Raw genomic sequence first — 57,331 nt, 5'->3', positions numbered from 1 at the left:
CGCTGCGCCGGCTCGCGGGCGGGATCCAGGTGTGGAACGTCAGCGCGTTCCCCGCGGACATCGTGCCCGTGCCCGCGGTCGCCACGCTGATCGTGGTGGCCGTACCGGCCCTGGCGGTCGCCGTGACGCTCCTCGCGCTGCGCGCGGTCACCATCGAGCCGCTGGGCGTCGTACGGGACACCGGGCCCCGCAGGCGCCGGCTGTGGTGGCGGCTGCTCCTCCCGGCCGTGGGCCTCGCCGTCCTGATCCGGACGCGGACGGTGGCGGACACCGCGCACCGCCCGGGGGACGACATCGCGTACGTCGCCCCCTACTCGATCGCGGTCGGCGCCGCCCTGCTGCTCGTCGGACTGACCGCCCTGGTGCCCTGGCTGGTCGACGCCGCGGTGGCCCGGCTCCGCGGCGGGCCCGTGTCCTGGCAGCTCGCCGTGCGCGGGCTCCAGCTCAGCAGCGGTGCGGCGACGCGTGCGGTGGGCGGGATCACCGTGGCGGTCGCGGGCGCCACCGCCCTCCAGATGCTGTTCGCCGGCGTCCACCAGGACTTCCTCGGCACCACCCGGTCCGACGCGGCCCGCGCGCAGCTCGCCGTCGACGCCCCGTACGGCGATCCGGCGCTGGCCGCCCGGCTGACCGACGACTTGGGGGCCCTGCCGGATGTCCGGACGGTCCTCGCCGTCACCCAGAAGTACGTGGTCAGGCCGGGCGCCGTACCGGAGGGGGAGATCCAGCCCACCACCACCCTGACGGTCGCCTCCTGCGCCACCCTGCGCAGGCTCGCGGCGCTGCCGTCCTGCCGCGACGGGGACACCTTCGTCGCCCATGTCCCCGGGAACGGGGAACAGAACGACTGGGCCGACGAGACGGCCCGTCCGGGCAAGCCGGTCGACCTCAACACCAGCTCCGGGAGGGACGGTTCGAAGCCGCGCCTGTGGACCCTGCCCGCGTCGGCCCGTACGGTACGGGCGCTGCCGAGCCTCCACGGCGAACCGGATACGGGCATCCTCGCCACCCCCGCCGCGGTCGACGCGCGTCTGCTGACCGAAGCGCGGACCCGCGCCGTACTGCGGATGGCCGACCGGAGCCCCGCCGCCGAGGAGCGGGTACGCGCCGCCGCCGCCCGGGTGGACCTGTCCCTGCTGGTGTCGAGCTCCGAGGTGATCGAACGGGACAAGGCGTACGACAGCGCGCGGACGGCCCTGCTGGTCGCCGGTACGGCCACGATGGCGGTGATCGCCCTGTCCCTGCTGGTCGCGCAGATCGAGCAACTGCGCGAGCGCCGGCGCCTCCTGTCGGTCCTGGCCGCCTTCGGCACCCGGCGCTCCACCCTCGCCTGGTCGGTGCTCTGGCAGACCGCCATACCGGTGGTGATCGGCACGGCCGTGGCGACGGTGGGCGGGCTGGCCCTGGGCGTCGTCATGCTGGACATGGTGGGCAAGCCGCACACGGGCTGGTGGGCCTGTCTGCCCCTGGCCGGCGCGGGCGCGGGGGCCATCCTTCTGGTGACGGCGGCCACGCTGCCCGCGCTGTGGCGGCTGACCCGGCCGGAGGGCCTGCGCGCCGAATGACGGCCCGGCGGGCGCCTCAGCCGGCCGCCCGCCGCTGCCCGGGCACGGGGTCCCGCGGGGCGTCCCGTGCGGGGTCCTGGACGGGGTCCCGCGGGGCGTCCCGTACGGGACGGGGCGCGGCCACCCGTACGGGAAGGTCCCGCAGCGCCGCCCGGAGCGCTTCCGCGAACGTCGTGAACTCCTCGCCGCGGGCCGCGCCCGTGCGCATGGCCAGGGCGATCCGGCGCGAGGGGGCCGGTGCTTCGAAGCAGGCCGTGGCCAGTCGGCCGCTCCGGCCCGTCTCGACCTGTACGGCCGTACGGGGCAGCAGCGTCACGCCCAGGCCGCCCGCGACGAGTTGGACCAGGGTGGAGAGGCCCGCCGCGGTGGTCGTCGCCGGGATGCCGTCCGTGCGGCCCGCCTCACGGCAGATGTCCAGGGCCTGGTCGCGCAGGCAGTGGCCCTCGTCCAGGAGCAGCAGCGGCAGCTCGCGCAGCGCCTGGCGGGGCAGGTCGTGGCGGCCGGCCAGGGGGTGGCCGTCCGGTGTCACCAGGACGAAGTCCTCGTCGAACAGAGGCAGTTCGGTGACGGCGGGCTGGCCGAGCGGTACGGCGAGCAGCAGCAGGTCCAGCCGGCCCGCGGTCAGTCCTTCCAGCAGGGACGCGGTCTGCTCCTCGTGCACCTGGAGATCCAGTTCCGGATAGCTCCCGTGCGCCAGCCGCAGCACCGTCGGCAGCAGGTAAGGCGCCACGGTGGGGATGACCCCGAGCCGCAGTATCCCGGTGAAGGGGGCGCGTACGGCCTCGGCCTCGTCGAGCAGCGCGCCCACCTCGCGCAGTACGGCGGCGGCGCGGTCCGCGAGTCGTTCGCCCGCCGGGGAGAGCAGTACCTTACGGGTCGTACGTTCCACGAGTTGGACGCCGAGGATGTCCTCCAGCGCCGAGAGCGCGCCGGAGAGCGCGGGCTGGCTCATCCCGATGGCCGCGGCGGCGTCACGGAAGTGGAGATGCTCGGCGACGGCCGCGAAGGCGCGCAACTGGGACAGGCTGGGCTGTTTCCCCCGCTGGGGAACTGACATGACGGCCACTGATAGGTACCTCCGATCACGGCGACCGAGTCTAGCTATTTCTGTGATCAATGCCGAATGTGCCACCATCAGTGATACGCCCAACCCCCTGGAAAGCCTCAAAAGGTACTTTCCTCCCTTGCAAGGAGAGCGCGTGCTCACTGTTGGTGACAAGTTCCCCTCGTTCGAACTGACCGCCTGCGTCTCGCTGGAGAGCGGCAAGGAGTTCGCGACGATCGACAACAAGACGTACGAAGGCAAGTGGCGCGTCGTCTTCGCGTGGCCCAAGGACTTCACCTTCGTGTGCCCGACGGAGATCGCGGCCTTCGGCCGGCTGAACGACGAGTTCGCCGACCGCGACGCCCAGATCCTCGGCTTCTCCGGCGACTCCGAGTTCGTGCACCACGCCTGGCGCAAGGACCACCCGGACCTGACCGACCTGCCCTTCCCGATGCTCGCCGACTCCAAGCACGAGCTGATGCGCGACCTGGGCATCGAGGGCGAGGACGGTTTCGCGCAGCGCGCGGTCTTCATCGTCGACCCGAACAACGAGATCCAGTTCACGATGGTGACCGCCGGTTCCGTGGGCCGTAACCCCAAGGAGGTCCTGCGGGTTCTGGACGCGCTCCAGACCGACGAGCTGTGCCCGTGCAACTGGACCAAGGGCGAGACGACGCTCGACCCCGTCAAGCTCCTGTCGGGCGAGTGATCCGCGATGTCACTCGATGAGCTGAAGTCGGCGCTGCCGGAGTACGCCAAGGACCTGCGGCTGAACCTCGGTTCGGTCATCGGCAACAGCGAGCTGCCGCAGCAGCGGCTCTGGGGCACGGTGCTGGCCTGCGCGATCGCCTCGCGCTCCCCGCGCGTGCTGCGCGAGCTGGAGCCGGAGGCCAGGGAGAACCTGAGCGCCGAGGCGTACACCGCCGCCAAGTCCGCCGCCGCGATCATGGCGATGAACAACGTCTTCTACCGGACCCGGCACCTGCTGTCGGACCCGGAGTACGGGACGCTCCGGGCCGGTCTGCGGATGAACGTCATCGGCAAGCCGGGCGTGGAGAAGGACGACTTCGAGCTGTGGTCGCTCGCCGTCTCCGCCATCAACGGCTGCGGCCAGTGCCTCGACTCGCACGAGCAGGTGCTGCGTGCGGCGGGCGTGGACCGCGAGACGGTCCAGGAGGCCTTCAAGATCGCCGCGGTGATCCAGGCGGTCGGTACGACGCTGGACGCCGAGGCGGTCCTCGCGGAGACCGTTTCCGCGTAACCGCACACGCCTGAGACGCGCTTCGCCCCGCCGGACCCTCACAGGTCGGGCGGGGCGAAGCCATGTCCCGGGTCCGGCCCGGCTTCCCGTCACTCCTTGAGCGCGGCCATCAGGGCTCTCATGTCCTCGCTCAGGAGTTCATCCGGGGCCGTCTCCCGCGTCCGCGACGGCGGGGGAGGCCGAGGGCCGCGGGGAGGCCGGGGCCGGCTCGTCGGAGGGGTCCGAAGCCGATGCCGGGGCCGGGGCCGGGGCCGATGCAGGAGCCGGAGCCGGAGTCGGCGCGATGGTGTGGGCCGTCGCGCCGTGTGGCGGAGGTGCGTTCCTCAGCTCCTTCTCCTGGCTGTACGCGCGGAGGTAGCCGACGACCGTGTTGGTGACCGCCACCAGCGGCACCGCCACCACCGCCCCGCCGATGCCCGCTACCAGACCGCCGACGGCGACCGCGAGGACGACGGCCAGGGCGTGCACCCGTACGGCCCGGCCCAGGATGAAGGGCTGGAGCACATGGCCCTCGATCTGCTGCACGCCGAGGACGACGAGGAGCACCATCAGCGCGGTGAACACGTCCTGCGTGACCAGCGCCACGACCACGGCGAGCGCGCCCGAGATGACCGCGCCGACCAGCGGGATGAACGCGCCGAGGAAGATGATGACCGCGAGCGGCACGGCGAGCGGGACATCGAGGAAGTAGATCCCCAGGCCGATGAAGATCGCGTCGATCAGCGCCACCAGGACCGTGCCGCGCACATACGCGGTGAGTGTGTTCCAGGCGCGCGGTCCGGCGCCCGCGACGCCCTCACGGGCCTGGGCGGGGACGAGCTTGAGCGACCAGTTCCAGATCGTGCGGCCGTCGTACAGCAGGAAGAGAGTCGAGAAGATGGCGAGGAACACGCCGGTCAGCAGCTCGACGATGACGGTCACGCCCTGGAGTCCGGCGGACGTGATCGCCTCGGTGTTGGTCCCGACGGCATCGCTCAGCGTCTTCGCGATGCCGTTGATCTGGTCCTCGGTCACATGGAACGGGCTGTCGAGCAGCCACCGCTTCAGCTCGTCGATGCCGTCCGTGACCCGGTTGGAGAGATCGTCGATGTTCTCCATGACCTGCCACACCACGAACCAGCCGACCAGCCCCATCAGCACGAATCCGGAGATCGCGGTGAGGGCGGTGGCCAGCCCGCGGGGCACTCCGTACCCCCTGAGCCAGGCGACGGTCGGCTGGAGCAGCGCGGTGATCAGCAGGCCGACGACAAAGGCCATCACGACGAGTTGCAGGGAGCTGATGACCCGCATCAGCACCCAGAGCAGCCCCCCGAGGACCAGCAGCCGCCAGGCCGCCTCGCCCGCGACGCGCATCCCCCAGGGGATGGCGGTGGCGGGGTCGGGTTCGGGGGCGGCCGTCGCGGTGGGGGCGGCCTCGGGAGGAGCGGGAACGGGAGTGGCGGAGGGGGCGTGCGCGGGGGGCGGCGGGACGCTGTCCCGTACGCCCCCGGCCGTGGTCCCCTCGTCGGCCTCGGTCTGGCGCTGATCGAGGCGCTCACCCATGCGGGTCAGCTCCGCACCCACCTGACCGAGCCACGCTGGCAGTCTTGACATGAAGCTTCCACTTCCCCCCGTCTTGCTCTCCACGCCCACTCCCCGGAGCCTGCTCGATAAGAACCGTACAGGGGAGAAGCCCCCCACCGTAGGACGGCGGGGGGCTTCCCGGGGTTGAGCGCCGAGCGGGCGGGCGTTCGGCGGCCAGGCCTAGTAGTAGTTGTTGGCCTGCCAGAACGACCAGGCGCCGCAAGGGCTCTTGTACCGGTCGTTCATGTAACCGAGGCCCCACTTGATCTGGGTGGCCGGGTTGGTCTGCCAGTCGGAACCCGCCGACGACATCTTGCCCGCCGGGAGCGCCTGGACCAGGCCGTACGCGCCCGAGGACGGGTTCTGCGCCTTGTAGTTCCAGGTCGACTCGTGGTTCACGATGTTGCTGAAGCACTGGAACTGGTCCGCGGGGACGATGGACCGGGCGATGGCCTGGACCTCGGCGACCGTGTACGAGCTCTGCTGCGGGAAGGAGCCGGTCGTGGAGGTGGAACGCGTCTCGCTGCGGCTCGCGCGCTCCTCGGCGTCCTTCTTCTTCTTCTCCTCGGCGGCCTTCTTCTCCGCCTCGGCCTTGTCGTCGGCCGCCTGCTTCTTCGCCTGGGCGTCCTTCGCGGCCTGGATACGGGCCGACTCCTCGGCGGACTTCCGCGCCGTGGTGTCGGCGGCGGCGGCCTGGGCGTCCGCCTGCTGCGTCAGCGAAGCGGTCTGCACCTGGGCCTGCTGGCCCGCGGGGATTTCTGCGAGGAGCGTCATGTCCGCCGCGGTCGCCTCGAAATTGTCGCCCGAGGTCTGGGGGTCGCCCGAGGCAACACCCACGACAGCGCCGACGGTGGTGACCGCGGTGGCAGAAGCCACGGCAAATCCCCGGACCGAGATCCGGCTCACACGGTGTCCTTCCAGCATCGCCCGCCTACGTGACCTCGCGGGCGCGATCGTGCCCCTGGCACTGGTCTCCGTACAACGTGGGTCACGGGAGACACGGGCCCGGTGGGCAACCCCCTTGCGGGGAGTGCCGCGTGGTACGCGGGCGGCATGCGGCGGCAGTTGTGGAGTTGTGTGGTGCCGCACCCTGATGGTGCGTGTGTGCCGCATGCGGGGGCCTGACGGAAGCAAGACTCTGCCGGAAGGTAACGCCGGGAGGCAATTCTTCGTTGCGTGGGAAAGCTCACACGCCGTTTGCCTCAGCAGTTTCAAGGAAATAGGAGCGCGGCACAGCGCCGCCCGGCTAAGCTCTTCGGCTTCGCCGGGCGGCGCCAAGTGTGGTGATACGAGGTCAGATCTGGCCGTCCTCCAGCATTTCGGTCACGAGCGCGGCGATCTGCGAGCGCTCGGAGCGGGTGAGCGTGACATGCGCGAAGAGCGGATGGCCCTTCAGCTTCTCGACGACGGCGACAATTCCGTCGTACCGGCCCACCCGGAGATTGTCGCGCTGGGCGACGTCATGGGTGAGCACCACGCGGGAATTGGCCCCGATCCGGGACAGAACGGTCAGCAGAACGTTCCGTTCGAGGGACTGGGCCTCGTCGACGATGACGAACGCGTCATGCAGGGAACGGCCGCGGATATGCGTGAGCGGCAGCACCTCCAGCATGCCGCGCCCCAGCACCTCCTCGATCACGTCCCGGCCCGCGACCGCGGAGAGCGTGTCGAAGACCGCCTGCGCCCAGGGGCTCATCTTCTCGGCCTCGGAGCCGGGCAGATAGCCCAGCTCCTGGCCGCCGACCGCGTACAGCGGCCGGAAGACCATCACCTTCTGGTGCTGTCTGCGCTCCAGGACCGCCTCCAGGCCCGCGCAGAGGGCCAGCGCCGACTTTCCGGTGCCCGCCCGGCCGCCCATCGAGACGATGCCGACCTCCGGGTCGAGGAGGAGGTCGAGGGCGATGCGCTGCTCGGCGCTGCGGCCGTGCAGCCCGAAGGCCTCACGGTCGCCGCGTACGAGCCGGACATTGCCGTCGGAGGTGATGCGGCCGAGCGCCTTGCCGCGCTCGGACTGGAGCACCAGGCCGGTGTGGACCGGCAGATCGCTCACCTCGGGCACATAGAGCTTCTCCTCCGTGAAGAGCAGGTCCACCTGGTCGGCGGCGAGCGTCACCTCGCTCATCCCCGTCCAGCCGGAGGCGTCGGTGATGGCGAGCTCGGCGCGGTACTCCTCGGCGAGGAGACCGACCGACGACGCCTTGATGCGCAGCGGCAGGTCCTTGGAGACGACCGTGACGTCGTACCCCTCGGCCTGGAGGTTGCGCGCCACCGCGAGGATCCGTGAGTCGTTGTCCCCCAGACGGAAGCCGGCGGGCAGGATGCCGGGATCTGAGTGGTTGAGCTCGACGCGCAGCGTGCCGCCCAGGTCGCCCAGCGGAATCGGGGCGTCGAGACGGCCGAAACGGATGCGGAAGTCGTCCAGCAGGCGCAGCGCCTGCCGGGCGAAGTAGCCGAGTTCCGGATGGTGCCTCTTGGCCTCCAATTCCGTGATCACCACGATCGGGAGCACTACTTCGTGCTCCTCGAAGCGGGACATGGCATTCGGGTCGGCCAGCAGGACGCTGGTGTCGAGAACGTAGGTGCGCCTGTCGGGCATGCGGCGCTTTGTGCTGGTCACCACGGAAGGACGTACCCCCTCGGATGAGGTCGGGGTTGCGACGGCGTCGCGGGCGGGTGGGCCGGGCTCGGGCCCCATGCGCGGGCCGAGCGCCGGCCCTCCATGTCGCCCGTACGACGTGGCGCACGGTCGTCCTGGTGCAAAGGGCCTCCCGGGCGGACGGCCCCATGCCGTCCGCTGAGATGCGATGTCCACGGACCTGTCTTTTCGGACATCGACCTGGGGGAGGTATTCCCTCGAACACGCGCCGCCATGCCACGGCATACGGCGGACGGTGGGTGAACCGTGGGTGAAGTGCCCTGGGCCCGCGGCCGGCAGGGCCGGATCAGGGGCCGGACGGGGCGCGCGGGGGCGGGGCGGGCACCTGGCCGAAACGGGTGCCACGACGGTACGGAGGCCTTGCGGGGTACGGGGAAGGTCAGCTTCCGTAGCGGCGGTGGCGAGCCGCGTAGTCACGCAGGGCGCGCAGGAAGTCGACCTTACGGAAGGCGGGCCAGAAGACTTCGCAGAAGTAGTACTCCGAATGGGCGCTCTGCCACAGCATGAAGCCGGAGAGACGCTGTTCCCCACTGGTACGGATGACCAGGTCGGGATCGGGCTGGCCGCGCGTGTAGAGATGGGACGAGATCAGGTCGACATCGACGATCCCGGCCAGTTCCTCGAAGGAGGTGCCCTTGCTCGCGTGGTCCATCAGCAGGGAGCTGACCGCGTCGGCGATCTCCTGCCGGCCGCCGTAGCCCACGGCGACATTGACGAGTATTCCCTTGTTGCCCATGGTGGCCTGTTCGGCCTCCTTGAGCACGGTCTGCGTCTGGGCGGGCAGCAGGTCGAGCGTGCCGACGTGGTGCACCCGCCAGCGGCCGTCGGCCGCGAGGTCACGGACCGCGTTCTCGATGATGGCGACGAGCGGGGCCAACTGGTCCTGGGGTCGGTCGAGGTTGTCGGTGGAGAGCATCCACAGGGTGACGACCTCGACCTTGGTCTCGGAGCACCAGCCGAGCAGTTCCTGGATCTTGCTGGCACCGGCCTTGTGGCCCTGCTCGGCCGTGCCGCCGGAGGCCTTCGCCCAGCGACGGTTGCCGTCCAGGATGACGCCGATGTGCTTCGGCACCTGGTCGTGGTCGAGGCGGCCTTCCACCCGGCGCGCGTAGAGCCGATACACCAGGTCGCGCACGTTCACTGAGTCCACCCTCTCGATTCCGTGGGGACCGGCGCGTCCGCTGGCGGGATCCTGGGGCCGGCCCGGGGACCCCGAAGCCGTCACAGTACTGCGGACCCCGGGCGGTCTCCCAACCCGGTCTGTCACAAGTCCGTGATAAGGAGGGAAGCATGACCAATTCTCCCTCTTATCTCGCGGCCGACGACCGGTACGGCTCCATGGAGTACCGCCGCAGCGGGCACAGCGGCCTGAAACTTCCCGCGATCTCGCTCGGCCTCTGGCACAACTTCGGCGACGACCGGACGCTCGGTTCGCAGCGCGCGATCCTGCGCCGCGCCTTCGATCTCGGCGTCACCCACTTCGACCTGGCGAACAACTACGGGCCCCCGCCGGGGTCGGCCGAGCTGAATTTCGGCAAGATCTTCGCGCAGGATTTCTCGGCCTACCGGGATGAACTCATCATTTCGACCAAGGCCGGATATCTGATGCATCCCGGCCCCTACGGCGAATGGGGTTCCCGTAAGTACCTGCTGTCGTCGCTGGACGCCTCCCTGAAGCGGATGGGTCTGGACCACGTCGACATCTTCTACTCCCACCGCTTCGACGCGAACACTCCCCTTGAGGAGACGATGGGGGCGCTGGCCTCGGCCGTCCGGCAGGGGAAGGCGCTGTACGCCGGGGTCTCGTCGTACACCGCGGAGCAGACCGCCGAGGCGGCGCGGCTGCTGAAGGAGATGGGCGTGCCCGCCCTCATCCACCAGCCCTCGTACTCGATGATCAACCGCTGGACGGAGAGCGACGGGCTGCTGGACACGCTGGAGACGGCGGGGATGGGGTGCATCTCGTTCGCGCCACTCGCCCAGGGGCTGCTGACGGGCAAGTATCTGAAGGGCGTTCCGGAGGGGTCCCGGGCCAGCCAGGGCAAGTCCCTCGACCCGGGTCTGCTCTCGGACGAGGTGGTACGGCGGCTGCGCGGGCTGGACGAGATCGCCCGGCGCCGGGGCCAGTCGCTGGCACAGCTCGCGCTGGTGTGGGTGCTGCGTGATCCGCGGATGACCTCGGCGTTGATCGGCGCGTCCAGCGTGCGGCAGCTGGAGGAGAACATCGCGGCGCTGTCCGCGCCGAAGCTGTCTGCGGAGGAGCTGGAGGAGATCGACGGCTTCGCCGTGGACACGGCGGGCACCAACATCTGGGCCGGTCGAAGCTGACATTCCGTGACGCCCGGGGCTGACACGCTGTGAGCGCCCGGAATGCGCGCGGTCCGCGCGCCGGGGTGAGCGCCGGGGTGGCGAACCGGGCGGCGGAGAGCCCGTACGGGAGCCGGGAGCGGCCGGGACGGGGCCGGGGCGGGCGTCCCGGGCCTGATCGGGATCCGGCCCGAACCTGGGCCGGATCTGTCCCGGATCTGTCCCGGACCTGGACTGGACCTGGAGCGAACGCGGACCGACCCGAGGACGGGACGAGGACCGGCCGAAGCCGGAAACGGAACGAGGGCCTGTCGGCGTCTCCCGCCCCGGTCCGGTGACCGAACCGGTGACCGGACCGGGACAGAAAACGGGCCGGTCCGTGGGGGGGGATACGGACCGGCCCGAGGGGGGGTTCCACCATAACCCTTCGTGAGGGATCGTGGGGCCCCTCGTGCAGCAAGATGACGCTCCGAAAGCGGCGGTCCGTGCCCCGAGAAGCCCGCCACCAGGCTTTTCCAGTGACGGGCGAGGAAAATGGCGAGTAGTCGCCACGTCGTGTCGTCCCTCTCCAGGGCGATCTCAGCGAGCCTCACCTTGACGCGGGGAGCGCTCCGGGCAGGGCTCCACGGGGCCCGGGGACGCGGGAGAACTCTCCGGGCGGACCGCCTCGATCAGGAAGCGGGTCGTCGTCGCCACGAAGGGCCCCTCCGCCTCGATCAGGCGGTGCAGCTCCGCCAGCCGGTCGGCGTACGCCTCGACGGTGAAACCGGGCACCATCCAGACGACCTTGCGCAGGAAGTAGACGACGGCGCCGATGTCGCCGAACTCGGTGCGCAGGGACGCCGTCCGCAGATCCACGACATCGAGACCGGCCGCCTCCGCGGCGGCCACGGCCCGTCCGGGGTCACGCGCGGACCGCACCTCGGGCGGCTGCGGCCCGAGGAAGTACTCCACGAGCTCGAAGACGCTGGCAGGACCGACCTCCTGCGAGAAGTACCGGCCGCCGGGCCGCAGGACCCGCGCGATCTCGTCCCACCACACGCGGACCGGGTGGCGGCTCACCACCAGGTCGAAGGAGCCGTCGGCGAAGGGCAGCGGGGGCTGGTCCGGGTCCGCCACGACGGTGACACCGCGCGGGCCCAGGAGCGCGCGGGCGCGGGCGAGGTTCGGCGGCCAGGACTCGGTGACGACGGTGAGCGGCGGCAGCTCCGTTACGGAGGCGAGGACCTCGCCGCCACCGGTCTGGATGTCCAGCGCGGCGCCGGCCCGCGCCATCCGGGCCGCCATGGAGCGGGCGTACCGCCAGGCGGGGCGTTCCTCGGTGGCCCGGCCGTCGAGCCAGGAGAAGTCCCAGCCGTCGACGGACACGGCGGCGGCTTCGGTGATCTGCTCGTCGAAGGTGGGCATGCGGCGATGGTGGCAGGGCTCGGAGCGGCGGCGCGAACCCTTTTCGTACGGTCCCGGGCGCGCCGGGCCAGGCCAGTCTTGGCCCGGCCCGGGAGGCCCGCGGATGGTCAGGCGGAGACGGAGAGGGCTCCGAGGAGAAGGCCGAGCAACGCGCCGACGATCATGAACGGGCCGAACGGGATCACCGATTTGCGGCCCGCCCGGCGCAGCAGCATCAGCCCGACCCCGTACAGCGCCCCGAGCAGGAACCCGGCGCAGGCGCCCACGAAGAGCACCGTCCAGCCGTACCAGCCGAGGACGATGCCGAGGGAGAGTGCGAGCTTGACGTCACCGAAGCCCATGCCGTTCGGGTTGATCAGGAACAGCACGAAGTAGCAGGCCCCGAGGAGCACCCCGCCGAGCAGCGCCGTCGTCCAGGAGCGGCTGCCGTCGCCGCCCCCGCCGCCGGGAACCAGTGCCGCCGGCCCGAGGAGTACGGCGGCGGCGAGGGCCAGCGGCAGCGTGAGCTGGTCGGGGAGGCGGTGGACGTTGCGGTCGACGAGGGCGAGGAGCAGCGCGAAGGGCGCGAGCAGCAGCCAGACGGCCAGCTCGGGGCGGGGCCCGGTGGCGGCGGCGAGGGCGGCGCAGCCGAGGGCGCCGAGGACGGGGACGAGGAGGGAGGGCGCGTACCGGACGAGGGAGGCGTCGGGCGCGCCGGAACGGCCGGGGGCGGGGCCGGTTTCGGAGGGGGTGCCGGGGCCGGCGTCGTGGGGGGCCTCGGGGGTGGTTTCGGGGGTGCGCGTCGCGTCGGCGGCTCCGGGTACCGCGGAGGCCGCGACCGCCCCGATGGCGTCGGCGGCGGGGGCACCGTTGCCGGCGCCCGTTCGCGTGCCGCTGGAACCGGGGACGCCGGCCTCGCAGCCCGGGCACCTCGCCGTGCCGAGCCAGCCACCGGCGGGCCCGGTGATCAGGTGACCGGCCGGGCAGCGGTCGCGCCACGCGTCGCCCGGCTCGACGGAGAACCGGTACGCGGCACGCGGCAGCAGCACTCCGGTGGCGGCGCCCCAGAGAGCGGCGAGGACGATCAGCGTGGCGTACACCCCACCGACCCTAGGTCCACCGCCGGGCCCGGTCATGGGTCCTGGGGCCCACTTCGCGCACCCCGGGACCCAGATACGCCCGCGGGAGCGGCCACCGCCGCGCCGGGGCGCTACGGTCTACGGCCATGGGTACATGGCGAAACGGCAGGGGACGGCTGACGGTCGCGGGGCAGGACGCCCCGGTGGAGGTGGAGCTGGAGATCGCCGCCTCGTACGGGACACGGCGGCGCGGGCTGCTCGGCAGGACCGGGATCGACGGGGCGCTGCTGATCACGCCGTGCAACAGCGTGCACACCTTCCGGATGGGCTTCACGATCGATGTGGCGTATCTGGACCGGTCGTTGAAGGTCGTCCAGGTCCACACGTTGAAGCCGGGCCGGCTCCATCTGCCGCGGCTGCGGGCCCGCCACGTACTGGAGGCGGAGGCCGGGGCGATGGAACGGTGGGGACTGCGGCCGGGGACCCGGGTGAGCGTGGACGTACCGCAGCCCGGCTGACCCGTACGCACAGCCGCGCGCGCCCTCACCCCTTGCCCCTCAACTCCTCATCCCCTTACAGCAGCCCTTCCTTCGCCGCGACGGCCAGCAGCGGGACCAGGGCGAACAGGGCGGTGCCCAGGCAGATCAGCGCGGGGACGTAGACCGGGCCCCAGGCGCCGGGGCCCGCGATCGTGGCGCGCTTGTGCGGGGACCTCGGGTCGTAACTGACCCTGACCCGCGCCCCCACCTCGTGGCCGAACATGCCGGGCCGGTCCTTGAACTCGACGGCGGTGCCGTCCTCCGTGCGGAACGCGAAGACGAACTCGGGGTGGGAGCGGGGCGATCCGCCCGCCACACCCGAGTGGGTGGAGACCTGGCGGTCCACGCACCGCCCCTCGGCCCGCCGTCCGCCGCGGAGCAGGGCGAGCACCATGAGGAGCCGCCGGGCGAAGTACACGGAGACGGCGAGCACCGCGACCCCCACGAGCAGGAAGAGCGCTTCGATCCCCACGCCGTACTCCGATCCGCTGTCGCTGTTTCTTCACTTCACTTGAGGGAGACGCCGGCGATGATGTCCTTGATGTCCTTGTCGGACAGCAGCCCCTTCTCGGCGTTGACCGTGATGAGGTACGGACGGTCCTCGGTGTCCAACCCTGCGATCATCACCCCCGCGAGCTTCGTGCCCTTGGGGGGCTGTCCCTGCGCGCCGGTGGAGGTGGAGGTCCAGTCGACGCGGCGCGCCTCGGCCGCTCCGTCGGGCCCCGCGACCTCGATCCCGGTGGTCTCCAAGGGGGTCGCGCCGAGTTGGACGCGTGCCTCGGCGGCCGTACCGGCCATGTCGGCGTCGTTGATGCCCTGCCCGTAGTCGAACTCGACGTAGATCGAGCCGACCGGGGAGCCGTCCTTCGTACGGACGGCTCCCGCCGCGTTCCCCTCGGCGAGGTCGGCCGCGGCGACCTGCTGGAACTCGGCCGGATGCGCGACGGTGAGCCGGTCGGTCGTCAGGGTGGACCAGCCCTGCGGGGTCGTCGCCGCTTCCTTGCCGCCGGTTCCGCAGGCGGTCAGGAGCACGGCGGCGAGGCCGGCGGTCACGGCCGTACGCACCCCGTGCCGCCGCGGCTTCGAAGCGGGCGGCTTCGGCATGGACTTGAAGGTCATCTCTGCTTTCCTCACTGGTACCGGACCGGCGGGGGTCGTCACCTGGCGCAGTAGCTGTACGGCACGTACTCCCGCTTCCCGTCCCTCGGCGCGCCGAGGAATTCGGCGTCCTTGAGGGTCTCGGACTTGTTCTCCATCGAGATGGAGGCACCGATCGAGATCCCCACGTTCAGCTCGAAGCCGTACTCCTGCGCGTCGGACATGCCATCGTACGATGTCCTGCTCGACTTGCCCTTGTCGAACAGGAGCCGCCCGAAGGGGTCGTCCGCGCCGGGCCGGCTGGTGGGGGCGTTGGTGTCCAGCAGGTAGGCGAAGGCCGCGGTGTGGTCGCCGCCGCCGTCCAGCCAGGCCTGGCCGACGGCCCGGTCGGCGTCGCCCTGCGGGCCCTTCTCGAAGGCGACGGTGTTGGTGACGACGTCGATGTCGCTGCCGCCGGAGTTGTCGGTGTTCTTGCCGCTGCCGCCGCGCTTGTCCTTGCCGTCCTTGCCGTTGGTGCCGCTGACACCGCCGGACCGGCCGCTGAACGTCTCGGTGGTCTGGGTGAAGTCGATGCGCAGCAGTTCGCCGGTCTTCTGGTCCCGGGTGACGGTGACGGTGGCCGAGCGCTCGCCGGTGAGGTGCTTGCCCTTCTTGGCGCCGCCCGCGTCCACGCCCGCGCCGATCGTGCCGTCCGCCTTGACGGAGTACGTGTACGACTTGGTGCCGCGGAAGTCGTCCTTGGTGACGAGGGCGTCGCCGCTGATCTTCACGTCCGCGCCCAGCTTGCCGCTGAGCGTGCCCTCGGCGTCGGCGTTGACCGACAGTTCGCCGCCCGCCTTGCCGTACACGCCGACCGAGGCCTGGCTGATGTGGCGGTCCTTGAGCTTGTCCTCGACGCGGTTGCGGATGTTCTCCTCGTCCTTGAGGGCGCCCTTGCCGAACAGGTAGAGGATGCTGTCGCCGACGCCGGCCTCGGCGCCGCCCGGGGAGGTGCGGCGTATCTCGTACATCTTCAGCTTCTCCAGGTCCTCGCGGAAGGACTCGGCCTCCTCCCGGCTCTTGAAGACCCAGGTGTCGCCGTTGCTGACCTTCACCCCGGCGCCGAGGTCGACCGAGCCCGTACCGAGCTTGCCCATCTTGCCGCCGAAGCCCCCGGTGACGCCGGCGCTCGCGGAGTCGGTGAACGTCGTGTAGATGAGCTGGTCCTTGTCGTCGACCTTGCCGTCCTCGTTGACGTCGTAGTTGGCCCGCATCGTCTTGTCCTGGAAGCCGTAGTCCTGGCCCCACTCGAACCAGCCGAGCTTGGCCTTGCCGCCCGCGGTGTCCGAGAGGGTGGACAGCGTGCAGAGCGGGGGCTCGAAGTCCTTGTCGGCGAGGGGCTCGTCGTCCTTGCCGCCGCCGGACGCACAGGCGCCGCCACCGCCACCGCCGCCGAGGGCGGGGATGGCGCAGCGGATACGGTCGCCGATGGAGCCGCCGACACCGGCGGCGCTGACGCCCAGGACGAGGGCGACGACGACGATGACCGCGCCCAGGTACTCCAGGGCGGTGGCACCGCCGTCCGATCTGAACCGGCGCCGATCGCCTCCCGTACGTCCCCTGCTCATCGCTCCCCCTCGCGTATGCGGTCCACGGCGTATCCGGTGACCGCTCCGGCCACGACGACGGCACTGGACATCAGCAGGCCTTCGACGGACACCCGTTCCCACCTGATGGCGAGGTTCAGAACCTGGGCGAGGACGGGGACCGTGAAGACCGCGAAGCCATGCCGTACGGGCAGATCCCTGAAGGGTTCGCGATGCGCGCGCGAGGAGGCCCAGGCGCCGAGAGCCACGCAGACGGCGTTCGGCAGATGGATCACCAGCAGCCGGCCGCCGAACGTTTCCAGCCGCTCGATCGACCCCAGCGTCTCGTAGACGTAGGTGACTTGGAGGTACGAGGTGAAGGCAAGCACGACAAACCCCGCCGCCCAGGCGGCGGCCATCGCGAGCAGCCCGCCATTCTCCGGCGCCGTATACCCGTACCCGGATCCCCGGTACGGCGGCCCTCCTGTCCCACGCATGCGCGCTGCCCCCTGTGTACTGGCCGGATTCGACCGGTCCACCGTAGGGGCGAGGAGAAGGCCAGGTCGTGGGCCCGTGGGCCCAGAGACAGGCCCAAACACGCGTTTACGTGGCGAGAACCTGCGCTACCGGGCGCCCGCCCGACCTGATACGCGGGTTGAGCGCCGCCAGGCCCGGCCGACCGTCCGCTCCGGGAGCACGCGAAACGGCGGATCCGCCCGTCGTGGGGGATCCGCCGCTCGGTGTGCCTGCCGGGGAGGGGCCGGGGCCTACGACTCCCCGCCGCGCGGGAAGGAGACCTCCACGCGGCGGTTCTTCTTGCGGCCCTCTTCCGTGCTGTTGTCAGCGATCGGGTAGTCCTCGCTGTATCCCCGGACCTCGTAGGTGATACCGGAGTTGGTCAGCTGCTCGCCGAGCACCTTCTGGACCGCGTCCGCGCGCTGCTTGGAGAGGACCTTGCCGTGCTCGTAGGAGCCCAGGTTGTCCGTGAAGCCGAAGACACGGATCTTCGTGGCGTTCTGCTTCTTGATCTCGTTGGCGATCGCGGCGATGCGGCCGTTGGCCTGGCTGCTCAGGGTCGCGCTGTCCTTGCCGAAGAGGACCTCGGCCTGGAGGGCGAACTTCACGGTCTCGTTGGTGTCCTCGCGGCGCTCTTCACCGCCCTGGTCCTCGACGACCTGCACGATGTCGAGCACCTTCGCCGGCGCGAGCGTGCCGCCCTGGGGCAGTTTGAGGTTGGGCGAGTTGGCGTCGACCTCGACCGGCGGCGTGGCGGACGTTTCGGTGCCGGGCGGGACGCTCGGGCCGTCGTCAGCCTGGGCCACAGGCAGGGAGAGCGTACTGGCCGCGACAAAGACCGTCGCCACCGTGGCCGCTATGGCATGGCGTGCGAAAGACATTCGGATGTTGGTCACGGGGCCGCTCATTAGGAGATCTTCAGAGTGCCGGTGGCGAAGGTGGGCAGGTTGAAGTCGACCTCGGTCGTCGCCTCGGGCGGAGCGGGGAACTGCATGAAGACGGGCAACGCAGTTCCGGCGGGTACTGATGTCAGACCCGTCGTGCAGAGGCAACGGTTGTCTGTGTCACGCAGGATGAAATAACGCTTCTTCTCGGCCTTGTCCACAAGCGTGGCACCGGAGACCGAGTTCGGGTTGGCCGAGACGATTCCCAGTTCGGATCCGGACCACCCCGCCACACCCATCGTTCCCTCGCCCAGATTCTTGATCTCGCCGCTGACCGTCACGAATCCACCGGAGTCCCGTTTGGCCTCGTTGACAACGAGTACGAGATCCCCCTGCCCCTTGAGCTCCGCGAGCTTCACATTCCGGTCCACCTGGTCGGTCGAAGCCGAAGGGGAAGCCTGCTGCTCCTTGCTCTTCTCGCCCGACGGCTGTGACGACGAACCGGAGTCGGCTTTCTTGTCGTCGTCATCTCCGCTTCCGCCCCCGCAGCCAGCCACAGTCAGGGCCAGCGTGACCGCCAGCGCGGCCACCGCCACTCCCCTGCGGCCCTTCGTGATACGCCGAATGCTCATGTCTGTCGTTCCTCTGCTCGTCATTCGCTGTCAGCCCGCATCGACCAGGTGCACGGTAAATAGGGTCTTGCTCACAGACTTCCAGATGTCCGGATCGGTCGGATCGATGACGAGTCGAGGCTCACCCGCGCAGTCAAGGGTGATCGGTCCAGGCTCATCGTCCGCGCCCTCGTCCTCGCCCGGGGAACCGTCGTCATCCGGTTCGTCCCGGGGCACGAGACACCGGAAGTCGATGGCAGCCGTCGCCTTGGCCGTGCCATGCCTCCGCTCCGTACCAGGAATCACCGATTCACCCACTGTGTAGCGGGTTCTGACCTCAACGGTGATTTCATCCCCCAGGAAGTTCGCAGAGCAGCCGTCGTTACCCTCGATTACATCGGAGTCGTTCTTCGCGGCGAGGACCTGCGCTTCGTAGCATGGGTGATCCTCATCGAACCTGCCGGAGTTGTCGAGGAAATCACCCAACCCGTTGGGAGTCAGCAGCGCGGCGAGGAAAGCCGGCCCCATCCGGTCCCTGGCGTCCTGAGCCGCCGCCAGCGCCGCGGCGTCGGCCGCCCCCTGGGCACCGTTACGCACCGCGGACGCCTTGCCGACCGCGAAGAAGGCGAACGCGAGAAAGAGCAGGCCCACCACCATCATCACGTAGATGGGGAAGGCCTGCCCTCGGTCGCCGCCGTGACGGAAGGTCACGGGGTGGCGGGGGCACCGCCACCACCGGTGATGGTGCCGACCAGACCCGTGATACGAGTCGTGATCGCCGTGCCGATACCCGCGGCCGCCATACCACCGATGATCGCGACGACCACCAGGATGATGCCCAGGTACTCGAAGGCCGTCTGGCCGCGGTCCTTGGTCTCGTAGCGCTTCTGGATCTTCGAGACTGCGGTGTCCGCCCAGCCGTTGACGCGGACCTTGGTGTCGACGGCGGCCTTCAGCATCATGTTGTTCGACATGGTGTACCCCTCCAGGTTCGGCCGACCGCCTGCCGGCCGACGAGTAAGCCTCTTCAGTACCGCTCCCGTTACCGACTGCCTCCTGGCCGGTGCCGCTTGCGACATGAGAAACGTACGCCGAACCACCCGATGCGCCAGAGGGCCCCAGGGCCCAATCCCGGGCCCAAAGCGAAGCTTGGGCCCTCCCGCCTGTCCGCCGGGTCCGCGCACTCCTCCGCTCAGCCACGGCCCACCGCCCCCGCCCCTGCTCCCCCGCCCGGCGTCGTACCGAGCCACCTCGCTATCGCCTCGCTCCGACTGCCGCAGTGCAGCTTGGCGAAGATCCGGTTGATGTGGTTCTTGACCGTCTTCTCACTGATGAAGCAGGTGGCGGCGATCTGCTGATTGCTCATGCCGGACGCGATCAGCTCCATGATCTCCACCTCCCTCGAACTCAGCCCGAACTCTTCGCTGTTGCGGCGCGCGGGGGCACTCTGCCGTCCACCCCTGGACTGTGCCACAGTAGATTGCATTTGCGAAACCCCTTGAGGAGTTCGAGGCCCATTCAACACCAACCCGGCTGGATTTTGGCCGGTTCTGGCACTTCTGGGCGAAGGGATGCCATCCGTAACGTTTGCATGTGCATTCACATCATGGTGTGCGGAGCGGGTCGGAGGCTGCGGGTCACCGCCGTAGGGGACGCCCGTCGTATACACCGCGCCCAGGCCCTCCGGAAGTGACCGGCCCTGGGAGGGGGCCGGGCCGCTGCGCATGTGGTGCAGCAGGGCGTTGGCCGCGGTGGGCGTGAAGTGGGCCCTGCCCTGCTTGATGTCGCGTACGGCCGCCACGAGTTGGTCTGCGGTGAACTCCCCGTGGACGAGATATCCGCCGGCCCCCAGCCGCAGCGCCTCGTGGACGATCTCGCTCTCCCGGCTGTACGTCAGCATCATGACCGGGGATATCCGTACGAGGTGGGGCAGGGCCGAGATGCCGTCGACACCCGGCATCCGTACGTCGAGCAGAACGACATCGGGGCTGGTCCGCTGGGCCGCCTCGTAGGCCTGACGGCCGTCCGCGGCCTCACCGACGACCTCGATGTCGTCCCGGCCGGAGAGCAGAACCGTGAGTCCGGCGCGTACGACCGGGTTGTCGTCCGCGACGACCACCCGCAACGGCGCGGCGGCCGTGGGCCCCGGGAAGTCCGGCAGTCCTGCCGCCTCGACGGCGGGCGGGCGGGAAGGCAGGGGTATGGAGGGCAGTGGGGAGTGAGGAGCCCCGTCGTGCGCCGACGTGTACTGGGACGCATGACGTGGCGTGTACTGCTGCCCTGAAGTGCGGGAAGGGTCGTCCGGCATCGTGCGGTCTCCTCTCTGGGGAGTCGGGAGCGGAAAGCGGGGGTCAGTTCTGTTCGGGGGGCGGCGCCGAGCGGAGGGCCGCCAGCGGCAGGTCGACACGTACTTCCGTACCGACCGCCGCCTTGCCCCTGCCGATCCGGATACGGGCCCCGATCGCTGCGGCCCGTTCGACCATCCCGACGAGGCCGAAGTGGCCGGCCCGGCGGAGACCGTCGAGAGTGGTGCCGGGTGGAAGTCCCCGGCCGTTGTCGTAGACGCTGATACGGAACTGGTCGCCGACCGTACCGGCGGACACGTCCACCGTCTCCGGCTGCGCGTGCCGGTGCGCGTTCTCCATCGCCTCGGAGGCGATCGTGAGCAACTGCCGTGCCACCACGTGCGGAACGGCGGACACGGTCTCGTCGCCGAGCTGCCGGAACGACATCCTGAGACCGCTGCGGAGGCCGAAGTCCTCGGTCCTGGCGGCGAGTTCGTCGATGACGGCCACTCCTCCGTCCAGCCCGGATTCCCGGCGCAGGTCCGAGAGCAGCTCCCGCGACTCACCGGCCGCGCGGCGGGCCGAGCGCGCGACCAGCTCGGCCTGCTGCCGTATGGTCTCCGCATCCATCCGGCCGGCGGAGCCCGCGAGCCCTTCGGCCGCCATCGCCAGCCCGTGGAGCGTCTTGGCGACCGAGTCGTGCATCTCACGTGCGAGCCGCGCCCGTTCCTCCTCGATCGCCTCGCTCACGGCGAGCCGTGCCCGGGTCTCGGTCAGCGCCTGGCTCGCGCTGCCGAAGCGGAGCAGCAGGCCTCGCAGGGTGACACCGACCGCGCCCGCGATCACACAGAAGCCCGGGAGGAGCAAGGCTGTGGTGAGGGTGGCGACCAACTGCTCGTTGGTGGTGTACACCAGCCAGAGGATCAAGATCTGAAGCGACGCGAAGAGCGCGGCGCCGCGCCAGCCGTAGACGAGCCCCGCGAGCAGCGGGGTGCAGACGGTGACGTAGCCCAGGGTGGACTCGGGCGTGGCGGTGATCAGCAGCAGCGCACCGAAAAGGGTGTCGACGGCCAGCAGCCAGGGGTGCTTGAGCAGGCGTGGTCCGAACCGTTCCCAGTCTCGGAAGAGAACGTACGAGCCCATGAACGTGACCAGAACGGCCGAGCTGACCAGGAAGGTCGGCAGGCCCCGCGCGGTGGCCGCCAGAGCGAACGGGCTCGCCATGGCGATCATCGCCAGCCGGAACCCGAAGACCTGGCGGCACATCGCCTGAAGGGCGTTGAGCTGGAGGGGCAGCGCGGGAGTGGTCTCCGGCACCTTGGGGCTCAGGCGCAGCTCGGACCGGAACCCACCACGCAGTCGTGTCAGTTGAAACGCCATGTGCCTGCACCCCCTTTCACAGCATCGTGCGCGGACGGCACCTCATCCGCCCAGGCTGCTGAAATCCACGTTCGCGCCGTAGAACAGACCAACCGTCAGCAGCAGCAGTGTGCCGGGCAGCAGGAACGACGTCACCGCGAAGGTCGCCTTGGGCACGGTCTTCGCGGCCTTGCGCCGGGCGTTCTGCGCGTCCGTACGCCGCATGTCGTTGGCGATGGCGATGAGCGTGTCCACGATCGGCGCGCCCAGCTCCTCGCCCTGCTGGAGCGCCGTGACGAACATGGCGACCTGCTCCGAGTCGTTGCGCTTGCGTAGTTCCTCGAATGCCTGCCGCCTGCTGACGCCCATGTCCATCTGGCGCAGCGTGATGCGGAGTTCGTCGGACCAGGGGCCTTCGTACTTCTCGGCCACCCTGTCGAGCGCCTGCCGGAAACCCAGTCCGGCGCTGACCACCACGGCGAGTACGTCCAGGAAATCGGGCAGGGTGCGCTCGATGTGGTCCCTCCGGACGCGGATGGCGGACCAGATGCCTGCCTCGATCCAGAAGAGACCGAAGAGAATCATGAGCGCGGCCAGGAATACCTGGCCACTGATGAACATCGAAAAGGCTCCGGCCACACCGAGGGCTCCGTAGACCGCGCGCCGGGCCGCGTACCGGTCGATGGTGAGTCCGCCGGGGTTGCCTGCCAAGTCGATCTGGCGGCGTTTCTTGTTGACCTGTTTGGGACCCATCATCCGCAGTACGGCGGGCGCCCAGCGCATACCGAGCCGGTCGATGCCTGAGCCCACCGCGCTGGTGCGGCTGGAGCCGACCTCCAATGCGATGGCGAGGTCACCGGGCAGTTTGGCGTCGGCGCGATACATGCGGATGCCGTGGAAGGCACCGTACACAGAGAGCCCGATCGCAAGCGCGAGCAGCAGTTCCATCTCGGCCTCCTCCCTCAGATGTCGATACGGGACAGGCGGCGGATCACTACGAATCCGATGGCGTAAAGGATCAGGGCGACGATGACGGCGGCCTGTCCGGGCAGGGCGGCGGTCATACGGTCGAGGGCGCCAGGCATCACCGTGTTGAGCAGCAACAGCGCGCCCAATCCGAAACCTGGAACGGCGTACGCGGTGACCGTGACCTGGGACAGCTGCGTCTTGACCTCACGACGGGTCTCCTTGCGCTCCTCCAGCGTCTCGGTGAGGTTGCGCAGCGAGCTCACGACCGTACCGCCGGCGCGGTTGGAGAGCACCAGCGTGGTCACCAGGACGACCAGTTCCCTGGAAGGCAGCCGGGCCGCGAGGTCCCCCAACGCACTGTCGAGAGACTCGCCGACAGCCAACTGGCGCGCGACGAGAGAGAGTTCCTCGCCCGCGGGTGCCTCCAACTCGTCGGCCGCCATGGCGATGGACGTACGCAGCGCGAGACCGGCCTGAGTGGCGTTGGCGAGGATGCGGGAGAGTTCGGGCAACTGGTTGATGAAGCGTTCGGTGCGCTTGGTGCGCTGCCAGTTGAGGAACGTGTTGGCGCCCCAGAGCGCCGCGAGCCCGGCCAGCGGGCCGAAGAACGAGGTCAGAATGGATGACGCCGCCATCCAGAGTGCGGCCACCCCCGCGAGCACGTAGACGAAGTACTCACCCGGGGTGAGATCGAGTCCGGTCGCGGCCAGTTTGAGTTCGAGCTTCTTTCCGAACCTGGTCCTACGAAGTCGACGGTCGAGGCCGGCGAACCGGTGCCGACGGCCGACTACGGCTATGGGGCCGGTGGCCGAGAGCCGGTTCAGCAGCTCTTGTCGCTGGACCTTGCCGGACGAATAAGCGTGCACACCCATGACGCCGAGCAGGCAGCACAGGAGCGTGATGCCGATCGTGGGCAGAACGAGATCATTCATGACGGGCTACCTACTTGGCCTCTCGGGTGAGGAGCTGCTCTTCGGACGCGGCGACTCCGAAGGCCTGAGGAATGGGCTGATTGGCCATGTAGATGCGCTCGGCCACGCTTCGCGGAAGGGGGAAGTACTGGAATTCGCCGTGGATCAGTCCGTCGGAGTTCATGGGGCGGGCGTTGAACCGGACGGCGCTGACGATGCGGTAGTCCTCCCTGCCGTGTGAGTCGAGGAGCGCGATCTCCGTGATCCGGCGGGAACCGTCGGCGTGCCGGGTGAGCTGCACGATCACATCGACGGCGCTGTTGATCTGGTCGTGCAGCGCCTCGAACGGGATCTTGATCTCGGACATCGACGCCAGGGTCTGGAGACGCATCAGCGCGTCCTCGGCGCTGTTGGCGTGGACCGTGGCCAGGGATCCGTCGTGACCGGTGGACATCGCCTGGAGCATGTCGAGGGACTCACCGCCTCGGACCTCACCGACGACGATACGGTCGGGGCGCATACGCAGCGAGTTACGGACGAGGTCGCGGATGCTGATGTGCCCCTTGCCCTCGACGTTGGCAGGGCGGGACTCCAGGCGGATGACATGGGACTGCTGGAGCTGGAGTTCGGCGGAGTCCTCGATGGTGATGATGCGCTCGCCCTCCGGGATCAGCCCGGAGAGGGCGTTGAGCAGCGTCGTCTTCCCGGTACCGGTGGCTCCGGAGACGATGATGTTGAACTTGGCCTGGACGAGTCCGGACAGCAGGAGCAGCATCTGCTGGTCCAGCGAGCCGAAGCTGAGCATCTCGGTCAGCGTGAAGGCGCGGGGGAAGCGGCGGATGGTGAGGGTGGCGCCGGTCAGGGAGAGCGGCGGGATGATGACGTTGACACGCTCACCGGACGGCAGGCGGGCGTCGACCATCGGGTTGGACTCGTCGACGCGCCGGTTGACCGTGGAGACGATGCGCTCGATGGTCTGCATGAGCTGCTCGTGCGAGCCGAAGCGCATCGGGAGCTGTTCCACCCGGCCGCCGCGCTCGACGAAGATCTGGTCGGGCCCGTTCACCATGATTTCCGTGATCGAGGCGTCTTCGAGCAGGGGTTCCAGGATGCCCAGGCCGAGGGCTTCGTCGACGACCCTGCGGGTCAACTGGGCGCGCTCGACGGTGGAGAGCACCGGGCCCTCGCGGCTGATGATATGCCCGAGGACGCGCTCCAGCCGGGTACGCCGGTCGGCTGCGGCCAGGGTGGACATCTCGGCGAGGTCGATCTCTTCGAGCAGCTTGGCGCGGTATGCGGCGACGAGGTGGCTGTCTCCCCCCGATGCGCCGTTCTCCTCGGGGGAGGTGATCCGTGCCCGCAGGCTCATGGTGCGTTTCTCCTCGGTGGTGCTGCCTGATGGTGCTCTTGAAGTCGTGAGCCCCTGGATGTGGTCAGTCGCGAGGCATGGTCGAGCTGCGCTCCACCACTCCCCAGTCATCGATGCCGGGGACCACCGTCGGGATCTTGATCTTGGCCGTGTAGGTCACCTCGTCGCCGCTGGGGATCCGGTCGAACTCGACATCGTCCGACAGCCAATCGCTGATCGCGCTTCTACCGGCCGTTGCCGGTGGCAGCTCTCGGTCGGCTCTGTCCTTGCTCGCCATGCGCGCCGCCACGCGTGCCGCCGTACCCGCCTGGTTCGCGGTGTACGCGGCGACCCCGAGCTGGATGGCGAGGAGCGCCACGAGCAGCAGCAGCGGAATGAACCCGAGGTACTCGATGGCGACCTGGCCGGACTGGCGACGGATACGGATACGGCGGCGTTCGGGGGCCCGTACATCCATACGCTCCGACATGACTCAGCCCTCCTTGACCGATGCGGCGTTGCCCTCGACCGAGAAGTCCCAGTTCAGGACACCCGGCACCAGTATCGGAACCTTCAGCCTGACCTCGGCGCGGTAGAGGCCGGGCCCGTTGCCGTCGCACTCGACCCACGCCGACCCCGACCAGGCGCTCGGCAGGTCTTCCTTGGCCGCCTCCACGCATGCCGCCCGCTGACCCCACTCGGCCCCCGTACCCGTCCGGGCTCCCACATCCGCCGCGTTCCCCGCGAGGATGAAGGTGAAGCCGATCAGCGCGCACTGCCAGAGCGCGACACACAGCAGGATGATCAGCGGTGTGACGCCGACGAACTCGATCGTGGTCTGCCCGTGGTCGCGTGGCGTACGGCGTGCCCGCTCCTGCGCGTACGTGCCGGACCTCGGCGGCAGCGCAAGCCGTGGCCCCGGCCGAAGCCGCCGCCAACTCCCCGTCCGTGCCCCCGAAGCGCGCATGGTCAGCCATTCCCCTCTTGAGAGCCGGAGTCCGGTCCGCTCCTGCCGCCTCTGCGGCGGCGGGTGCCGATCGCGCCCCGGTCGTTGCGGAATTTGGCGTTCTTTTCGGTGGAGTCGGGGATCTTGACCAGGCCCAGTTCCCCGGCCAGTCCCCACAGCGCCTGCTTGACGACGCTCTTGCTCTCCAGTTCGTGGAGGCGGCCCGCGTCCACCACGCCCTGGAGTTCCTTGAAGTTGGCGGGGACCGCGGAGTTGGCCAGTCGGGTGCCGGTGATCTTCTGGATCAGGGCCGGCTGGATCTCCGTGGCGCGGCTGTAGCGGTTGACGACCGTGGTGGTCTCCTCCGCCTTGCGGATCTGGAGCCGGTCCCACAGTCGTACGATGCGCTTCGCCGCCCGTACCGCGATCACGTCCGGCGTGGTGATCAGGACGGCGGTGTCGGCCATTTCCACGGCTGCGGCGTTGGCGCCCGTCATCTGCGTGCCGCAGTCGACGACGACCACCTCGTACCGGGAGCGCAGGGCGCTGATGATCTGGCGGACCGCGCGGTCGGTGACCTCCTCGCCGCGTTCGCCCTCGCCGGGGGCGAGGAGCAGGGCCAGGCCGCTGGCGTGGCTGAAGACCGCGTCGGACAGGACGCGTGGCGAGATGTCCGTGATGGCGGCCAGGTCGACTATCGACCGGCGGAACTGGACGTCGAGGTACGAGGCGACGTCGCCGGCCTGGAGGTCCATGTCCACCAGGGCGACCGTTCTGCCGGACGCCTGGGCGGCCAGGGCGAGCTGGATCGAGACGAGGGTGGCGCCCACCCCGCCCTTGGCCCCGGTGACCGTGACGACGGTGCCGCCGGGGCCCGTGAAGACGTCGCCGCCGTGGCCGAGGTGGCGGCGGACGCCGACCGACCACTGGGCGGCGGCCTGGAGGCGGTTGGCCAGTTCCTCGTAGCTGAGGGGCATCGCGACCAGGCCGCGGGCGCCCGAGTCCATGGCCGAGGCGAAGAGTCCGGGGCTGGCGTCGGCCGTGACGAGGACGACCCCGATCGCCGGGAAGCGGAGCGCCACCTCGCGGATCAGCTCCAGGGCCGGGACGGGGCCGATCCGCTCGTGGACCAGCACCACTTCGGGCAGTTCGTCGAGCGATTCGCCGGCGAGCCGGGCGAGCAGGTCGATGAGTTGCGTCGAGTCCGACACCGGCGGCGCCGGCTCCACGTCGGGGAGCTGGCTGAGCAGCGTGGTGATGGATCTGGCCGCGTCGGCGTCCCCGACGGCCGGGATGATCCTCGTCGACATCAGTACCTCACTTGTCCTTGCCGAGCTCGTACGTGCGTTCGCCGGGGCGGAGCGTGGTGTCGCTGCCGGGAGCGACGAGCGCGAGGCGGACGTGCTGCGCGAAGGACTCCGCGTACGCGATGCGCTGGGCGTCGAGGGTCTTGAGGGCGAAGGTGATCGGGACGGCCTCGGTGGCCTGGTTCTTGGAGTCCCTGTTGGGCTCCAGCGCCGTCAGCTTGCCGACGTCGAGCACCTTCGCGTTGGAGACGATGATTTTCGACTGGGCCGCCGCGCCCTGGCTCTCGGCCGCGAACGTGGCGAAGACATTGACCGAGGCGCCCGGGGTGATCTTGCCTGCCACACCCGTGGCGGCGTCGATCATGATGGCGATCTCCTGCTCTCCGGGCTGGAGGGCGGGACGCTTGACAATCATGTCGTTCTGGAGGAGCGAGCCCTTGCGCAGTTGGGTGATGGCCACCTTCCCGCCGACCTCGGAGAGGTTGGTCACCGCATTGTCGGAGAGCCAGCGCTTCGGCATGGTGATCTTCTCGAACTGGTCATTCCGCAGGGCCTCGTAGGGGGCCACGTCCGACTTCAGCCGGTAGGCGGCCACTTCGGGTCCGACCTTCGAATTCACGTCGCTGATCACGGAAAGCACACCGACGAACGCGGCGAAGGCGCAAAGGACGGAAAGAAGCAGAAGTATGACGCCACGGCGCTGGCGGGAGTTCATGAACCGTACAACCTCGATCGGGGACGTTGGTGGTGAACGGACGGGAGCGGGTGGGCGGTTGAGGGCCGACGTGGTGAGGGACCGACGGACTTGCGGGCGGCGTACTGGACTGACGTGCGGGACGGCGCTGTTACGGCGGAGGCTGCCGCGCACTGCCCAGCAGTGTCCGCCTGTTGTGTGTCAGGTGTCCCCGGGGACTCCGTACCGATTCCATCGCGGTTCCGCGTCGACCGATGGCTCCACCACTACGGCTCCTGACTCACGGGAGACACATCATTCAGGACACCCGCCGGCTGGGATTGGTTCTCGGGAGTGTGCAGCGGTGAGGAACAGAAGCCGCACCGGTCCCCTATCAACTCCATTCCGCACCAGTGGCACCGTTCGCGCCGTACGGATGCCACCAACTGATACATCACGGAGATGTCCGGAAGGTGTGCCACGAATTCCACCAGCTTGCCCGTTCCCCACCAGCGCGCCGAGTCCGCGGGCAGTTCGGCCTCGGACACCCCGGCGACCTCCCAGGCCGGGGCGAGCGTCTCGGCGACCCAGTCGGACTGCGACTGCCCGCGGGCGACCAGGAGCTGCGTGGCGAAGTCCGGTCCTGCCAGGGCGCCGGAGCCGATCTTGACGAGTTGTGGCTGCGGGCTGGCGACCACACCGAACTGCGACCCCGGCACCCACGACCTGGCGTGCGCCTTGAGACTGACGGGGACGCGGTCGAGCTTGGCCACGGAGTTGAGCAGCGCGCCCGCGTGGATGTAATGGGACAGCAGCCGCGCGGCCGAGGCGACCACGCCGGGGCTGAAGTCGCAGATGGACAACTGGCGCAACTGGCGTACGAGTACGGCAAGACCGAGCGGCGGCAGATCCGAACTGAGCAGCGCGACGCGGTCCGTCTCCAGGACGGACCGCACGGCGTGCAGCCGGCGTTCGTACGCGGCCGGGATCGAGGAGGGGTAGACGGCGACGACATAGCCGTACTGCTCGACCAGCATCTGCATGTCGGTGAGGGCGTCCTCGAACGACTGCGCCTCGGGAGGCTTGAACGCCGCGGCGGTGGGTGTCTGCTGGTCCTGTGCCGGCAGCACCAGGTCTGCGCTGGTGACGGCGATTGCGGTCGACACGTGCTGATATCCCCGTTTCCATCCGTTACCGGCGGACCCCGCCGGGAACCGCGGGCCGCCTCCTGCTGAATACACCCGCGTCGGCACTTTATCCAGCCGAATCCGCGACTACCAAGCCTTTCGCCAGGTGGAACGCCATAAGGGTGGATAGGCAACCGAATTGGACAAAACGATGTGGCGGATATCGACCACGGATGCGAACTGTGGGGATTCCGTACGCATCACATCCGCCACCGCCTCCACTCGAATGCGAAAACGAAACAAGTTCACTCTGCCGAAATTTCATGGTCATAAACGTTTCGCCGCACGGACAGCCAACCGCCGTCCCCGCTCACCGCCCACAACTCCATTGGTTTGAACCAACTTTACGCCCGGCGAACAGGGACTCGGCAAGAGCAATGGCTTCGATCTTCACCGCGGGCACGGTACGGGCGTCATTCGGGCTCGACCGGGCACCGAGGCGGGCGCCGGACGCGTCAGCGGCGTCAGCGGCGAACGGTGGCTCTACCAGGGGATGTCCCGTACCTGCTGTACGCACAGCACGACGAACAGCAGCCCGCCCGCCGCCAGCATCACATTGCTCAGGATCCCGTTGCGCCACTCCGTTGGTGTACGGGAGGAGTTGAGCAGCCAGATCAGGGTGAGCGCGAGGAACGGCATGAAGAAGGCGCCCAGCACGCCGTAGACCACGACCAGCCCGAAGGGCTCGTCGAGGAAGAGCAGCGAGATCGGCGGGAAGGTCAGCCAGAGCAGGTACGCGCGGAACGGCACCGAACGCTCCCGCTCGCCGGACGCGACCTCCTCGACCGCCGCCGCAGCCCCGGAGGCTCCGGAGACTCCCGAAGCCGCGCCGCCGGACGCCGCGGCGTCACCGGAGGCCGCCGCGCGGCCCTCGCGCAGGCGCTCCACGAAGTCGGCGAACATCAGGCTGACGCCGTGCCACACCCCGATGAGCGACGAGAACGACGTGGCGAAGAAGCCGACCAGGAAGAGCTTGGCGGTGGCCGGGCCGAACCGGTCCTCCAGGATCTTGCCGAGATCGATCAGGCCCCGGTCACCGGAGGTGAGCGCGATGTGGGAGGAGTGCAGCAGCTCGGCGCCGACCACCAGCATCGCGACGACGAAGAGCCCGGTGGTGATGTACGCGACCCGGTTGTCGAGCCGCATCACCTTCATCCAGGCGGAGTTGGTCCACCCCTTGGCGTTGACCCAGTACCCGTAGGCCGCCATGGTGATCGTGCCGCCCACCCCGCCGATCAGCCCGAGCGTGTAGAGCAGCGAGCCGTCCGGCAGGACCGGGGCGAGGCCGGCGAAGGCGTTGCCCAGGTCGGGCGCGACGCGGATGGCGACGTACATGACCACCACGAACATGATGCCGATCAGGACCGTCATGACCTTCTCGAAGACGGCGTACTGGTTGAACCAGACGAAGACCAGGCCGATCAGGCCGGTGACGACCGCCCAGGTCTTGAGACCGGGGCCGTCCGGGAAGAGCGCGACGATCGGGAGCGCGCTGGAGGACATGGCGGTCGCCCCGTAGACGAAGCCCCAGACGACGACGTACACCGCGAAGTACCCGGTGGTCCACCGGCCGAGGCTGCGCCAGCCGTCGAAGAGGGTGCGTCCGGTGGCGAGGTGCCAGCGGCCCGCGGCCTCCGCGAGGGAGATCTTGACGACGCAGCCGATGACCGCCGCCCACAGCAGGGTGTAGCCGAACTTGCTGCCCGCGATGAGCGTGGCGACCAGGTCGCCCGCGCCGACGCCGGTCGCGGCGACCACGATCCCGGGGCCGATGTACGTCCAGCTCGACCGGCGGGGCCGGGAAGCGTCGGTGCCCGCGTCGTCCGTACCGGCGCCGCCCAGGCCGGTCTCCGTGGTTCCTGCCATACGTATCATCGCCTCCCGCTCGTCTCGTTACGTGACCCGAGTCACCAAAGCGGGGCGGCGATCATCGCGCAAGAGGGCCTGCGGTGAGGGTTCGGTGGGCGCGTACCCCGGCGTACCCCGGCGTACCGCCGAGGCGCCGCACCTCGGTGGTACGCCGGGGTACCTCCCCCTCCCCCGCTCGCCTCAGATCAGCAGGCTCAGCAGCGCCGCCACCGCGAACCCCGCCACCGACAGCACCGTCTCCAGCACCGTCCAGGACTTGAGGGTGTCGCGCTCCGATATGCCGAAGTACTTCGCGACCATCCAGAAGCCCCCGTCGTTGACGTGCGACGCGAAGATCGAGCCCGCCGAGATCGCCATGATGATCAGGGCGAGATGCGGCTGCGAGAGCCCTTGGCCCTCGACGAGCGGGACGACGATGCCCGCCGTGGTGACGATCGCGACCGTCGCCGAGCCCTGCGCGACGCGCAGCACGACCGAGATCAGCCAGGCCAGCACGATGACCGGCAGACCGACGTCGTTGAAGGTGTCGGCGAGCGCGTCCGCGATCCCGCTGCCCTTGAGGACCGCGCCGAAGACCCCGCCCGCGCCGACCACCAGCAGGATGTTGCCCACGGGCTTGAGGGAGGCGGTGGAGACCGTCTCCAGCGAGCCGCGCGACCAGCCCCGCCGGATGCCCAGCAGGTAGTACGCGAGCAGCAGCGCGATCGTCAGCGCCACGAAGGGGTGGCCGAAGAACTCGATGACCGAGCGGACGGTCGAGGGGTCGAACGCGATGGACGAGAAGGTCGCGAGCAGGATCAGGATCAGCGGGGTGCCGATGATGGCGAGGACCGTGCCGAGCGCGACGGGGGTCTCCCGCGGGGTGACCCCCGAGGCGCGCTGCTCGGCGGCGACGGCGGCCTTGGCCTCCTCCGCGGCCTCGACCATGTCCTGCGGTACGTCGACGAAGATGCGGTGGCCGATCCACGCGGCGTACGCCCACGCGGCGAGGACGGCCGGGATCCCGACGACCGCGCCCATCAGGATGACCCAGCCCAGGTCGACCTCGAAGAGCCCGGCGGCGGCGACGGGTCCTGGGTGGGGCGGCAGGAACGCGTGCGTCATGGAGAGCCCGGCGAGCAGCGGCATCGCGTACAGCAGGATCGATTTGCCGGAGCGCTTGGCGGCGGCGTACACGATCGGCGCCAGGACGAAGATGCCGACGTCGAAGAAGACGGGGATACCGAAGACGACGCCGGTGACGCCCATGGCGAGTGGGGCGCGTTTCTCGCCGAAGAGCCGGAGCAGCCGGGTGCTCAACACCTCGGCGCCGCCCGAGACTTCGAGGATGGCGCCGAGCATCGTGCCGAGTCCGATGATGATCGCGACATGGCCGAGGATGCCGCCCATCCCCGATTCGAGCATCGAGACGGCGGCCGACTTCTGCACCGTGCCGAAGAGTTCGGTGACGGAGAGACCGGCGGCGAGGCCGACGGCTATGGAGACGCCGAGCAGCGCCACGAAGGGCTGGAGTCTCACCTTGATGATCAGGACGAGCAGCAGGGCGATACCGAGGGCGGCGACGGTCAGCAGACCGGCGGTTCCCCCGATGAGGAGCAGCAGGCCGCCCGTATGGGGCGGGGTGGCGGGGGCGTCAGCGGCGAGCAGCAGCATGGGGGAGACCTCTGGACCTCTGGTCGGGGCAGGACGTGGAGGATCGCGGAGCGGCGGGTGCCGCACGGGTGCTGGTACGAGTGCTGGGCCAGTGCGGTGTGCGGAGGGTAAAGAGAAGACGGCCCGGGAGGCGGGTCAGCCCAGGACGGCGAGGACGTCGATCTCGACGAGGAGTCCGGCGGGCAGCCCGACGTAGACCGTGGTCCGCGCGGCGGGCGGCTGCGTCAGCCCCTGAGCGGCGAAGTAGGTGTTGTAGATCTCGTTCATCTCGGCGAAGTGGCCGACGTCCGTGAGGTAGACGCGCACCATCATCGCGTCGTCCCAGCTCGCGCCGCCCTCCTCCAGGATCGACTTGACGTTGTCGAGGGTCTGGAGCGTCTGCTCGCGCAGGGTCGGGCCCGCGGGCGTCGGCGGCTGCCCCTCGACGGCCGGGAGGAAGCCGACCTGGCCCGCGACCTGGAGGATGTTGCCCTTGCGGACGCCGTGCGAGAACCGCGCCGGCGGGGTGGTGTGCGTGGCGGGCGTCAGCGCGGTCTTCCCGGCCTTGCCGGTCTGCTCGGTCGGGGCGGTCCGGTCGGTCTGCTCGGTCATCAGGCTTCCTTCTCTGGGCGGGGTGCGGTTCCGGAGTACTCCCGGCTGATCGCGTCTGCGGTACGGCGCACCAGCGGGAGCAGGGCGAGGAGTTCGTCGGCGCCGACGACGACGTTGGGCGCGGAGACCGACATCGCGGCGACGACCCGGCCGTCCGTGCCCCTGATCGGGGCGGCGACGCAGTTGATGGACTCCTCGTGGCCACCGAGGTCGGTGGCCCACCCCTGTTCGCGTACGGTCGCCAGTTCCTTGAGGAAGGCGGCCGCGTCGGTCGTCGAACGGGGCGTGTACGCGGGGTAGTCGAGGCGTTCCGCGACGGCGCGGCGCTCGGCTTCGGGGAGGTCGGCGAGGAGCAGCTTGGCGACGGCGGCGACGGTGATCGCGACCGGTCTGCCGATCCGCGAGTACATCCGGACCGGGTAGCGGCTCTCGACCTTGTCGATGTAGAGGACGTCGCCCTCCTCGCGCACGGCGAGATGGACGGTGTGGCCGCACTGTTCGTTGAGCGCGGCGAGGTGGGGGTGGGCGATCTCGCGCACGTCCAGGTTCTCGACGGCCTCCTGGGCGAGCGCGAAGAGCCGGGCACCGAGGCGGTAGCGCTGGTCCTGCTGGCGGTGGACGAGCCCGTGCTCGTGGAGCGTACGGAGCAGCCGGAGCGCGGTGGACTTGTGGACGCCGAGCCGCTCCGCGACCTGCCCGAGGTCGGCGGGGCCCTGGGCGAGCAGCGGGAGGATGCTCAGCGCGCGGTCGACGGTCTGGCTCATGCGGTACGTACCTCCGGCTCGTCCGCGCCCGTCCAGCCCGGTCCGAGACGAAGTGTGCCCCAGGCGCTCCCGTCCAGTGCGGCGAGGCGGTCGGCGAGGTCCCGGGAGGGCGGCGTGGCGAGGTCACCCGCGACGGTGAGGGCGGCGGCGGCCATGAGGTGTCCGTGGCGCAGCCGGGCGGCGACGGGCAGGCCGCGCAGGGTCGCGGAGAGGAAGCCGGCGGCGAAGGCGTCGCCGGCGCCGACGGGGGCCACGACGTCGACGCGCAGCGCGGGGACGTCGGTGACGGTGTCCCCGGCGCCACGGCCGGATCCGGTGCCGGTGTCGCCGCCAGGACCGTGGCCGGCGCGGGTGTCCCCACCAGGGCCGTGGCCGGCGCGGGTGTACGCCGTCGCGCCGTCGCTGCCGCGCTTGACCACCAGGGTGTCCGGCTCGGGCAGCGCCGCCCGGATCGCGTCCGCGCCGTGCAGGTCCCAGGCTTCGGCCGCCTCGTCCTCCCCGACGAGGACGAGGTCGGCGCCGCGCGCCAGGTCGAGCAGGACCCGGGCGCCGTTCGCGTCGCGCCACAGGCCGGGGCGGTGGTTGATGTCGAAGGAGACGAGGGGGCGGCCGGGTACGCGGCGGGTGAGTTCCCGGGTGAGGGCGAGGCAGCCGTCCGAGAGCGCGGGGGTGATGCCGGAGAGGTGCAGGACGCGTCCCGCCCACAGGTCCTCGTACGGCAGGGTGCCGGGCCCCATGGCGGAGGCGGCGGAGCCGGCCCGGTAGTAGGCGACCTCGTGGACGTCGGTGGCGCGGTCGGTCGCCGTACGGAAGTAGATGCCGGTCGGCCGGTCCGGGTCCCTGCGGACGCCCGACGTGTCCACGCCGTACGCGCCGATCGCCTCGACCAGGTGGTCGCCGAAGCCGTCGGCGCCGACCCTGCTGACCCACTTCACGGTGTGTCCCGCGCCCGCGAGCGCGCAGGCGACGTTGGACTCGGCCCCGCCGATGGTCCGGTCGTACGAGGGGACGTCCGCGAGCCGGCCGGGGCGCGTGGGCAGGAAGGTGACCATGGATTCACCGAGGCAGACGGCGTCCACGCTCGGGGCGACGGCGCGGTCCGCGGCTACGGTTCCGGTCACGCTGGGGCTCCTCATGGGTCGTGGGTGTCGGGAGGGTCGGAAGGGGTCGATGACGTCGGAAGAGGTTGCCGTCGTCGGGAGGGGTCATCGGCGTCTGTCGGGGCACCATTGACCCGGCGCCTGCCCGGATGTTAGACACCGTGGAGCGACATACGCAATGCCCGTTGCATAGCGCGCAATGGCGACACGGGCACGATCACGGCACCGACGACGGGAAGGCACCCCATGGCCGCCGAGGAGCACGCCGACGAGCACGCCGAGTACGTCGACCACCGCTTCAAGGGCCTCCCGCCGGACGCCGAGGGCCTGACCGTCGGCGCGCTCGCCGCCGAGCGCCGCTCCCTGTTCACGGGCGGTTTCACCACCCCCGTACTCGCCCTGTCCGCCGAGTCGGTCGAGCACAACCTCGCCCTTCTGGAGACGTACGCGGAGCGCCACGGCCTCGCCTTCGCCCCGCACGGCAAGACGTCGATGGCCCCCCAGCTCTTCGCGCGCCAGCTCGACCGGGGCGCGTGGGGCATCACCGCCGCGGTCCCCCACCAGGCCCGTGTCTACCGCGCGTTCGGCATCCCGCGGATCTTCCTCGCCAACGAGCTGGTCGACGCGGCGGCCCTGCGCTGGCTCGCCGGCGAGCTGGACCGGGACCCCGGCTTCCGCTTCGTCTGTTACGTGGACTCCGTGCGCGGCGTCGAGCTGATGGACGAGGCGCTGCGCGCCGCCGGGGCGGCCCGTCCGGTGGACGTCGTGGTGGAGCTGGGAGCGGGCGAGGGCGCCCGTACCGGAGTCCGTACGGAGGCGGAGTGCGCCGCGGTCGCGGACGCGGTGGCCGCCGTACCGACCCTGCGGCTGACCGGCGTGGCCGGGTACGAGGGCGAGGTGCCCGGCGCCGACGGCGCGACCGTATCCGCGTGGCTGCGGCGGCTCGTGGCGCTGGCGGCCGGCTTCGACGCGGCGGGCCGCTTCGCCGGCACGGACGAGATCGTGATCAGCGCGGGCGGCAGCGCCTGGTTCGACGCGGTGGCGGACGTCTTCGCGGAGATCCCGGCGCTCTCCCGCCCCGTGTGCAAGCTGCTCCGCTCCGGCGCGTACATCTCGCACGACGACGGCCACTACCGCCGGCTCACCCCCTTCAACCGCGTCGCCGAGGAGGGCGCCCTCCAGCCCGCGTTCCGGCTCTGGGCCCAGGTCGTCTCGCGCCCGTCCGCCGCGCAGGCGTTCGTCAACGCGGGCAAGCGGGACGCGGCGTACGACCTGGACCTGCCGGAGGCGCAGGTCGTACGCGACGGCCGCACCGGCGAGATCCGCCCGGCGACCGGGATCACGGTCACGGGCCTGTCCGACCAGCACGGCTGGCTCGCCACCTCCGCCGAGGCGGAGCTGGAGGTCGGGGACTGGGTGGGGATGGGGCTGTCGCATCCGTGTACGTCGTTCGACAAGTGGCAGCTCATCCCGCTGGTGGAGGCGGACGGCACGGTCACGGACTTCGTCCGCACCTACTTCTAGCTTCCGGCTTCCGGCTTCCGGCTTCCGGCTTCCGGCTTCAGCGACAGGGAGAGCGCCATGGATCTCGTCATCCGCGACGTGCGCGTCATCGACGGTACGGGCGGCGCCTCGTACCGCGCGGACGTCACCGTCACGGCCGGTCGTATCTCCGCCGTACGGAGGGAGTCCGACGGCGGTCCGCGCACACCGCGCCCCACCGGGGCGCGGGTGCTGGACGCCGCCGGGCTCGCGCTCGCGCCCGGCTTCATCGACATGCACGCGCACAGCGACCTCGCGCTGCTGCGCGACCCCGACCACTCCGCGAAGGCCGCGCAGGGCGTGACCCTCGAAGTCATCGGCCAGGACGGCCTGTCGTACGCGCCCGTGGACGACGCCACCCTCGCCGAGGTCAGGCAGGCCATCGCGGGGTGGAACGGTGACGGGTCCGACCTCGATCTCGACTGGCGCACCGTCGGTGAGTACCTCGACCGGCTCGACCACGCCTTCGAGGGCCGGGGCTTCGACGGCGGCGGCATCGCGGTCAACGCCGCCTATCTGGTCCCGCAGGGCACGGTCCGCGCCCAGGTGGTCGGCTGGGACGACCGCCCCGCGACGGAGGCCGAACGGGCCGCGATGGAGCGGCTGGTGGCCGAGTCGCTGGAGCAGGGCGCGGTGGGGATGTCCTCCGGGCTGACGTACACGCCAGGGATGTACGCGGACGACGCCGAACTGACCGCGCTGTGCCGGGTGGTGGCGCGGTACGGCGGCTACTACTGCCCGCACCACCGTTCGTACGGGGCCGGGGCGCTGCGCGCGTACGAGGAGATGGTGACGCTCACCCGGCGGGCGGGCTGCGCGCTCCATCTCGCCCACGCCACCATGAACTTCGGGGTGAACAAGGGGAAGGCGCCCGAACTGCTCGGGCTGCTCGACCGGGCGCTGGACGCGGGCGCGGACATCACCCTGGACACGTATCCGTACACGCCGGGGTGCACCACGCTCGTGGCGATGCTGCCCAGTTGGGCGAGCGAGGGCGGGCCCGGCGCGATCCTGGAGCGGCTGCGGGACGACGCGAGCGCCGAGCGGATCCGGTACGTGCTGGAGGAGGTCGGCGCGGACGGCTGTCACGGCGTGCCCATCGAGTGGGACACGATCGAGATCTCCGGGGTCACGGACCAGGCACTCGCCCACCACGTCGGCCGGACGGTCGCCGAGGCGGCGGCCCTGGCGGGCGAGGCGCCGTGGACCACGGCGCGCCGGCTGCTGATCGAGGACCGGCTCGGCCCGACGATCCTCCAGCACGTCGGGCACGAGGAGAACGTCCGCGCGATCATGCGCCACCGGGTCCACACGGGCGGCAGTGACGGCATCCTCCAGGGCGCCAAGCCGCATCCGCGTGCGTACGGCACCTTCCCGCACTATCTCGGCCGGTACGCCCGTGACCTGGGCATTCTCTCGCTGGAGGAGTGCGTGGCCCATCTGACCGCGCGCCCGGCGGCCCGGCTGGGCCTGCGGGACCGGGGGCTGGTCCGGGTGGGCCACCGGGCCGATCTGGTGCTCTTCGACCCGGAGACGGTGGCGGCGGGCTCGACCTTCGAGGCGCCGCGCACGCCGCCGGTGGGGATCCCGTACGTGCTGATCGACGGCCGCTTCGTGATCGAGGCCGGGCGCCGTACGGATGTGCTCGCGGGGAGGTCGGTCCGGCGCGGCGGGTGAGCCGCGTACGTATGAACGTGCCTGGTGGGAACGGGTGGGCGAGTCGTTTCACACAAACTTGTGAGCGAGCCGCCGGAAACGGATCCTCGCCGCCCCTTCGCTCGTCTCTCCTCCCGGACACGGTGATCAGAGGCGAAAGCGGTGGGGACGATGGGGCGGATGCGGCGCTCGGGGAAGGCGCGCGGGGGCGGGCGGGCGGCCGGCGCGCGGCTGCTGTCGGCGGCGCTCGCGCTGACCGGGGCGGCGCTGCTCGCGGGGTGCGGCGAGCAGACGGTGGACGAGAGCGACGCGAAGGCCCCGGTGCCGCGCCCCCGGGTGACCTCGCCCGTACCGTCCCCGACCGGGAACGGACGGGACGGCGGACGGGACGGCGACGGACGGAGCGGCGAACGGGACGGCGACGGACGGGACGCACGCGACGGCGGGCACGAAAACGCCGGGCGTGAGGACGACGGGCGCGACGGCGGACGGGACCGGCACGAGGGGCGCGTGCCCGCGCTGCCCCGGCAGACGTCGTCGCCGGACCCGAGCCTGCCACCGCCCCTGGTCAACATGGACATCGCCCATGCGGTGGAGGGCGGCGGCAAGGCGGTCAACCTGACCGTCGACGACGGTCCCGACCCCGTCTGGACCCCGCGCGTCCTCGCGATCCTCCGGGAGAACGGAGCACGGGCGACCTTCTGCATGATCGGCCCGCAGGCCGCCGCGCACCCCGGTCTGGTGCGGCGGGTGGTGGCCGAGGGGCACCGGCTGTGCGATCACTCCGTGACGCACGACACCGCGATGGACCAGAGGTCACGCGCGTACCAGCGCGAGGAGATCCGCACGGCGGCCCGGCAGATCGAGGAGGCGTCCGGCGGGGTGAAGCCGCTGTACTACCGGGCGCCCGGGGGCGCCTTCACCCCGTACAGCCGGCAGATCGCGGCGGGCGAGGGGATGCGGCCGCTGGGCTGGAACGTGGACTCGAAGGACTTCGAGACGCCCGGCACCGAGGCCATCCTGCGCACGGTGAAGGGCGAGCTGGGCAACGGCCCCACCATCCTCTTCCACGACGGCGGGGGCGACCGCTCGCAGACGGCGCGCGCGATGGAGCGGCTGCTGCCCTGGCTGCGCGGGAAGGGGTACGCCTTCGGCTTCCCGGAGCGGTGAGCCCCCGTGTGCCACACCCCGTACGCCGTGCGGAGCAACGTGGGGAAAAACACCACGCGGGCTCCGTTACACGGCCGTAAGGTGGCCGACATGCAGGTCATCCAGTCGACGAAGCTCGCCAACGTCTGTTACGAGATCCGGGGGCCGGTCCTCGATGAGGCGATGCGGCTGGAGGCGGCGGGCCACCGCATCCTCAAGCTCAACACCGGCAACCCGGCCGCCTTCGGCTTCGAGTGCCCGCCCGAGATCCTGGAGGACATGCTCAGGAACCTGAGCGGGGCGCACGGCTACGGCGACGCGAAGGGGCTGCTGTCGGCCCGTCGCGCGGTCATGCAGCACTACCAGACCAAGGGCATCGAGCTGGGCGTCGAGGACATCTACCTCGGCAACGGCGTCTCCGAGCTGATCCAGATGTCGATGCAGGCGCTGCTCGACGACGGCGACGAGGTGCTCGTACCGGCCCCCGACTATCCGCTGTGGACCGCGTCGGTCTCGCTCGCGGGCGGTACGGCCGTGCACTACCGCTGTGACGAGCAGGCCGAGTGGATGCCGGACCTGGCGGACATCGAGCGGAAGATCACCGATCGTACGAAGGCGATCGTGATCATCAACCCGAACAACCCGACGGGTGCCGTATACGGCGAGGAGATGCTCGGCGCTCTCACGGAGATCGCCCGCCGCCACCACCTGGTCGTCTGCTCGGACGAGATCTACGACCGGATCCTGTACGACGGCACCACGCACACTCCGACCGCCGCCGTCGCGCCCGATCTGCTGACCCTCACCTTCAACGGGCTCTCCAAGAACTACCGGGTGGCCGGGTTCCGCTCCGGCTGGCTGGCGGTCTGCGGACCCAAGGCGCACGCCTCCTCGTACATCGAGGGGCTGACGATCCTCGCCAACATGCGGCTGTGCGCGAACATGCCCTCGCAGCACGCGGTGGCCACCGCGCTCAACGGCCGGCAGTCGATCGAGGACCTGGTGCTGCCGGGCGGACGGATCCTGGAGCAGCGGGACACGGCGTACGAACTGCTCACCCGGATTCCTGGCGTGACCTGCGTGAAGCCCAAGGGCGCGCTGTATCTCTTCCCCCGGCTGGACCCGAAGGTCTTCAAGATCAAGGACGACCGGCAGATGGTGCTCGACCTGCTGCGGGCCGAGAAGATCATGGTCGTGCACGGTACGGGGTTCAACTGGCCGGAGCCGGACCACTTCAGGATCGTCACGCTTCCGGCGGCTCAGGACCTGACGGACGCGGTGACGCGGATCGGGACGTTCCTGGACGGTTACTCCCAGCCGTAGCCGGCCGGAGGGATTCCGAGCCACGGGTACCGGAACGATACCGGAACGCGCTCAACTTTAGACTGAATCCAAGGTAGGATGGTCTCCTGACCACGCAAGGAGGCCGTCCCATGTACGAGCCCATCCGTACGAAGTCGGTCCACGCCCTGGCCGACGACGCCGGCTTTCCGCACCGGAGCCGCGAGGACGAGCTGAAGATCCAGCTCTCCGGCCATCTCTCCGCGCTCCTCGCGGTCACCGACGAGCTGGGGCTCGACGAGGCCGCGGAGGCCCTGGCCGGCCAGATCGGCAGGCTGCGCGGCACCCCGCCGGCCCGGCACGCCGGGCTCAGCGGGGCGGACCCGGCGGCGCTGCACCGCCGGGCCCTCGCACTGGCGGGACGCGCTCTCGTCGTCGCCGCCGCGCGCGCCGACACGGCCGCGGCGATCCTCTCGGCCGAGCGCATGGACGCTCACACCGCCGCGTTGGCCGAGCTGGTGCCGGAGGAGAGCCTCCCCGACCGGAGTCTCCCGGATCAGCGCCTCGTCGGCGCCCACTGACGGCCCCGGTCCGCGGGCCGCGGAGGCGCGCGGACCGGGTGCCACCCTCCGGCACCAGCCGGATCAGGGGTTTTTCTCACCCAGGCGCGCGACCAGGGCGTGGTACTCGTCCCACAGCTCCTTCGGCGCGTGGTCGCCGAAGGTGTTGAGGTGCCCGGGGACGAGAGCCGCCTCCTCGCGCCAGACGTCCTTGTCGACGGAGAGCAGGAAGTCCAGCTCGGCCTCCGACAGCGCCAGGCCTTCGGTGTCCAGGGACTCCCTGGTCGGCAGGATGCCGATCGGGGTCTCGACGCCCTCGGCCGTGCCGTCCAGCCGCTCCACGATCCACTTCAGGACGCGGCTGTTCTCGCCGAAGCCGGGCCAGACGAACGAGCCCTTCCCGTCCTTGCGGAACCAGTTGACGTAGTAGATCTTCGGCAGCTTCGAGGCGCCGCCCTCGCGCGCGGCCTCCTGGCCCACCTTGACCCAGTGGCCCATGTAGTCGCCCATGTTGTAGCCGCAGAACGGCAGCATGGCGAACGGGTCGCGGCGCAGCTCACCGACCTTGCCTTCGGCGGCCGCCGTCTTCTCGGAGGCGACGTTGGCTCCGAGGAAGACGCCGTGCTGCCAGTCGAAGGACTCGGTGACCAGCGGCACGGCGGAGGCGCGACGGCCGCCGAAGAGGATGGCCGAGATCGGGACACCCTTGGGGTCCTCCCACTCGGGCGCGATGATGGGGCACTGTCCGGCGGGGACGGTGAAGCGTGCGTTGGGGTGGGCGGCGGGCGTACCGGACTCCGGGGTCCAGTCGTTGCCCTTCCAGTCGGTGAGGTGCGCGGGCGGCTCCTCGGTCATGCCCTCCCACCAGACGTCGCCGTCGTCGGTGAGCGCGACGTTGGTGAAGACCGAGTTGCCCCACATGGTCTTCATGGCGTTGGCGTTGGTGTGCTCGCCGGTGCCGGGCGCGACGCCGAAGAAGCCTGCCTCGGGGTTGATCGCGTACAGCCGGCCGTCCGCACCGAACCGCATCCAGGCGATGTCGTCGCCGATGGTCTCCACGGTCCAGCCGGAGATGGTGGGCTCCAGCATGGCGAGGTTGGTCTTGCCGCAGGCGGAGGGGAACGCCGCCGCGACGTACTTCGATTCCCCCCGCGGGGGCGTCAGTTTGAGGATCAGCATGTGCTCGGCGAGCCAGCCCTCGTCGCGCGCCATGACGGACGCGATGCGCAGGGCGTAGCACTTCTTGCCGAGCAGGGCGTTGCCGCCGTAGCCGGAGCCGTACGACCAGATCTCGCGGGCCTCGGGGAAGTGCGAGATGTACTTGGTGGAGTTGCAGGGCCAGGGCACATCGGCCTCGCCCTCGGCGAGCGGGGCACCGAGGGTGTGGACGGCCTTGACGAAGAAGCCGTCGGAGCCCAGTTCGTCGAGGACGGGCCGTCCCATGCGGGTCATGGTGCGCATGGACGCCGCCACGTACGCGGAGTCGGTGATCTCGACGCCGATCGCGGAGAGCGGCGAGCCGAGGGGGCCCATGCAGAACGGGACGACGTACATCGTCCGGCCGCGCATCGAGCCGCGGAAGACGCCGCCCTCCCCCGTGAAGACCTCCCGCATCTCGGCGGGGTCCTTCCAGTGGTTGGTCGGGCCCGCGTCCTCCTCCTTCTCGGAGCAGATGAAGGTCCGGTCCTCGACGCGCGCCACGTCGGAGGGGTCCGAGGCGGCGTAGTACGAGTTGGGGCGCTTGCCCGGGTCGAGCTTCTTGAACGTGCCCTTGGCGACGAGCTCCCCGCACAGGCGCTCGTACTCGCTCTCGGACCCGTCGCACCAGACCACGCTGTCCGGCTGGGTGAGGGCGGCGATCTCGTTCACCCAGGAGATCAGCCCCTGATGACCGGTGGGGACGGCACCGGAAGGAGTGCCCAAGGTGGTGCCGGAAAAGCTGGAGGTGCTGGGAGCCGCGTTGTCGCGCGCCACGATCGCTCCTTGGTGAGGGGTTTTGAGGTTGTCTGCCCCTTGGGGGCTCCGACCCGGATGCTTCGTAGCCGCTCATCCGGTGCCGATCGCACTCATTTGATCATCCGACCCTTCCGCCCATATGTCCAGAGGGCCGCCCACGTGAGCATCGCCACTCCGGGAGCGCCCGGGGGACACGCGGAGGGCGCGCGCACGGCACCGGAATGGCACCCTCGCGCCATGTGCGCGGCACACGGGAGGCGACTGGGCGCCGCGGCCGTGGCGGAATTAACGGAGCCGACCCTCCGTACCGGGACGTAACCTACGGACCCGTAGGTAGCATGAGCCCATGACTCCTGTCGCGCCCGACGCGCCCGCGAACCCCCCGTTGAGCGAAGGGGGGCCGGCCACGCTCCTGTCGTTGCCGATCCCGGTCAAGCCGAGACTCCGTGGCTGGCTGCACGCGGGCATGTTCCCGGCCGTACTGGTCGCGGGCGTGGCACTGATCGCCCTGACCGGCTCCACCCGCGCGCGGATCGCCTGCGGGATCTACGTCCTGACGGCCTGTCTGCTCTTCGGCGTCAGCGCGATCTACCACCGCGGCGAATGGGGCCCGCGCGGCGAGGCCGTGCTCCGCCGGCTCGACCACGCCAACATCTTCCTGATCATCGCGGGGACGTACACCCCGCTGACGATGCTGCTGCTCCCGGACTCGACGGGCCGGACCCTGCTGTGGGCGGTCTGGGCGGCGGCCGCGGCGGGCATCGCCTTCCGGGTCTTCTGGGTCGGTGCCCCGCGCTGGCTCTACACGCCGTGCTACATCGCGATGGGGTGGGCCGCGGTCTTCTTCCTGCCCGACTTCCTGCGGACCGGCGGGATCGCCGTACTGGTCCTCGTGATCGTCGGCGGGCTGCTGTACAGCGCGGGCGGTGTGATCTACGGGCTCAAGCGGCCGAATCCGTCACCGCGGTGGTTCGGCTTCCACGAGGTCTTCCACTCCTTCACCCTGGCCGCCTTCGTCGTCCACTTCGTCGGCATCTCGCTGGTCGCCGCACAGCACTCCTGAGACCGCCGCGGCCGGACCGGCGACCGCACAGGCATCACCATCGGCACTCGTATCCCTGCCCGCGCCCGTATCCGCGTCCGGGCCCGTATCCGCTTCCGCTTCCGTGTCCGTATCCGTGTCCGTGTTCGTGCCCTTGTCCTTGTCCGACCGCGCGCCGCGGTCGCGGTCCCCGCGCCACGCGGGTGACCGTAACCGCGGCCGTGCGCCGGGCCTCGACGCCGCGGCCACGCGCCAGGTCCCGACGGTGACGGCGCAGAGCACCACGCCCACCACGGCGGCCTCGCCGGCCAGTACGTACCCCCCGACACACAGCCCCGCGACGGCCGCGGCCAGCACCCGTACGGCATTGCGCATTCCGGCCTCCCCTCGGCGCACCGCCTGATGCCCCCGGACGACCCCGGACGATCCAGCCGGACGACCCGGCCGGATGATCACCCATTGCTCACCGGCCCTCCACACATCGTCACACGGTCGGCGGGCAAATCAAGACGGCCCCGGGCTCCCGGGGCGTGAGCGGACGGCGTCGCGCACGTGGCCCAAGGGGTGGCAGATGCACGACAATGAGGACCATGGCCGCGATCTCTCACACCCCCCTCGAAGAGAAGCTCTCCCAGCTCCCCCTGCGCGAGCGCAAGAAGCTGAGGACGCGCGTGACGATCCGCCGCGCGACCTACCGGCTGATCACCGAGCAGGGGTACGAGGCGACGACCGTCGAGCAGATCGCGGAGGCCTCCGAGGTCTCCCCCTCCACCGTCTTCCGTTATTTCCCCACCAAGGAGGACATCGTCCTCACCGACGCGTACGACCCGGTGATCGCGTCGTCCCTGCGGGGCCGGCCGGCCGACGAGTCCCCCCTGAAGTCGCTGCGCGCCGTGATGACGGAGGCGCTGGAGCTGTCCATGGCCCACGAGCCGGAGGAGCTGACCGAGCGGACGCGGCTGCTGGTCAGGGTCCCCGCCGTCCGGGCCCGGACGACCGAGACCATGTCGGTGACGGCGAAGCTCCTCGCCGATGTCCTCGCGGAGCGCACCGGCCGCGCCCCCGACGATCTGGACCTGCGGGTCTTCGTCGCCGCAGTACTCGGCGCGCTGCGCGAGGTCACCCTCCACTGGGGGGAGCACGGCTGCCAGGGCGACCCGGTGGCCCTGCTCCACCAGGCCCTCGACGGGCTCGAAGGCGGCCTGCGCCTCTGAGGGGACCTGCGCCCCTGAGGGACCTGAGCGGCGCCACACCGCTCAGGCGGCGCCACACCGCTCAGGCGTCGGCGCCCGCTCAGGCGTTCGCGGGGAAGGCGATGACCAGCGCGGATTCGTTGTCCGGGAGGTAGTGCACGGACACCACCCGGCCCACCTGGACGTGCTGGACGGCGCGCGGCGGCAGGTACTTGACGACCTCGGTGGTGAAGCTGGTGCCGTCGGGACGGGTGACGCCCAGGCCGATCACCAGCCGCGGGTTGCCGCCGCGCAGCTCCCCCGGCACCTCCAGGGAGCGCACCACCGCCTGGGCGGCCACCCCTCGTTCGGCGATCTGAAGGTTCTCCCGGGTGGTGAGGCCCTGCCGGACCATCGCCTCGTTCAGGGCGTGCTGGGCCTGGGCCGTGTCGCCGGAGCGGTCGATCTCCACCTTGTCCGTACGGCCCGGCAGATAGCGGACCGGCAGCACGGCGCCCGGCCGGAACAGGGCGATGTCCGTCATCGGCACGACCAGCCGGGCGTACGAGGCGAACGTGGCACCGTCCGCTCCCTGCACCGTCAGGTCGATCCGCAGCTCCGGCTGGTCGTTGAGGGACATCCCGGTGGGCCTGGTCCCGGTGACGGTCCCGACGCCGATCAGGCCGTCTCGGAAGGCGGCGCTGTTACGGCCGGAGAACGCCGCCATCACGCTGTCGCCGGTGAAGGCGAACGCGAGCGGCACCACCGTGCACGCGAGGATCGGCGCGATCATCTGCGGCCCGACCCAGGCGAGGAAGCCGAAGCCCTCCTCGGTCTCCTGGGTGAGTCCGTTCCAGAGGTAGTAGCCGGCCGAGCCGAGGAGGAACAGCAGGGCCAGGGTCCGGATGAGCTTCTTCATGGTGGTCCGTCCTTCTTTCCCCGAGGGCCCCCGAGGGGCCGGTACGAGGACCGTAGGAACGGCCGTGCGCCTACCGATCCCAGGTTTGGCGCCGCCGGGACGCACGCTTAGCCTGAAGTCATGCCGACAGGGGTGGGAGTGGGTACGTCGACACCGTCATCGCCGTCGCCGGGGTCCTCGGGAACCGTGGCACGCGGTGTCCGGCCACGGGCGATGGTCCTGGACGAGGTGTGGCGCGAACTCGACGGTGTCGGCGCGCTCAGCGGCCCCCAGGGCGGCCCGCTCAGCCGTACGGTGAAGCTCGTCCTCGACCCTCTGGTGATCCGCCCCGTCCTCCATCCGCGGTGCGCGGGCCCCCTGGTGACGGCCGACGGGGCGGCGCTGCTCGCCACGCTCGTCCACGCGGCGGGCGACACGCTGCGCGCCACGGCCGCGTGGTTCGCGCTGCTCAAGCGGGTGCGGCGGGAGCTGCGCATCACCGACGGGCATCCGCAGGACCTCTACTTCCAGCGCTGCTTCGAACTGGGCACCACCCTGGGCCCGCCCGACGCCGACACGGGCCGGCCGACCGCCGAGAAGACGCTGCGCGAGGTGCACGGATCCGCGCGCGGCCGTACGACGCGGGCGCTGCGGGAGTACGTCACGGACCCGGCGCACCGCGGGGAACTGACGGCCGCGTTGGAGCGCGCGTGGGCGGACCGGCGGCGGGCGCACCCGCGTGATCCGGCCACGCCGGGGGCGGAGCTTTCCGGGGTACGGGACGTGCTCGACGCGTGTCCGGGGCCCGGCCCGCGCTCTGCCGGACAGATCCGGGGCCGTGAAGGTGACCGCGACGTGGACCGCGGCGCGGCGCTGCCGCGGCTGGTCGCCGGGTCCGCGGGGACGGCGGCGGGCCACGCCCTGTGGGACACGCCCCCGGAGCCCGGACAGCCCGCACACCCCGGGTTGTCCGCGCACGAGCTGGGGCTGACGACGCGTCCGGTGCCGGCCGCCCCCGGCCTGGGCGGGTCCGCGTCGACCTCGTCGATGGGGCCGCCGTTCGACCGTACGGTCCACGAGCGGGTCTTCAGCGTGCTGCACGCGTCGAACGACCGGGCCGGGCTCGCCCCCGTACCGGAACTGGTGCGGCGCGAGATCGCCCGGAGCTGCGCGCCCTGGGCGCTGGCCGACGAGTCGCTGCGCGTGGCGGCGACCGTGGGCGCGGAACTCGCCCGGGGCTTGGGGCCGTTGGGCGAGGTATCGCCGGAGGCGGGCTCGACGGCCCCGACGCGGGCACACCGGATCGTCAACAGCCGCTGGCGGCGGGAGGCGTACGTACTCCAGGCGCGGCGGCTCGCGCTCGCCCCCGCAGGCTCCGCGGACGCTTCCGTGGCGGAGACGGCGGAAGCCGCGGAGGCGGCGGAGGTGGCGGAGGTGGCGGAGGTGGCGGAGGTGGCGGAGGTGGCGGAGGTGGCGGAGGTGGCGGAGGTGGCGGAACCTCTCGCGCGGATCGCGGAGGACCTCCGTACCCCATGGCGGGCCTATCTGCGCAGGCTGTGGGTACGGCTGCACGGGCGCGATGTGCGGGAGGCGCCCATGGACGGCCTCGCGGAGCTGTGGGATGTCCTGGACGGGGTCGCGCGCTCCGTGATCCTCGACCACCGGGGCCGGGTCAGACAGGCCCTCAGCACCCGTTCCGTACCGGAAGGAACCGTCTGATGGCCGACACCGTACGGATCACCCGCGCCGGGGACGGCCACCTCTACCTCATCACCCCGGACACGACGGCCACGGCGGCCGGCCCGAGCGTGCTCGACGGTGACCCGGGCGTGGACGTGGCCGTGCTGGAGGTGGCGGGCGGGCATCTGACGTGGAGCGTACTGGCGCCGGCGGCCCCACCGGTCGCCGTGCTGGACGATACCGACCTGGCCCAGGAGTGGGTGTGGGCGGTGTACGGCGAGCGGGTCGCGCTGGCCCTGGCCGACGGCGGCGGCGTGGTCGGCGGCACGGGACCGGCGCTGCCCGCGCTGGCGGAGAGCGCACGCCGGCTCGCCTACGCGCACTGGGCGGCGCGCTGGTGGCCCGCCTCGGTGATCGACTCCATCCCGTCGCTGGACGAGCACCTGCTCGACCGGGAGATCGCGGAGCTGACCGAGGCGTGCGATCCGCTCTTCGCCGGCCGGGACGATCCGGCGGACACGGCCGGAGCCGCTCCCGGCACCGCCGTCGACATCGGGCAGCCGCTCCCCCGCCCCGGCGACTACGCGCTCACGGCCGGTCCGGGACCGGCGTCCGCACGGACCGATCCGGGCGCGCCGGGGACTCCGGCCGACGGTTTGACGCTCGCGCGCGGCACGGGCGGCTCCGACTGGCGGCGCTGTCCGCCAGGGCTGGTCGACGCGTCGGAGCGCGCCGTGTCCTGGCGGCTCGTACGAGCCGCCGCGCGCACCACGGTCACCGTGCAGGTCGTCGCCGCGCCGGGACCGGCCCCCGCGGACCGGCGGCTGACACCCCGGGCCGTCGTCAGCGGGGTGGCCCAGCCGCTGGACATCAAGCTGCGGCGGGTGGCCGACGCGTGGCTGGGCGACGGGCAGATACGAGGCGTGGCGGGAGTTCCGGGTACGGAGTCGGGGACGGGGATGGCCGTCGACGTCTACCTCCCGGGGTTCGGTGCGCCCGTACGTCCAGGGCCCGGCGACCGTCAGACCAGGGAGCGGATACGGAACCTCGCTCACGCGCGGCTGGCCGGGGCACGGGCGGCCGGAGCACGGAGCGGTTCCGCGGCCGGGCACGGTGCGCCACTGCTGGCCGAGATCGCGGCGGCCTCCGACGACACGGACTTCTGATGACCGCCGACGAACCGCCCACCACGTCCGCCACGTCCATCGCGTCCACCACGTCCGCCACGTCCGCCACGTCCGCCACGGGAACGGACCACCTCTCCGCCCCCGGATCTCCCGAATCCGCCGCATCCGCGCCGTCCGGCCTGTCCGCCCTCATCGACGCGGGCAACGACGCCTTCCTCCGGGGCGACTTCCCCGCCGCCCACGCGTGGTTCGACCAGGTGGCCGAGGCCGCCGCACGCCCTCCGGAGACCCTCGATCTCCGTACGCGGGCCCTGATCAACCGCGCGAGCACGGCCGACCGGATGGGCGACCACCCGGCCGCCGTCGCCTCGTTCCGCGAGGCGCTCGGTCTCTGCGAGCGGCTGGCGGGAACGGCCGCCGCCGAGGGCCCCGTCGTCGCGGCGGCCGTCACCGTGCTGCGGGCGTCGGCCCTCGTCAATCTCTCCCAGGCCCTCCTGCACACCGGGGACCCGGCCGCCGCCCTGCGCGCCCTGGAGCAGGCGAGGGAACTGCTCGACCCGAAGGACGAGATCCTTCCCGAGGACACCGCCGATCTCTTCATCGCCACGCTCGTCGCGCTCACCGCCCTCACCATCCAGCGTGAAGAGTGGTCCAGGGCCCACGAGTTGGCCACCGAATCCCTTGATGTGGTGGTGCGCCACCGTCCCGCGCACACCGGACGGCCGCTGATGAACCTCTCGGCGGTCCATCTCGCCACCGGACGGCCCGAACTCGGCGAGGACTTCGCGCACCAGGCGATCGCCGCGTTCGAGGCGTCGGACACCCCGGCCGGGGTCGCCGAGGCGCGGCAGAGCCTGGCACAGCTCTGTCTGCGCTCGGGCCGGATCGCCGAGGCGGAGCCGCTGCTCGCCGCGAGCCAGGAGTTCTTCGACCGGGCCGGGATGGATCACCAGTCCGCCTTCGGCCTCGACCTGCTGGGGCTGCTGGCCGCGCTGCGCGGCGATCAGGCCCGCGCGGTCGAGCTGTACGGCCGGAGCCTGGCGCGGTTCGAGGGGTCCGGGGCGCCGATCGCCGCCGCCGAGGTGCGCGTACGGCTGGCGGCCGGCCTGCACACCCAGCGGCGGTACGACGAGAGCGAGGCGCAACTGGCTCTGGCAGAGGCCGCGTTCACGGGGAGCGGGCTCGGGCTGCGCCGCGCCCAGACGGACTTCTTCCACGCCACGCTCCTGGCGGACCGCGTATCCGGAACCCCGACCGGCCCCACCGTCCCCACCGTCCCCGCTGCCGCCGCGCTGCTCGGCCGGGCGGTCGGGCTGGCGGTACCGGCCGCGCTCGCCCTCGACGCGGTGCGGTTCACGCTGGCCAACGGCGCACAGCGGGAGCGGTGGAGCCGCGCGCTCGCGGAGCCGGCGATGCGGCTGGCGTTCCGGCTGGCCACCCGGGCGGGCGCGGCGGATCTGGTGGCCGGGCTGATCGAGTCGCGGTGCGCGGGGACCCCGCTGCGGGACGACGCGCCCGGCGACGTGGATCCGGGGAGCGAGAACGCAGGAGTCACGGGAGCCGCAGGAGCCACAGGAGCAGCGGGAGCCCCGGAGGCCGGTGCCACGTGGCTCGAACCACCTGATTTCCTGCACCCGTTGGCATTCCCGGGCCGAATGGACGCCGCCGCTCCCCACCCGGAGGGCCCCGGCTGGAGCGACGCCTTTCAGCTCGGTGCCGCCCTCGCCGGGGTCGCGGCGGGCGCCGGGCTGCCGGTCGCCCCGCCGCCCCGGCTGGCCCTCACCCGTACCGGCACGGTCGCCCTGGCGTCGTACCTCGCACAGGCCGAGGCGCGCTACGGCGCCCGGATCCGTACCACCCGGGTGGTGCCGACATGGTGAGGCCGACCGCCCTGGTGCGCATGGCGGACGCCGGGGACCTCTACATCTCCTGGCGCTGGACGCACGATCTGGCCTCGACCGGCATCGGGATCGTGCCGCGCGCCCAGGTCACCGCCGCGATCACGGCGCTGAACGACGCCCTGCCCGGCCCGGCGGCCGCGCCTTCACCCGTGGGCACGGACCCGCTCACGCACGCGCTCACCACCGGGGCCTTCGCCGCGTACGGGAGCGAACTCGCCCTGGCCGAACTGCTGTCGCGGACCTTCCTTCCTTACGGTCTGGCCCAGCAGCTCTACGGGCTGTACCAGCGCGGCATCCGCCCCCATCTGCGGATCCAGCCCTCGCCGCGCGTGGCGCGGGTCCCCTGGGAACTCCTCGCCCCCGACCCGGACGTGCGTCTGGTGGAGATCGCGGACCTCAGCCTGCTGGCCCCCGCGAGCGTCGTACACGCCGCCGGCCGGCCGTCCCGCCCGTGGGCGGACTCCCGCCATCTGCCGGTCGTCGGCGTCCTCGATCCACGGGTGCCCGGGTTCCGCGCGGACTCGGCGCTCGGTTCGGTGCTGGGCCGGATGGAGCCGGGCGCGCCGGTGGCCGAGATGGTCGCCGGGTACGCGGCCCAGCGGCGCTGGCGGCCGGAGGTGGCGGACCCGGTCGAGGCGTTCCGCCGTACCGACGTGGACCGGGAATGGCTCGGGGCGGCGCTCCGGGCGGGCGCTTCGCGGCTGCTGTACGTCGGCCATGTGACGGCGGCGGCCCCCGCGACCGGGCAGAGCGAGGACGCCCAGCTCCATCTGGCCTGCGGCGCGGACGCCGTGGGGTTCGCCCCGCCGGTCCGGGCCCATCGGCCGCTGTCCGCGAAGGACCTGCTGCTGGGGACGCACGGGCTGCCGGGGACTCAGGAGCTGCCGGGCGCGGACGGCGCGCACACGACGGGCCGGGCGCGGTGGCCGATCCCCAGCCGCGTGGCACTGATCGCCTGCGAGAGCGGCGGGGACCTGCGGTTCGGCGAGGCGCTCGGGCTGGCCACCGCGATGGTGCACGGCGGCGCCGAGACCGTCACCACGGGGCGGTGGACCCTCCCCACCGATCTGGCCTTCCACCGGATCGCCGGGGCGGCGCCGTCGTCGCACCCGCTCCAGGACGTGGTCCGCTCGATCGACGCCGCGCACGAACAGGACGACGCGGTCCTGGCCCACGGCGACTGGCAGCGGGAGCGCCTCGCCGCGTGGCGCGCGCTGCGTACGGTCGAGCACTCGCCGGTGCTGTGGGGCGCGTTCGCCACCATCAGCACCGCCGGGTCCGGGGAGGTCAGTTCGGCCTGACGGCCCCCGGCCGTCCGATCCGGGCCGTGACCGTCTTCGGCCGCTGGTACTCGTGCAGGGCCAGCGTGCTCAGGTCCGTACCGTGGCCCGATCCGCCCCGGCCGCCGTGCGGCAGTTCCGCCGTCTGGACGAGGTGGCAGTTGAGCCAGGCCTCGCCCGCGTCCAGCCGCCCGGCGAGGGCGAGCCCCGTCTCCAGGTCGCTGGTCCAGACGCTCGCGGCCAGCGCCTGCTCCACCCCGTTCGCCAGCGCCACCGCCTCCTCGATCCCGTCGGCCGCCTGCACCGTCAGCAGCGGGCCGAACACCTCGTCCACCACCGCGGGGTCGTCGTCGGGCAGCTCGGCCAGGACGCGCGCCGGACGCCAGAAGCCGCCCTCCTCGCCCGCCCCGAGCGCCAACTCCCCCTCCACGCTCGCCTTCGCGGCCGACGCGCCCACGATCCGGTCGTAACGGGCCGCCTGGTCCGCGTTGTTGAGCGGCCCGAAGTCCCGGCCCGCCGCGCGCTCACGCATCGCCGCGGTCAGCAGGGCGAGCACCGACGCGTGGTTGTCGCGGAGGGTGATCACCCGGGCCGGTACGGCGCAGCTCTGCCCCGCGTTGTACGTCGTCGCCCGCGCCAGCTCCGCCCACGTGTCGTCGGGGGCGTCGGGCAGGACCAGGACCGGGCTGTTGCCGCCCAGCTCCAGGCTGACCCGCTTCGTGCCGGCGCGCGCGGTGACATCGGCGCCCGCCGCCGCGCTCCCGGTGAAGGCGATCGCGTCGACACCGGCCGCCGCCACCAGCAGCCGCCCCGTCCCGCGGTCGCCGGGGACGGTCTGTGCCACGGCCTCGCCCAGCGCCTCCCGTGCGTGTGCGGCGAGGAGCAGCAGGGAGTCGGGGGTCGTCTCGGCCGGCTTCACCACCACCGTGTTCCCGGCGGCGAGGGCGGGCGCGCACCGCCATGTGGCCATCATCAGCGGGTAGTTCCAGGGCACGACGACGCCGACGACACCGAGCGGTTCCCAGCGGACCCAGCTCTCGTGGCCCGCGACGAAGCCGCCCGCCGCAGGCGCGGGCTGGGTGCGCGCCGCCCAGGCGTAGAAGCGGAAGAGGTCCGCCGCGTTCTCCACCTCTCCGGCGGCCTCGTGCACGGGTTTGCCCGTGCCCGCCCGTTCGGCGGCGATGTACGCGTCCGCGTGCTCCTCGATCAGTCCGGCGAGGCGGTCGAGGCGCCGGGAGCGCTCCCTCGGGGTCAGCGCCCGCCAGGTCGCGAAGGCCCGGCGGCCCGCCGCGACGGCGGCGGCGATCCGCGGCGCCCGGCCGACCGGGAAGCTGCCCCGGGTCCGGCCGGTACGGGGGTCCGTCAAGGTCACCGTGAGGGGTGCGGCATCGGTCTTCAAAGGTGCCTCCGTCGAAGGAGAAGAGGTGCGGGTTGCCGAGGGGTGAGGGGGCGGATGAGCAGGGGGTGGCGGTGAACAGGGGGTGGCGGTGAACAGGGCCGACGCGGGAGCACACCGGGTTCAGGTCACGTCGTACGCGCGCAGCCACAGCTCCAGCGTGAGGACGAGCCACAGCTTGCCGCCCTGCCGGGGCAGCAGCGCGCCCTCCCCCTTCATCCACGCGCGCACCGTGTCCTGCCGGAACAGTCCTCTGGCCCGCGCCTCCCGGCCGAGCAGCAGATCGCCGGCCAGTTCGCGCAGCGGGCCGCCGAGCCACTGCTGCACCGGTACGCGCATGCCGCTCTTGGGCCGGTCCACGACCGTGCCGGGCAGCAGGTCCCGTACGGCCTCCTTGAGCACCCACTTCTCGACGGTGCCGTTGAGCTTCCAGCGGGGCGGTGTGGCGAACGCCTGGTCCACCACCCGGCGGTCGAAGAGCGGGGAGCGGCCCTGGATGCCCTGGGAGGCGGTGAGCCGTTCGACCTTGGTGAGGATGTGGTGGGCGCCCTTGGTGCGCAGATTGCAGTGCAGAAGCTGGTTGAGGAGATGGTCCATCCGGCCGTCCCTGGCCTCGGGGCGCAGATACGGGGTGATGAACCGCTCGGGGCGCGGCAGCCCCTCCAGGGCGTCCAGCGCGTCGGCCGTGAGCAGGTCGGGCAGGTCGGTGAAGCACTTGCGGTACGAGCGGAGGTACGCGTTCTCGCGCGCGTCCTCGGCGCCTCCGCCCGGGACGTCGCCGCGCTGCGTCTCGTACACCAGCATGGGCAGGTTCTTCGGGCCGCCGAACACCGGGTCGCCGCCCTCCCCGTTGAGCACGACGCGCGGGCCGTCGGCCGCCACGGCTTCGGCGAGCATCAGGTTGGGCACGGTGAGCGGGTCGCCGACGGGGCTGTCCAGCAGCGCGGCGGCCTCCGCGAGGCGGGCGGCGACGGCGTCGCCCGAGACGCTGAGCACCCGGTGGCGGGTACGGCAGTGCGTGGCGACCAGGCCCGAGTAGCCCAGCTCGTTGGGGAGTTCGTCACCGAAGCTGATCGAGTACGTGTGGACGGGGTGGGAGTGCAGCTTGGCGGCGAGGGCGGTGACGAGCGAGCTGTCGACGCCGCCGGAGAGCAGCACGGCCACGGCCTCCGCGTCCGGCAGCCGGCGGGCCGTCGCCTCCTCCAGCAGGCCGCGCAGCCGCAGGGCGTACTCCTCGGCGGGCGGTTCGCCGTCCTCGTACCACTCGCTCAGGCCCTGGCCGATCCGCTCCTCGGGCTCCCAGTAGCGTTCCTCCGTCACCGTCCCGTCGTCGGCGAGCCGCAGGCAGCGGCCGGGGAGGACTTCCCGCACGCCTCGCAGCAGCGTCTCCTCGCCGGGGAGGTAGGCGAAGGTCAGGAAGGAGCGTACGGCGGCCAGTTCGAGACCGGTGGAGAGCGCGGGCCAGCGGCGCAGGGCGCGCAGGGAGGTGGAGGCGGCCCAGGAGTCGTCGGCGCGGGCGTAGAAGAGCGTACGGGCGCCGACGTGGTCACGGATCAGGACGAGGCCGTCCGCGTCGTGCACGGCGAGCGCGAACATGCCCTCCGCCAGCCTGATCCCGGCGGCCCCGAACCGCGCCCAGCAGCGCAGCAGCAGTTCCCCGTCGGGGCAGTCGGGCCGGGTGGGCGCGCCGGAACGGGCGAGCGCGGCGAACAGCTCGGGCCGGTTGTGCAGCGTCACCTCGCCGACGGCGGTACGGCCGTAGGCGGTGAACGGGCCTGTGGCGTGGCCCGGTTCGTCGTGGATCAGCGCCGCGCCGGGTCCGCCCGCGCCGGCGTCGTACCGTACGGCCGCGCCCATCGCGGCGAGGTGTGACCGCGCCCGTTCGGGAGTCGCCGCCAGGCAGGCACAGAAACGCGCCACGGCCCCCTCCTCTCGTCTCGCTTCGCTTCGCTCCGTACCGGGCGGTCGTCCCCGGGCCGGTCATCTGTCTCCGGGCTGATCGTCCGAGGCCGGTGAGCCCGGGCCGGTGAGCCCGGGCCGGTCAGCCTGGGCCGGTGAGAGCCCGGGGCGGTGATCCAGGGCCAGCCATCCGGGCCCAGCCGTCCGGGGCCTGTCATCCGAAGTCGTCGTCGCTCCAGCCGCCGCCGTCGTCGGAGCCCCAGCCGTCCCCTGAGTCCCAGTCGCCCCCTCCGTCCCCTCCGCCGTCCCCGCCGCCCGTGTCCCCGCCGCCGGAGGAGCCCTGACCCGCCGCCTGCTGCTGTTGCCGGAGCGCTTCCTCCTCTTCGGGGGTGAGGCTGACCGGCGGGAAGTGCGCGGCCGTGACCGTGAGGGCCGCCAGGCCGATACCACCGAGGACGACGCCCATCCGGCCGCCGAACGAGGTCCTGTTGACCATGACCGACTCGCCCTGGCCCCAGACCGTACGGCCGTAGCCGATGTCACGGCCGTAGGTGACGGTGCCGTCCGCGTACCGGCGCTTGATGATCCGCTCGCCGAGCAGTTCGTCGGTGCCGGCGGCGCCCTGGTTGTCGTGCCAGCGCACGCGGGCCGCGCCCTCCCGCCGCCGCCACTCCTCGCGGCCAGACTCGTAGGTGCGGTGGACGCTCCCGTCGGCGAGGAGTTCGTCCCGGTACGGGGTTTCGCGTGGCCGGTTCATCGCCTCTTGTCCTCGTGTCGCCGGGCCGGTTCCGCCGGCCAGGTCATGAAGCCCGTCGTCCGCAGTTCGCGCAGGCCGGTCCACACCGAGTGGTCGGCCGTCCTCGGCCCGCGCACCAGCCTCAGGACGGTGCGCAGCAGCCGGGCCGGGGGGACGGACTCCACCTCGGCGGAGCGCCCGCGCGCGAGCCACTCCCGCTCGCGCGCCTGGAGCCCGGCCGGCAGAACGGCCGCCCCGAGCCCCTCCGTGCCGTCCCCGTTCAGGGCCCCGCGCCGGGAGAGGAGACGCAGCGCCACCGCGTGCCGGGGTACGAGGCCCATCGAGGCGACCCGTACACCGGGGGCGGCGTCCCGGAGCCCGGCGCGCACGCGTGCGGTGAGCACGATGCCTTCCACGCTCGCGTCGTGCAGGACATGCACGGTGGCGTCCTCGACCCGGCCGAGCCCTGCGGTCAGCCGGGGGTCGAGCGGCAGGTCCCCGGCGGCGAACACCGGGCAGGCGGCCTCCAGATGCACATCGTTGGCGAGCAGCATGCGCGCCACGGACCGGCTCTGGCAGATCAGCAGCCGGGGCAGCCCGTAGTCGTAGAGGTCCGGCTCGGCAGGCGGCCGTGGCGGAGCGCCCGCCGGCGTCCCGGCAGAGTCCGCGTCCCGCCCCGGCTCCGGCTTCGGCTCCAGGGGCGGCAGCAGTCCGGGGAGCGTCCCCCGCGCCGTCTGCCGGCGCAGGGCCTCCTCGAACCGGTCGTACGGTACGGGCGGGGCCGGTGTGAACGGGATACCGCGCGGGACGGCGCGCACGGGACGCAGGACGCGGCACGTCTCGTAGTAGAGCTGGCGCTCGGTGAAACGGATCCGGGCGGGCGCCCCCGCCCGGCCCACGGCGGCCAGCAGAGCGCGGTCGAGCACGGCGTCCACGGCCCGGTCGAGAAGCCGGCCGCCGGGCCGGTCACCGCGCGGCACGCCACGCCGGCCGCCGGGCCCGGCGGCGCGCCGGGCACG

52 protein-coding genes (1 of these 52 cut by a window edge) are annotated in these 57,331 nt (G+C 71.4%); 16 read left to right on the top strand and 36 right to left on the bottom strand.

Translation table 11 applies throughout. The annotated features are described in order from the left end of the window. Positions 1-1,565, top strand: partial view of an FtsX-like permease family protein gene (locus tag ACFXPL_RS05820; protein ID WP_384913058.1) — the 3' portion only. Its footprint begins 862 nt before the window's first position; the window shows 1,565 of its 2,427 coding nt (coding positions 863-2,427); its start codon lies beyond the left edge, outside the window; the stop codon is at positions 1,563-1,565. A gap of 16 nt (positions 1,566-1,581) precedes the next feature. Here ACFXPL_RS05820 and ACFXPL_RS05815 read toward each other — a convergent pair whose 3' ends face one another. Continuing rightward, positions 1,582-2,622, bottom strand: coding sequence for a LysR substrate-binding domain-containing protein (locus ACFXPL_RS05815; protein ID WP_384913055.1), 1,041 nt, complete (start codon positions 2,620-2,622; stop codon positions 1,582-1,584). A 142-nt stretch (positions 2,623-2,764) separates the two neighbouring features. Between ACFXPL_RS05815 and ACFXPL_RS05810 the strand changes: the two genes are divergently transcribed. Continuing rightward, the gene (locus ACFXPL_RS05810) at positions 2,765-3,319 is read left to right on the top strand and encodes a peroxiredoxin (protein WP_329829033.1); all 555 of its coding nucleotides are present in this window, start codon (positions 2,765-2,767) and stop codon (positions 3,317-3,319) included. 6 nt (positions 3,320-3,325) lie between these two features. Next, positions 3,326-3,871 (top strand): alkyl hydroperoxide reductase, encoded by a 546-nt coding sequence (locus ACFXPL_RS05805; protein WP_384913051.1) that lies wholly within the window; start codon positions 3,326-3,328, stop codon positions 3,869-3,871. 138 nt (positions 3,872-4,009) lie between these two features. On the opposite strand, the gene ACFXPL_RS05800 is transcribed toward ACFXPL_RS05805, so the two are convergent. The 4 genes from ACFXPL_RS05800 to ACFXPL_RS05785 form a co-directional block, all read right to left on the bottom strand. After that, positions 4,010-5,464 (bottom strand): AI-2E family transporter, encoded by a 1,455-nt coding sequence (locus ACFXPL_RS05800; protein WP_384913048.1) that lies wholly within the window; start codon positions 5,462-5,464, stop codon positions 4,010-4,012. 150 nt (positions 5,465-5,614) lie between these two features. After that, entirely contained in the window at positions 5,615-6,340 is a 726-nt protein-coding gene (locus ACFXPL_RS05795; protein WP_384913045.1) for a transglycosylase SLT domain-containing protein, read from the bottom strand. A gap of 388 nt (positions 6,341-6,728) precedes the next feature. Then, complete coding sequence (locus ACFXPL_RS05790; RefSeq protein ID WP_384913042.1) at positions 6,729-8,054, bottom strand: PhoH family protein; 1,326 nt, start codon at positions 8,052-8,054, stop codon at positions 6,729-6,731. A 415-nt stretch (positions 8,055-8,469) separates the two neighbouring features. After that, positions 8,470-9,231, bottom strand: coding sequence for an isoprenyl transferase (locus ACFXPL_RS05785; RefSeq protein WP_384913343.1), 762 nt, complete (start codon positions 9,229-9,231; stop codon positions 8,470-8,472). 149 nt (positions 9,232-9,380) lie between these two features. On the opposite strand from ACFXPL_RS05785, the gene mgrA reads away from it, so the two are divergent. Then, complete coding sequence (mgrA, locus tag ACFXPL_RS05780) at positions 9,381-10,418, top strand: L-glyceraldehyde 3-phosphate reductase (protein WP_384913040.1); 1,038 nt, start codon at positions 9,381-9,383, stop codon at positions 10,416-10,418. 558 nt (positions 10,419-10,976) lie between these two features. Here the strand turns inward: mgrA and ACFXPL_RS05775 are convergent. Both ACFXPL_RS05775 and ACFXPL_RS05770 read right to left on the bottom strand, forming a co-directional pair. Then, positions 10,977-11,804: a class I SAM-dependent methyltransferase gene (locus tag ACFXPL_RS05775; RefSeq protein ID WP_384913037.1), complete on the bottom strand. Its 828-nt coding sequence runs from the start codon at positions 11,802-11,804 to the stop codon at positions 10,977-10,979. Positions 11,805-11,911: 107 nt separating this feature from the next. After that, entirely contained in the window at positions 11,912-12,883 is a 972-nt protein-coding gene (locus tag ACFXPL_RS05770; protein ID WP_384913034.1) for a prepilin peptidase, read from the bottom strand. Between the two features lie 125 nt (positions 12,884-13,008). Here ACFXPL_RS05770 and ACFXPL_RS05765 point away from each other — a divergent pair, with 125 nt between their 5' ends. Then, a complete protein-coding gene (locus ACFXPL_RS05765; RefSeq protein ID WP_384913032.1) occupies positions 13,009-13,380 on the top strand; it encodes a DUF192 domain-containing protein in 372 nt (123 codons plus the stop codon). A gap of 55 nt (positions 13,381-13,435) precedes the next feature. On the opposite strand, the gene ACFXPL_RS05760 is transcribed toward ACFXPL_RS05765, so the two are convergent. From ACFXPL_RS05760 to ACFXPL_RS05650, 23 genes are all read right to left on the bottom strand, one after another. After that, positions 13,436-13,873, bottom strand: a complete 438-nt coding sequence (locus ACFXPL_RS05760; RefSeq protein ID WP_384913029.1) for a DUF3592 domain-containing protein — start codon at positions 13,871-13,873, stop codon at positions 13,436-13,438. 35 nt (positions 13,874-13,908) lie between these two features. After that, complete coding sequence (locus ACFXPL_RS05755; RefSeq protein ID WP_384913026.1) at positions 13,909-14,520, bottom strand: hypothetical protein; 612 nt, start codon at positions 14,518-14,520, stop codon at positions 13,909-13,911. 38 nt (positions 14,521-14,558) lie between these two features. Then, positions 14,559-16,106: a hypothetical protein gene (locus ACFXPL_RS05750; protein WP_384913023.1), complete on the bottom strand. Its 1,548-nt coding sequence runs from the start codon at positions 16,104-16,106 to the stop codon at positions 14,559-14,561. Continuing rightward, on the bottom strand, positions 16,103-16,561 hold the full coding sequence (locus tag ACFXPL_RS05745; RefSeq protein WP_384913020.1) for a hypothetical protein: 459 nt from the start codon (positions 16,559-16,561) through the stop codon (positions 16,103-16,105). Before ACFXPL_RS05745 ends, ACFXPL_RS05750 begins: the two co-directional genes overlap by 4 nt. 270 nt (positions 16,562-16,831) lie before the next feature. Beyond that, the gene (locus tag ACFXPL_RS05740) at positions 16,832-17,461 is read right to left on the bottom strand and encodes an OmpA family protein (RefSeq protein WP_384913340.1); all 630 of its coding nucleotides are present in this window, start codon (positions 17,459-17,461) and stop codon (positions 16,832-16,834) included. A 26-nt stretch (positions 17,462-17,487) separates the two neighbouring features. Then, on the bottom strand, positions 17,488-18,054 hold the full coding sequence (locus tag ACFXPL_RS05735; RefSeq protein ID WP_384913018.1) for a hypothetical protein: 567 nt from the start codon (positions 18,052-18,054) through the stop codon (positions 17,488-17,490). Positions 18,055-18,126: 72 nt separating this feature from the next. Next, positions 18,127-18,786, bottom strand: a complete 660-nt coding sequence (locus ACFXPL_RS05730; RefSeq protein WP_384913015.1) for a pilus assembly protein TadG-related protein — start codon at positions 18,784-18,786, stop codon at positions 18,127-18,129. Further along, positions 18,783-19,049 (bottom strand): hypothetical protein, encoded by a 267-nt coding sequence (locus tag ACFXPL_RS05725; RefSeq protein ID WP_384913012.1) that lies wholly within the window; start codon positions 19,047-19,049, stop codon positions 18,783-18,785. The genes ACFXPL_RS05730 and ACFXPL_RS05725 overlap by 4 nt, the downstream gene beginning before the upstream one ends. Before the next feature lie 218 nt (positions 19,050-19,267). Beyond that, entirely contained in the window at positions 19,268-20,383 is a 1,116-nt protein-coding gene (locus tag ACFXPL_RS05720) for a response regulator (RefSeq protein WP_384913009.1), read from the bottom strand. 43 nt (positions 20,384-20,426) lie between these two features. Then, positions 20,427-21,740, bottom strand: coding sequence for a sensor histidine kinase (locus ACFXPL_RS05715; RefSeq protein WP_384913007.1), 1,314 nt, complete (start codon positions 21,738-21,740; stop codon positions 20,427-20,429). Between the two features lie 42 nt (positions 21,741-21,782). Beyond that, complete coding sequence (locus tag ACFXPL_RS05710; protein ID WP_384913004.1) at positions 21,783-22,667, bottom strand: DUF5936 domain-containing protein; 885 nt, start codon at positions 22,665-22,667, stop codon at positions 21,783-21,785. A gap of 14 nt (positions 22,668-22,681) precedes the next feature. Beyond that, positions 22,682-23,620: a type II secretion system F family protein gene (locus ACFXPL_RS05705; protein ID WP_384913001.1), complete on the bottom strand. Its 939-nt coding sequence runs from the start codon at positions 23,618-23,620 to the stop codon at positions 22,682-22,684. A gap of 10 nt (positions 23,621-23,630) precedes the next feature. After that, positions 23,631-24,968: a CpaF family protein gene (locus ACFXPL_RS05700; RefSeq protein ID WP_384912998.1), complete on the bottom strand. Its 1,338-nt coding sequence runs from the start codon at positions 24,966-24,968 to the stop codon at positions 23,631-23,633. A gap of 64 nt (positions 24,969-25,032) precedes the next feature. Further along, positions 25,033-25,437, bottom strand: coding sequence for a TadE/TadG family type IV pilus assembly protein (locus tag ACFXPL_RS05695; RefSeq protein WP_384912995.1), 405 nt, complete (start codon positions 25,435-25,437; stop codon positions 25,033-25,035). Between the two features lie 3 nt (positions 25,438-25,440). Then, positions 25,441-25,914 (bottom strand): TadE family protein, encoded by a 474-nt coding sequence (locus tag ACFXPL_RS05690; protein WP_384912992.1) that lies wholly within the window; start codon positions 25,912-25,914, stop codon positions 25,441-25,443. Positions 25,915-25,916: 2 nt separating this feature from the next. Next, positions 25,917-27,203, bottom strand: coding sequence for a CpaE family protein (locus ACFXPL_RS05685; RefSeq protein ID WP_384912989.1), 1,287 nt, complete (start codon positions 27,201-27,203; stop codon positions 25,917-25,919). A 7-nt stretch (positions 27,204-27,210) separates the two neighbouring features. Further along, the gene (gene cpaB, locus ACFXPL_RS05680) at positions 27,211-27,915 is read right to left on the bottom strand and encodes a Flp pilus assembly protein CpaB (RefSeq protein ID WP_384912986.1); all 705 of its coding nucleotides are present in this window, start codon (positions 27,913-27,915) and stop codon (positions 27,211-27,213) included. A gap of 245 nt (positions 27,916-28,160) precedes the next feature. Further along, positions 28,161-29,039: a hypothetical protein gene (locus ACFXPL_RS05675; RefSeq protein ID WP_384912984.1), complete on the bottom strand. Its 879-nt coding sequence runs from the start codon at positions 29,037-29,039 to the stop codon at positions 28,161-28,163. 504 nt (positions 29,040-29,543) lie between these two features. Continuing rightward, positions 29,544-30,926, bottom strand: a complete 1,383-nt coding sequence (locus tag ACFXPL_RS05670) for an Nramp family divalent metal transporter (RefSeq protein WP_384912981.1) — start codon at positions 30,924-30,926, stop codon at positions 29,544-29,546. 183 nt (positions 30,927-31,109) lie between these two features. Next, complete coding sequence (locus ACFXPL_RS05665) at positions 31,110-32,582, bottom strand: GntP family permease (RefSeq protein ID WP_384912978.1); 1,473 nt, start codon at positions 32,580-32,582, stop codon at positions 31,110-31,112. 135 nt (positions 32,583-32,717) lie between these two features. Further along, positions 32,718-33,173 (bottom strand): RidA family protein, encoded by a 456-nt coding sequence (locus ACFXPL_RS05660; protein ID WP_384912975.1) that lies wholly within the window; start codon positions 33,171-33,173, stop codon positions 32,718-32,720. Beyond that, a complete protein-coding gene (locus ACFXPL_RS05655; protein WP_384912972.1) occupies positions 33,173-33,937 on the bottom strand; it encodes an IclR family transcriptional regulator in 765 nt (254 codons plus the stop codon). The genes ACFXPL_RS05660 and ACFXPL_RS05655 overlap by 1 nt, the downstream gene beginning before the upstream one ends. Beyond that, a complete protein-coding gene (locus ACFXPL_RS05650; protein ID WP_384912970.1) occupies positions 33,934-35,058 on the bottom strand; it encodes a sugar kinase in 1,125 nt (374 codons plus the stop codon). Before ACFXPL_RS05650 ends, ACFXPL_RS05655 begins: the two co-directional genes overlap by 4 nt. A gap of 225 nt (positions 35,059-35,283) precedes the next feature. On the opposite strand from ACFXPL_RS05650, the gene ACFXPL_RS05645 reads away from it, so the two are divergent. From ACFXPL_RS05645 to ACFXPL_RS05625, 5 genes are all read left to right on the top strand, one after another. Then, entirely contained in the window at positions 35,284-36,561 is a 1,278-nt protein-coding gene (locus ACFXPL_RS05645) for an alanine racemase (RefSeq protein ID WP_384912968.1), read from the top strand. A 57-nt stretch (positions 36,562-36,618) separates the two neighbouring features. Beyond that, positions 36,619-38,256 carry an amidohydrolase family protein gene (locus tag ACFXPL_RS05640; RefSeq protein WP_384912965.1) on the top strand — a complete coding sequence of 546 codons (1,638 nt, stop codon included), beginning with the start codon at positions 36,619-36,621 and terminating at the stop codon, positions 38,254-38,256. Between the two features lie 315 nt (positions 38,257-38,571). After that, a complete protein-coding gene (locus ACFXPL_RS05635) occupies positions 38,572-39,405 on the top strand; it encodes a polysaccharide deacetylase family protein (RefSeq protein ID WP_384913337.1) in 834 nt (277 codons plus the stop codon). A gap of 90 nt (positions 39,406-39,495) precedes the next feature. Continuing rightward, positions 39,496-40,707: a pyridoxal phosphate-dependent aminotransferase gene (locus ACFXPL_RS05630; RefSeq protein WP_384912962.1), complete on the top strand. Its 1,212-nt coding sequence runs from the start codon at positions 39,496-39,498 to the stop codon at positions 40,705-40,707. A gap of 110 nt (positions 40,708-40,817) precedes the next feature. Then, positions 40,818-41,246, top strand: a complete 429-nt coding sequence (locus tag ACFXPL_RS05625) for a hypothetical protein (RefSeq protein WP_384912960.1) — start codon at positions 40,818-40,820, stop codon at positions 41,244-41,246. Positions 41,247-41,309: 63 nt separating this feature from the next. On the opposite strand, the gene ACFXPL_RS05620 is transcribed toward ACFXPL_RS05625, so the two are convergent. Continuing rightward, positions 41,310-43,199 carry a phosphoenolpyruvate carboxykinase (GTP) gene (locus tag ACFXPL_RS05620; protein WP_384912957.1) on the bottom strand — a complete coding sequence of 630 codons (1,890 nt, stop codon included), beginning with the start codon at positions 43,197-43,199 and terminating at the stop codon, positions 41,310-41,312. A 328-nt stretch (positions 43,200-43,527) separates the two neighbouring features. Between ACFXPL_RS05620 and ACFXPL_RS05615 the strand changes: the two genes are divergently transcribed. Both ACFXPL_RS05615 and ACFXPL_RS05610 read left to right on the top strand, forming a co-directional pair. Then, on the top strand, positions 43,528-44,244 hold the full coding sequence (locus tag ACFXPL_RS05615; RefSeq protein ID WP_384912954.1) for a hemolysin III family protein: 717 nt from the start codon (positions 43,528-43,530) through the stop codon (positions 44,242-44,244). Positions 44,245-44,813: 569 nt separating this feature from the next. After that, positions 44,814-45,437: a TetR/AcrR family transcriptional regulator gene (locus ACFXPL_RS05610; RefSeq protein WP_384912951.1), complete on the top strand. Its 624-nt coding sequence runs from the start codon at positions 44,814-44,816 to the stop codon at positions 45,435-45,437. Positions 45,438-45,516: 79 nt separating this feature from the next. On the opposite strand, the gene ACFXPL_RS05605 is transcribed toward ACFXPL_RS05610, so the two are convergent. Beyond that, entirely contained in the window at positions 45,517-46,314 is a 798-nt protein-coding gene (locus ACFXPL_RS05605; RefSeq protein ID WP_384912948.1) for a hypothetical protein, read from the bottom strand. A 186-nt stretch (positions 46,315-46,500) separates the two neighbouring features. Between ACFXPL_RS05605 and ACFXPL_RS05600 the strand changes: the two genes are divergently transcribed. From ACFXPL_RS05600 to ACFXPL_RS05585, 4 genes are read left to right on the top strand one after another with little or no spacing between them, the layout of a single operon-like run. After that, positions 46,501-48,012, top strand: a complete 1,512-nt coding sequence (locus ACFXPL_RS05600) for a hypothetical protein (protein WP_384912945.1) — start codon at positions 46,501-46,503, stop codon at positions 48,010-48,012. Next, a complete protein-coding gene (locus ACFXPL_RS05595) occupies positions 48,012-49,139 on the top strand; it encodes a hypothetical protein (protein WP_384912942.1) in 1,128 nt (375 codons plus the stop codon). Before ACFXPL_RS05600 ends, ACFXPL_RS05595 begins: the two co-directional genes overlap by 1 nt. Then, a complete protein-coding gene (locus ACFXPL_RS05590; protein ID WP_384912939.1) occupies positions 49,139-50,980 on the top strand; it encodes a tetratricopeptide repeat protein in 1,842 nt (613 codons plus the stop codon). Before ACFXPL_RS05595 ends, ACFXPL_RS05590 begins: the two co-directional genes overlap by 1 nt. Next, complete coding sequence (locus tag ACFXPL_RS05585) at positions 50,974-52,302, top strand: CHAT domain-containing protein (RefSeq protein ID WP_384912937.1); 1,329 nt, start codon at positions 50,974-50,976, stop codon at positions 52,300-52,302. The genes ACFXPL_RS05590 and ACFXPL_RS05585 overlap by 7 nt, the downstream gene beginning before the upstream one ends. Here the strand turns inward: ACFXPL_RS05585 and ACFXPL_RS05580 are convergent. The 4 genes from ACFXPL_RS05580 to ACFXPL_RS05565 all read right to left on the bottom strand — a co-directional run. After that, complete coding sequence (locus ACFXPL_RS05580) at positions 52,289-53,680, bottom strand: aldehyde dehydrogenase family protein (protein WP_384912934.1); 1,392 nt, start codon at positions 53,678-53,680, stop codon at positions 52,289-52,291. The genes ACFXPL_RS05585 and ACFXPL_RS05580 overlap by 14 nt on opposite strands. 120 nt (positions 53,681-53,800) lie before the next feature. Beyond that, complete coding sequence (locus ACFXPL_RS05575) at positions 53,801-55,597, bottom strand: asparagine synthetase B family protein (protein WP_384912932.1); 1,797 nt, start codon at positions 55,595-55,597, stop codon at positions 53,801-53,803. A gap of 193 nt (positions 55,598-55,790) precedes the next feature. Further along, positions 55,791-56,333 carry a hypothetical protein gene (locus ACFXPL_RS05570; RefSeq protein ID WP_384912929.1) on the bottom strand — a complete coding sequence of 181 codons (543 nt, stop codon included), beginning with the start codon at positions 56,331-56,333 and terminating at the stop codon, positions 55,791-55,793. Continuing rightward, positions 56,330-57,331: hypothetical protein (locus ACFXPL_RS05565; RefSeq protein WP_384912926.1), on the bottom strand; the 1,002-nt coding region annotated here is incomplete at its 5' end. The genes ACFXPL_RS05570 and ACFXPL_RS05565, both read right to left, overlap by 4 nt.

Origin of the sequence: Streptomyces sp. NPDC059092, from assembly GCF_042756365.1 — a bacterium.
GTDB lineage: Bacteria > Actinomycetota > Actinomycetes > Streptomycetales > Streptomycetaceae > Streptomyces.
Note: the sequence above shows the minus strand (reverse complement) of the source record. Positions and strands in the feature narration are given on the sequence as shown.

Bases quoted from the DNA above. Each gene is read 5' to 3' on its own strand.
- ACFXPL_RS05815 (WP_384913055.1), bottom strand. From the start codon at position 2,622: ATGTCAGTTCCCCAGCGGGGGAAACAGCCCAGCCTGTCCCAGTTGCGC.
- ACFXPL_RS05805 (WP_384913051.1), top strand. From the start codon at position 3,326: ATGTCACTCGATGAGCTGAAGTCGGCGCTGCCGGAGTACGCCAAGGAC.
- ACFXPL_RS05800 (WP_384913048.1), bottom strand. From the start codon at position 5,464: ATGTCAAGACTGCCAGCGTGGCTCGGTCAGGTGGGTGCGGAGCTGACC.
- mgrA (WP_384913040.1), top strand. From the start codon at position 9,381: ATGACCAATTCTCCCTCTTATCTCGCGGCCGACGACCGGTACGGCTCC.
- ACFXPL_RS05775 (WP_384913037.1), bottom strand. From the start codon at position 11,804: ATGCCCACCTTCGACGAGCAGATCACCGAAGCCGCCGCCGTGTCCGTC.
- ACFXPL_RS05765 (WP_384913032.1), top strand. From the start codon at position 13,009: ATGGGTACATGGCGAAACGGCAGGGGACGGCTGACGGTCGCGGGGCAG.
- ACFXPL_RS05755 (WP_384913026.1), bottom strand. From the start codon at position 14,520: ATGACCTTCAAGTCCATGCCGAAGCCGCCCGCTTCGAAGCCGCGGCGG.
- ACFXPL_RS05750 (WP_384913023.1), bottom strand. From the start codon at position 16,106: ATGAGCAGGGGACGTACGGGAGGCGATCGGCGCCGGTTCAGATCGGAC.
- ACFXPL_RS05745 (WP_384913020.1), bottom strand. From the start codon at position 16,561: ATGCGTGGGACAGGAGGGCCGCCGTACCGGGGATCCGGGTACGGGTAT.
- ACFXPL_RS05740 (WP_384913340.1), bottom strand. From the start codon at position 17,461: ATGTCTTTCGCACGCCATGCCATAGCGGCCACGGTGGCGACGGTCTTT.
- ACFXPL_RS05725 (WP_384913012.1), bottom strand. From the start codon at position 19,049: ATGTCGAACAACATGATGCTGAAGGCCGCCGTCGACACCAAGGTCCGC.
- ACFXPL_RS05720 (WP_384913009.1), bottom strand. From the start codon at position 20,383: ATGCCGGACGACCCTTCCCGCACTTCAGGGCAGCAGTACACGCCACGT.
- ACFXPL_RS05715 (WP_384913007.1), bottom strand. From the start codon at position 21,740: ATGGCGTTTCAACTGACACGACTGCGTGGTGGGTTCCGGTCCGAGCTG.
- ACFXPL_RS05710 (WP_384913004.1), bottom strand. From the start codon at position 22,667: ATGGAACTGCTGCTCGCGCTTGCGATCGGGCTCTCTGTGTACGGTGCC.
- ACFXPL_RS05705 (WP_384913001.1), bottom strand. From the start codon at position 23,620: ATGAATGATCTCGTTCTGCCCACGATCGGCATCACGCTCCTGTGCTGC.
- ACFXPL_RS05700 (WP_384912998.1), bottom strand. From the start codon at position 24,968: ATGAGCCTGCGGGCACGGATCACCTCCCCCGAGGAGAACGGCGCATCG.
- ACFXPL_RS05695 (WP_384912995.1), bottom strand. From the start codon at position 25,437: ATGTCGGAGCGTATGGATGTACGGGCCCCCGAACGCCGCCGTATCCGT.
- ACFXPL_RS05690 (WP_384912992.1), bottom strand. From the start codon at position 25,914: ATGCGCGCTTCGGGGGCACGGACGGGGAGTTGGCGGCGGCTTCGGCCG.
- ACFXPL_RS05685 (WP_384912989.1), bottom strand. From the start codon at position 27,203: ATGTCGACGAGGATCATCCCGGCCGTCGGGGACGCCGACGCGGCCAGA.
- cpaB (WP_384912986.1), bottom strand. From the start codon at position 27,915: ATGAACTCCCGCCAGCGCCGTGGCGTCATACTTCTGCTTCTTTCCGTC.
- ACFXPL_RS05670 (WP_384912981.1), bottom strand. From the start codon at position 30,926: ATGGCAGGAACCACGGAGACCGGCCTGGGCGGCGCCGGTACGGACGAC.
- ACFXPL_RS05665 (WP_384912978.1), bottom strand. From the start codon at position 32,582: ATGCTGCTGCTCGCCGCTGACGCCCCCGCCACCCCGCCCCATACGGGC.
- ACFXPL_RS05660 (WP_384912975.1), bottom strand. From the start codon at position 33,173: ATGACCGAGCAGACCGACCGGACCGCCCCGACCGAGCAGACCGGCAAG.
- ACFXPL_RS05655 (WP_384912972.1), bottom strand. From the start codon at position 33,937: ATGAGCCAGACCGTCGACCGCGCGCTGAGCATCCTCCCGCTGCTCGCC.
- ACFXPL_RS05645 (WP_384912968.1), top strand. From the start codon at position 35,284: ATGGCCGCCGAGGAGCACGCCGACGAGCACGCCGAGTACGTCGACCAC.
- ACFXPL_RS05640 (WP_384912965.1), top strand. From the start codon at position 36,619: ATGGATCTCGTCATCCGCGACGTGCGCGTCATCGACGGTACGGGCGGC.
- ACFXPL_RS05630 (WP_384912962.1), top strand. From the start codon at position 39,496: ATGCAGGTCATCCAGTCGACGAAGCTCGCCAACGTCTGTTACGAGATC.
- ACFXPL_RS05625 (WP_384912960.1), top strand. From the start codon at position 40,818: ATGTACGAGCCCATCCGTACGAAGTCGGTCCACGCCCTGGCCGACGAC.
- ACFXPL_RS05615 (WP_384912954.1), top strand. From the start codon at position 43,528: ATGACTCCTGTCGCGCCCGACGCGCCCGCGAACCCCCCGTTGAGCGAA.
- ACFXPL_RS05610 (WP_384912951.1), top strand. From the start codon at position 44,814: ATGGCCGCGATCTCTCACACCCCCCTCGAAGAGAAGCTCTCCCAGCTC.
- ACFXPL_RS05605 (WP_384912948.1), bottom strand. From the start codon at position 46,314: ATGAAGAAGCTCATCCGGACCCTGGCCCTGCTGTTCCTCCTCGGCTCG.
- ACFXPL_RS05595 (WP_384912942.1), top strand. From the start codon at position 48,012: ATGGCCGACACCGTACGGATCACCCGCGCCGGGGACGGCCACCTCTAC.
- ACFXPL_RS05590 (WP_384912939.1), top strand. From the start codon at position 49,139: ATGACCGCCGACGAACCGCCCACCACGTCCGCCACGTCCATCGCGTCC.
- ACFXPL_RS05585 (WP_384912937.1), top strand. From the start codon at position 50,974: ATGGTGAGGCCGACCGCCCTGGTGCGCATGGCGGACGCCGGGGACCTC.
- ACFXPL_RS05570 (WP_384912929.1), bottom strand. From the start codon at position 56,333: ATGAACCGGCCACGCGAAACCCCGTACCGGGACGAACTCCTCGCCGAC.